Annotated in this window: 48 protein-coding genes and 1 pseudogene; 46 read left to right on the forward strand and 3 right to left on the reverse strand. The window is 49.5% G+C overall.

Features of this window, described 5'->3' with window-relative positions:
* Window positions 1-319 precede the first annotated feature (319 nt).
* The gene (locus tag NFR55_RS07720) at window positions 320-526 is read left to right on the forward strand and encodes a helix-turn-helix domain-containing protein (protein ID WP_251547971.1); all 207 of its coding nucleotides are present in this window, start codon (window positions 320-322) and stop codon (window positions 524-526) included.
* A 168-nt stretch (window positions 527-694) separates the two neighbouring features.
* Here NFR55_RS07720 and NFR55_RS07725 read toward each other — a convergent pair whose 3' ends face one another.
* The gene (locus tag NFR55_RS07725) at window positions 695-883 is read right to left on the reverse strand and encodes a helix-turn-helix domain-containing protein (protein WP_251547973.1); all 189 of its coding nucleotides are present in this window, start codon (window positions 881-883) and stop codon (window positions 695-697) included.
* 44 nt (window positions 884-927) lie between these two features.
* Between NFR55_RS07725 and NFR55_RS07730 the strand changes: the two genes are divergently transcribed.
* Window positions 928-1,209: a helix-turn-helix domain-containing protein gene (locus tag NFR55_RS07730; RefSeq protein WP_251547975.1), complete on the forward strand. Its 282-nt coding sequence runs from the start codon at window positions 928-930 to the stop codon at window positions 1,207-1,209.
* Window positions 1,210-1,455: 246 nt separating this feature from the next.
* Here the strand turns inward: NFR55_RS07730 and NFR55_RS07735 are convergent, their stop codons facing one another.
* Window positions 1,456-2,583 (reverse strand): hypothetical protein, encoded by a 1,128-nt coding sequence (locus tag NFR55_RS07735; protein WP_251547977.1) that lies wholly within the window; start codon window positions 2,581-2,583, stop codon window positions 1,456-1,458.
* Between the two features lie 75 nt (window positions 2,584-2,658).
* Between NFR55_RS07735 and NFR55_RS07740 the strand changes: the two genes are divergently transcribed.
* From NFR55_RS07740 to NFR55_RS07750, 3 genes are all read left to right on the forward strand, one after another.
* Window positions 2,659-5,766 carry a PD-(D/E)XK nuclease family protein gene (locus NFR55_RS07740; RefSeq protein WP_251547979.1) on the forward strand — a complete coding sequence of 1,036 codons (3,108 nt, stop codon included), beginning with the start codon at window positions 2,659-2,661 and terminating at the stop codon, window positions 5,764-5,766.
* Window positions 5,763-8,939 (forward strand): UvrD-helicase domain-containing protein, encoded by a 3,177-nt coding sequence (locus tag NFR55_RS07745; protein WP_251547981.1) that lies wholly within the window; start codon window positions 5,763-5,765, stop codon window positions 8,937-8,939. The genes NFR55_RS07740 and NFR55_RS07745 overlap by 4 nt, the downstream gene beginning before the upstream one ends.
* A gap of 126 nt (window positions 8,940-9,065) precedes the next feature.
* Window positions 9,066-10,271: a hypothetical protein gene (locus NFR55_RS07750; protein ID WP_251547983.1), complete on the forward strand. Its 1,206-nt coding sequence runs from the start codon at window positions 9,066-9,068 to the stop codon at window positions 10,269-10,271.
* 67 nt (window positions 10,272-10,338) lie between these two features.
* Here NFR55_RS07750 and NFR55_RS07755 read toward each other — a convergent pair whose 3' ends face one another.
* On the reverse strand, window positions 10,339-11,154 hold the full coding sequence (locus tag NFR55_RS07755) for a hypothetical protein (protein ID WP_251547986.1): 816 nt from the start codon (window positions 11,152-11,154) through the stop codon (window positions 10,339-10,341).
* A 193-nt stretch (window positions 11,155-11,347) separates the two neighbouring features.
* On the opposite strand from NFR55_RS07755, the gene NFR55_RS07760 reads away from it, so the two are divergent.
* From NFR55_RS07760 to NFR55_RS07960, 41 genes and pseudogenes are all read left to right on the forward strand, one after another.
* Complete coding sequence (locus NFR55_RS07760) at window positions 11,348-12,874, forward strand: SGNH/GDSL hydrolase family protein (protein ID WP_251547988.1); 1,527 nt, start codon at window positions 11,348-11,350, stop codon at window positions 12,872-12,874.
* Window positions 12,875-13,019: 145 nt separating this feature from the next.
* Window positions 13,020-13,406 (forward strand): hypothetical protein, encoded by a 387-nt coding sequence (locus tag NFR55_RS07765; protein ID WP_251547990.1) that lies wholly within the window; start codon window positions 13,020-13,022, stop codon window positions 13,404-13,406.
* Between the two features lie 308 nt (window positions 13,407-13,714).
* Window positions 13,715-14,245, forward strand: coding sequence for a helix-turn-helix domain-containing protein (locus NFR55_RS07770; protein ID WP_251547992.1), 531 nt, complete (start codon window positions 13,715-13,717; stop codon window positions 14,243-14,245).
* A 102-nt stretch (window positions 14,246-14,347) separates the two neighbouring features.
* Window positions 14,348-15,523: pseudogene (locus NFR55_RS07775) on the forward strand (ABC transporter ATP-binding protein); the annotation flags it as partial.
* Window positions 15,524-15,906: 383 nt separating this feature from the next.
* On the forward strand, window positions 15,907-16,728 hold the full coding sequence (locus NFR55_RS07780) for an ABC transporter permease (protein ID WP_251547996.1): 822 nt from the start codon (window positions 15,907-15,909) through the stop codon (window positions 16,726-16,728).
* Window positions 16,725-17,534: an ABC transporter permease gene (locus NFR55_RS07785; protein WP_251547998.1), complete on the forward strand. Its 810-nt coding sequence runs from the start codon at window positions 16,725-16,727 to the stop codon at window positions 17,532-17,534. The genes NFR55_RS07780 and NFR55_RS07785 overlap by 4 nt, the downstream gene beginning before the upstream one ends.
* A 15-nt stretch (window positions 17,535-17,549) precedes the next feature.
* Window positions 17,550-18,770, forward strand: a complete 1,221-nt coding sequence (locus tag NFR55_RS07790; protein ID WP_251548000.1) for an extracellular solute-binding protein — start codon at window positions 17,550-17,552, stop codon at window positions 18,768-18,770.
* Between the two features lie 24 nt (window positions 18,771-18,794).
* Window positions 18,795-20,603, forward strand: coding sequence for a tRNA uridine-5-carboxymethylaminomethyl(34) synthesis enzyme MnmG (gene mnmG, locus NFR55_RS07795; RefSeq protein ID WP_251548002.1), 1,809 nt, complete (start codon window positions 18,795-18,797; stop codon window positions 20,601-20,603).
* Between the two features lie 131 nt (window positions 20,604-20,734).
* Entirely contained in the window at window positions 20,735-22,450 is a 1,716-nt protein-coding gene (locus tag NFR55_RS07800) for a Na/Pi cotransporter family protein (RefSeq protein WP_251548004.1), read from the forward strand.
* The gene (rbsK, locus tag NFR55_RS07805) at window positions 22,447-23,382 is read left to right on the forward strand and encodes a ribokinase (protein WP_251548006.1); all 936 of its coding nucleotides are present in this window, start codon (window positions 22,447-22,449) and stop codon (window positions 23,380-23,382) included. Before NFR55_RS07800 ends, rbsK begins: the two co-directional genes overlap by 4 nt.
* A complete protein-coding gene (locus tag NFR55_RS07810; RefSeq protein WP_251548008.1) occupies window positions 23,379-24,053 on the forward strand; it encodes a PHP domain-containing protein in 675 nt (224 codons plus the stop codon). The genes rbsK and NFR55_RS07810 overlap by 4 nt, the downstream gene beginning before the upstream one ends.
* A 40-nt stretch (window positions 24,054-24,093) precedes the next feature.
* Window positions 24,094-24,477, forward strand: coding sequence for a Mini-ribonuclease 3 (locus NFR55_RS07815; protein WP_251548010.1), 384 nt, complete (start codon window positions 24,094-24,096; stop codon window positions 24,475-24,477).
* Between the two features lie 13 nt (window positions 24,478-24,490).
* Entirely contained in the window at window positions 24,491-25,213 is a 723-nt protein-coding gene (gene thyX / locus NFR55_RS07820) for an FAD-dependent thymidylate synthase (protein WP_251548012.1), read from the forward strand.
* 201 nt (window positions 25,214-25,414) lie between these two features.
* Entirely contained in the window at window positions 25,415-26,143 is a 729-nt protein-coding gene (gene rlmB / locus NFR55_RS07825; protein ID WP_251548014.1) for a 23S rRNA (guanosine(2251)-2'-O)-methyltransferase RlmB, read from the forward strand.
* Window positions 26,144-26,305: 162 nt separating this feature from the next.
* Window positions 26,306-27,052: a triose-phosphate isomerase gene (gene tpiA, locus NFR55_RS07830; protein ID WP_251548016.1), complete on the forward strand. Its 747-nt coding sequence runs from the start codon at window positions 26,306-26,308 to the stop codon at window positions 27,050-27,052.
* A gap of 189 nt (window positions 27,053-27,241) precedes the next feature.
* Entirely contained in the window at window positions 27,242-28,756 is a 1,515-nt protein-coding gene (gene gpmI / locus NFR55_RS07835; protein ID WP_251548018.1) for a 2,3-bisphosphoglycerate-independent phosphoglycerate mutase, read from the forward strand.
* 37 nt (window positions 28,757-28,793) lie between these two features.
* Window positions 28,794-28,928 carry a zinc ribbon-containing protein gene (locus NFR55_RS07840; protein ID WP_251548020.1) on the forward strand — a complete coding sequence of 45 codons (135 nt, stop codon included), beginning with the start codon at window positions 28,794-28,796 and terminating at the stop codon, window positions 28,926-28,928.
* A gap of 30 nt (window positions 28,929-28,958) precedes the next feature.
* Window positions 28,959-30,104, forward strand: a complete 1,146-nt coding sequence (gene nagA, locus NFR55_RS07845; protein WP_251548022.1) for an N-acetylglucosamine-6-phosphate deacetylase — start codon at window positions 28,959-28,961, stop codon at window positions 30,102-30,104.
* Between the two features lies 1 nt (window position 30,105).
* The gene (locus NFR55_RS07850; protein ID WP_251548024.1) at window positions 30,106-32,013 is read left to right on the forward strand and encodes a fructose-1,6-bisphosphatase; all 1,908 of its coding nucleotides are present in this window, start codon (window positions 30,106-30,108) and stop codon (window positions 32,011-32,013) included.
* A gap of 97 nt (window positions 32,014-32,110) precedes the next feature.
* Window positions 32,111-33,862 carry an aspartate--tRNA ligase gene (aspS, locus tag NFR55_RS07855; protein WP_251548026.1) on the forward strand — a complete coding sequence of 584 codons (1,752 nt, stop codon included), beginning with the start codon at window positions 32,111-32,113 and terminating at the stop codon, window positions 33,860-33,862.
* Window positions 33,863-34,082: 220 nt separating this feature from the next.
* Entirely contained in the window at window positions 34,083-34,541 is a 459-nt protein-coding gene (gene rplM, locus NFR55_RS07860) for a 50S ribosomal protein L13 (protein WP_251548028.1), read from the forward strand.
* Window positions 34,531-34,944, forward strand: coding sequence for a 30S ribosomal protein S9 (gene rpsI, locus NFR55_RS07865; protein WP_251548030.1), 414 nt, complete (start codon window positions 34,531-34,533; stop codon window positions 34,942-34,944). The genes rplM and rpsI overlap by 11 nt, the downstream gene beginning before the upstream one ends.
* A gap of 336 nt (window positions 34,945-35,280) precedes the next feature.
* On the forward strand, window positions 35,281-36,117 hold the full coding sequence (gene rsmA, locus NFR55_RS07870) for a 16S rRNA (adenine(1518)-N(6)/adenine(1519)-N(6))-dimethyltransferase RsmA (protein ID WP_251548032.1): 837 nt from the start codon (window positions 35,281-35,283) through the stop codon (window positions 36,115-36,117).
* 5 nt (window positions 36,118-36,122) lie between these two features.
* Window positions 36,123-37,004 carry a hypothetical protein gene (locus NFR55_RS07875; RefSeq protein ID WP_251548034.1) on the forward strand — a complete coding sequence of 294 codons (882 nt, stop codon included), beginning with the start codon at window positions 36,123-36,125 and terminating at the stop codon, window positions 37,002-37,004.
* Window positions 37,005-37,385: 381 nt separating this feature from the next.
* Entirely contained in the window at window positions 37,386-38,108 is a 723-nt protein-coding gene (nagB, locus tag NFR55_RS07880; protein ID WP_251548036.1) for a glucosamine-6-phosphate deaminase, read from the forward strand.
* A gap of 180 nt (window positions 38,109-38,288) precedes the next feature.
* The gene (locus NFR55_RS07885) at window positions 38,289-38,720 is read left to right on the forward strand and encodes a 3-hydroxyacyl-ACP dehydratase FabZ family protein (RefSeq protein ID WP_251548038.1); all 432 of its coding nucleotides are present in this window, start codon (window positions 38,289-38,291) and stop codon (window positions 38,718-38,720) included.
* 13 nt (window positions 38,721-38,733) lie between these two features.
* Window positions 38,734-39,948, forward strand: coding sequence for a PTS sugar transporter subunit IIC (locus tag NFR55_RS07890; protein WP_251548040.1), 1,215 nt, complete (start codon window positions 38,734-38,736; stop codon window positions 39,946-39,948).
* A 33-nt stretch (window positions 39,949-39,981) separates the two neighbouring features.
* The gene (locus NFR55_RS07895; protein ID WP_251548042.1) at window positions 39,982-40,923 is read left to right on the forward strand and encodes a cation diffusion facilitator family transporter; all 942 of its coding nucleotides are present in this window, start codon (window positions 39,982-39,984) and stop codon (window positions 40,921-40,923) included.
* A 105-nt stretch (window positions 40,924-41,028) separates the two neighbouring features.
* On the forward strand, window positions 41,029-42,156 hold the full coding sequence (locus NFR55_RS07900; protein ID WP_251548044.1) for a DegT/DnrJ/EryC1/StrS family aminotransferase: 1,128 nt from the start codon (window positions 41,029-41,031) through the stop codon (window positions 42,154-42,156).
* A complete protein-coding gene (locus NFR55_RS07905; protein WP_338052321.1) occupies window positions 42,153-42,938 on the forward strand; it encodes a sugar transferase in 786 nt (261 codons plus the stop codon). Before NFR55_RS07900 ends, NFR55_RS07905 begins: the two co-directional genes overlap by 4 nt.
* Window positions 42,939-42,976: 38 nt before the next feature.
* Window positions 42,977-43,849 (forward strand): hypothetical protein, encoded by an 873-nt coding sequence (locus NFR55_RS07910; RefSeq protein WP_251548046.1) that lies wholly within the window; start codon window positions 42,977-42,979, stop codon window positions 43,847-43,849.
* Window positions 43,812-44,663 carry a glycosyltransferase gene (locus tag NFR55_RS07915; RefSeq protein ID WP_251548049.1) on the forward strand — a complete coding sequence of 284 codons (852 nt, stop codon included), beginning with the start codon at window positions 43,812-43,814 and terminating at the stop codon, window positions 44,661-44,663. Before NFR55_RS07910 ends, NFR55_RS07915 begins: the two co-directional genes overlap by 38 nt.
* A 190-nt stretch (window positions 44,664-44,853) precedes the next feature.
* A complete protein-coding gene (locus NFR55_RS07920) occupies window positions 44,854-45,660 on the forward strand; it encodes a LicD family protein (RefSeq protein WP_251548051.1) in 807 nt (268 codons plus the stop codon).
* A gap of 12 nt (window positions 45,661-45,672) precedes the next feature.
* Window positions 45,673-46,389: an IspD/TarI family cytidylyltransferase gene (locus NFR55_RS07925; protein WP_251548053.1), complete on the forward strand. Its 717-nt coding sequence runs from the start codon at window positions 45,673-45,675 to the stop codon at window positions 46,387-46,389.
* Window positions 46,377-47,396: an NAD-dependent epimerase/dehydratase family protein gene (locus tag NFR55_RS07930; RefSeq protein WP_251548055.1), complete on the forward strand. Its 1,020-nt coding sequence runs from the start codon at window positions 46,377-46,379 to the stop codon at window positions 47,394-47,396. Before NFR55_RS07925 ends, NFR55_RS07930 begins: the two co-directional genes overlap by 13 nt.
* A 2-nt stretch (window positions 47,397-47,398) precedes the next feature.
* Window positions 47,399-48,475 carry a glycosyltransferase gene (locus NFR55_RS07935; RefSeq protein ID WP_251548057.1) on the forward strand — a complete coding sequence of 359 codons (1,077 nt, stop codon included), beginning with the start codon at window positions 47,399-47,401 and terminating at the stop codon, window positions 48,473-48,475.
* A 4-nt stretch (window positions 48,476-48,479) separates the two neighbouring features.
* Window positions 48,480-49,568, forward strand: coding sequence for an EpsG family protein (locus tag NFR55_RS07940; RefSeq protein WP_251548059.1), 1,089 nt, complete (start codon window positions 48,480-48,482; stop codon window positions 49,566-49,568).
* A 32-nt stretch (window positions 49,569-49,600) separates the two neighbouring features.
* Window positions 49,601-50,329 (forward strand): glycosyltransferase family 32 protein, encoded by a 729-nt coding sequence (locus tag NFR55_RS07945; RefSeq protein WP_251548061.1) that lies wholly within the window; start codon window positions 49,601-49,603, stop codon window positions 50,327-50,329.
* 9 nt (window positions 50,330-50,338) lie between these two features.
* Window positions 50,339-51,112: a glycosyltransferase family 32 protein gene (locus tag NFR55_RS07950; protein ID WP_251548062.1), complete on the forward strand. Its 774-nt coding sequence runs from the start codon at window positions 50,339-50,341 to the stop codon at window positions 51,110-51,112.
* 4 nt (window positions 51,113-51,116) lie between these two features.
* Window positions 51,117-52,655, forward strand: a complete 1,539-nt coding sequence (locus NFR55_RS07955; RefSeq protein WP_251548064.1) for a lipopolysaccharide biosynthesis protein — start codon at window positions 51,117-51,119, stop codon at window positions 52,653-52,655.
* 245 nt (window positions 52,656-52,900) lie between these two features.
* On the forward strand, window positions 52,901-55,555 hold the full coding sequence (locus NFR55_RS07960; RefSeq protein WP_251548066.1) for a calcium-translocating P-type ATPase, PMCA-type: 2,655 nt from the start codon (window positions 52,901-52,903) through the stop codon (window positions 55,553-55,555).
* The last annotated feature ends 395 nt before the right edge of the window (window positions 55,556-55,950 follow it).

A 55,950-nucleotide genomic window follows, 5' to 3' on the forward strand; every position in this document is an offset into this window, starting at 1 on the left:
GTGGAAAAAAAGTTGTATTTGAAGCGAGTTATATTCTCTTCTGTTTTGTCTATGGCTTGTACCCAGTAATCGCACGCGAGAGAGTTGCATTTTTTAATGTTGCTGCTTTTGCGAGAAAGAGCAAAAGCCTTTATCGGAACGAACAAAGCGAAAGCTAATGTTTAACGTATAGTATCTTACATAATATTTGCAGTTTTCACATCTTTTGTCCATTTATATCACCGTAGCTAATAAATTGCGACGAATTGTCGTAACATATTATATACGATAAATTGTCGTATGTCAAGCAAATTACGACAAATCGTAGTATAATGCGATTATGAAAAGCATTTCGGAGATTAAAAAAAAAGAACGGGTAAGTAAAGGTTTGACTCAAACGCAACTTGCCAAGGCTGTAGGCGTAACGCAAGACAGTATTTCGCTTTGGGAGTTGGGAAAGCGGTTGCCCGATACGGTTTATATTCCCGCTTTATGCAAAATTTTGGAAATTTCCGCCGACTATTTATTGGGGCTCAAAGAGGAATAATTTTCTCATGTGTGGGATTGCCGCGCTCGCATAGCTCGCTCGCAATGACGTTCGTTCTCTCGGCTGAGATTGCCACGGGCACTGCGCGCCCTCGCAATGACATGCTAACCCGTTACCCCGTCATTGCGAGCGAACGCAGTGAGCGCGGCAATCCCAGGCATAAGAATACTATTCTTTGTATTTTATTTCTCTGCCCACAAGTTCGTCGAGCGGGATGCCGTAAAAGTCGGCAATTTTTATGCAATCTTCTATAGACGGCGAATGTTTTCCGCTTTCGTAATAGCTTATTTTAGGTTGAGATATACCTGTTTTTTTATATATTAAAATTATGCTATAAATAAGTTTATAAGTCAACATTTCTTATAAATTTTTTTTATAATATATAAGTGTGAGGTGTAGCTATGGCTATCGGAGAAGAATTGAAATACCAAAGAGTAAATAAGAAATATTCGCAAAGTTTGTTGGCTGAAAACACCGCAACAGCAAAGCGAATAGGGCAGAAACTTGCGAGAGCAAGGAAAACAATGGGACTAACGCAAAAAGAAATGGCGAAAAAACTGACAATACCGCAAAGCACATATGCAAATTGGGAACAAGGGCGGCGAGAACCGCCTCTATACTACATATATAATATAGTTTTAATACTCGAAATAGATTTTAATTATTTATTTGGTTTCGTATAATACTTTCCTATTGCAGGAGATTGCCACGGGCACTGCGCGCCCTCGCAATGACGTTTTTTCTTTCGCATGAGATTGGGCTGCTCGCATGGCTCGCTCGCAATGACGGGGGAACAGTTGCGATTACCCGAAATAAAACCTCTACGCGATAGCGTGTGGGTTAAGGGCAACGCCCTTATCGTTGCGGAAAAGGGGGTTTATAAGGGGGAAAGACACAACCGAAAGTGTCTTGCCCCCTTATAAAAAACATTACAAACTATTGGTGTAATCTATCAGAGTGTAAACCGTTTCGTAGGCGAGTTTTGCCGAGGTTACGGCGTATTCGGTGAAAACTATTTGAGTTATGAGTTTTTTGGTTTTTACGTTGTTTTTGCCTATTACGGTTATGCTCGGGTCGGTTACGTAAAATTTAATGCCGGGACCGGGAGTTTCGGATGAAACGCTCACCGTTGCTTTCACGCAAGGAAGAGAGTATTTGCCGTTTTCGCTTTTTTCTATTTCCTGATTTTCGGGATTTACGAATTTTAATTCGCCGGGTAACGATACGTCTACCGTGGAGTGGTTTTTGTCGCAGCTTACGTTCATGGTGTAGCGCACGTAGTCGCCGCGAGCGTAGGAGTCGTGAATGCTCGCAAGGTAGAAAGTTGCGCTGCCTTCGCGGTTTATGGCGGAAAGGGCGCGAACCACGTAGTTGAGTTGTTCGTTCTCGAAGCGGGTGTTGCCCGCGAGCGAAATTTCGGTGTTTACGTTTTTGTATGTGCGCACGAAATCACTCGAGGTAGAGCCCGAGGTGGTGGAGTATTTAGCTTTGTTTTGCTCGTAATCCACGGTGTAGGAGTAGCCGCGGGGGTCGGAGTATTTCACGCCCGACGAGAGATTGAAGAAATGCGACGCGCCCTCGTCGCTACTCTCTTGCAACGCGGGCATCGCGTCGTCGTTAAGCGGGCGTTGCGCGAGTCCGTAATTTTCGGTAGAGGAAAAGTTGGTGTTTCGCGCCGCAGAAACGGGAGCAAGGCTGTCGTTGGCAAAGGTGACTTCGCCGTAGAATTTATCGGTAAGCCCCTTGTTCGCCATGAGATTGCCGCGTTCGTCCATAACGGTGGTTTCGGGCTCGTTGTTATAGGCGAGCGTAAACTCGTTCTTTACGGTCGTTTTGTCGGTATCCGAGCGAAGAGTGGAAACGTAAGTGCCTTCGGCTACGGTTTTAACGCGGGTTTCGCCGTTCATGAAAAACCGCTCTATTTTGTAAGTGCTCGTTTCGTAGTTGGACCACGGCTTGTCCGCGTCGAAATTGACTCTTGCGTCGCCTGCGCTGCAACCCGCGCCGACAGCCGCCATGCAAGCGGCGAGCAACGCGCATAAAATTTTCTTTTTCATATAATACCTCTTTGTAAAAACTATTATATCATGATTTGCTTGATTTATCAACTCAAAACAGGCTACAATATAAGTATGGACGTAAAAAATCTTGTGAAACACGCTCAAGGCATAGACGCGTACTTTGCGCCGAAGCAAAACACGTACGCGCTTTCGCTACGCGCCGCGGCGGATTTCATACGCGAAAGAAGGGCGGCGCACGGCAACAACGCCGATTTTTCCCGCCGATACATACTGTTCGTTCCCGATAAATACACCTTGCTGTCCGAAAAACTTTTGTACGGGAGCGGCGCGGGTTCGTTCGATACCGAGGCTCTCACCTTAAACCGCCTTTGTTTTCGCATGGCGGAAAATTCGGGAAAAGCCATGCGCGAAAAGCCGCTTTCGCGGTTGGGCGCGATTTTGTGCGTGCGCAGAATTTTAGCCGAAAACGCGGACAAGCTCGGGTGCTTTAAGAGCGGCGCGAGGTTTGCGGGCTTCGGCGAAATAATGTACGACAACATCAGCCAACTTGCGGCGTGCGGCATATCTTCCGCCGACCTGCCCGAAAACGAACGGGGCGTGCTCGGCGAAAAGCTCAAAGCTATTAAATTCGTGTATTCGCGGTTCGAAGATTTCACGCGCGGAAAATACGTTGACGCGGCGGGCAGAATGCGACTGCTCGAGAAAATGATTGACGAGGACGGCGAGTATCTCGGTAGCGCAAGCGTGGCGTTTGCGTGTTTCGACGGCTTTACTCCGCTTGCCGCGCGAATAGTGAAAAAGATATGCGACATATGCGGCAAAGACAACGCACGCATATTCGACGCCGACTGCAAACTGAGCGTTGCGGGCGCGAACATAGAGGAGTACGCCGCTTCGTCGCAAGCCGACGAGCTGAAAGCGGCGGCTCTGCGCATGCGCAACCTCTCGCTCTCGGGCGAGAGCTACGGCGATATGGGGGTAATAGTGCGCGACGCCGACTGCAACAGGTTAAAGCGCATATTTACCGAGTACGGCGTGCCCTATTTCACCGACGAAAAGTACGCGCTTTCGTCGCACCCGCTCGCAAGATATCTTTCGGATTTGTTTGCGGCGGCAAAGTCGGGAACTAACGAGAACTACATACGCCTTGCCAAAAATCCGTACTCGGGCGTTGCGCCGCATGAAGCCGACGATTTCGAAACCTGCGTGCTCGCGCTCTCTTTGAGCGAGGGGAGCATGAGCAAAAAGTTCGAGTTCGGCGAACTTTGCGATAAGCGACTTGCCGCGCGGCTCGAAATCGCAGAGAGCGTTCGCGCCCGTCTGCACGCGCGAGTTGCCGCGGTAAAAAAGAGGGATATCCGCGGCGGCGAGGATTTTGCCCAAGCGATTGAAAGAGCCGTGCCGCCCGACGAGCCCGAAATATCGGCGCAGTATTGCAATAAGTTCCCCTCTGCCCGCGAAGAAATACTTTCGGCGGTGTCGGTTATAGCCGAGGTGTTTTTCGGCTCGGCGGATTACGGCGTAATGCTCGACGCGCTCAAAGAGTGTTTCGCTCTGCGCGAGGTGGGCGTAATACCCAACGCCTCGGGAGTTGCCGAGGTGGGCGACGTTTCCGCATTCCGCGCGAGCGGCAAAAAATATCTTTTCGTGCTCGGCATGCACGACGGCGAATTGCCCGCGGTTATGCACGACGACGGCATGCTGTCGGATACCGATATCGAGCGCATAGGAGAGCGTGCGGGAAGCCGCGCCAAAATAGAACCGAGCGTGGAAACGCTCAACATAAGAGCGGAGGAGGAGCTGTGCTCGGTGCTCTCTTCGAGCGAAAATTTGTTTTTGTCTTACCGCACCGACTGCGCTCCCTCGCCGCTTCTCGCGCGAATACGCAGGGCGCGAAAGGGCGCAAAGGGGTGGAGCGCGTCGAGTTTGGAGGACGAACGCGAACGGCTGTGCTCGGGCAACGAGCCGAATGCGGGCGAGCTTTACGCCATGTGCCCCACAAAAGCCGCCGCGCTCGAGCTTTACCTCATAGGGCGTGACGACGTGCTTGCGGGCGGCGACGGCTACGGCTTCGAGCCCGAACTCGGCAAGCTGTTTGCAAACGCCGTGCCCGAACGCACGGCGCGAGGCTCTGCGATTGAAAACGCGAGAGAACTTTATTACTCGCAGAGAACGTCGGTGAGCCGAGTGCAGGAGTATTTCGCCTGTCCGCTCAGGCACTTTTTGCGCTACGGCTTAAAGGCGAAAAAGAAGCCCGACGGAAAGGTTTCGCCGCTCGACCTCGGCACGTTTTTGCACAGGGTGATAGAGTTGTTCGTATCGGGCGGCGACTACTCGCAACCCGAAATCACCGTGCCCGCAATCATAGAAAAAATAAAACGCGACGAGCCGTATTCGGTAAAGGGAATAAGCGATGCGTTCATGCGCGAGCTTACCGCGGAGGCGATAAAACTGTGCTTTGTCGCGGCGGCGCAACTGCGCGCGGGGTCTTTCGAGGCGGAGTATACCGAAGCCGCGTTCGGAAAGCCGGACTCGCCGCTTAAAGGGATTACCGCAACGCTTTCGTGCGGCAGTACCGTGATAGAGGGCGTTATAGACAGGCTCGACGTGGCAAGCGCGGGCGAGGGAAGCCGCGGCGCGGCGCGAGTGGTTGACTACAAGACGGGCAAAGCCGAGTTCGATTTGCGCGATATTTACTACGGCAGAAAGATACAGCTTCCCATATATCTCGAAGTAGCGAAGACAAACGGCTTTTTGCCTGCGGGCATGTTTTACTTTCCCTTTTCGTCGGGCTTTGCTGAGGACGAAAAGACTTTCAGAATGCGCGGAATATTCGACTCGGCGTACGCTCGGGAAATGGACGGGCGGCTTTGCGAACCCGACTACGCGAGCACCGTTGCGGCGGCGCGTTCTTCCAAAAACTCGAGCGAAAGCGAGATTGTGCTCAATAAAAACTCTTCTGCGGCTGTAACTCGCGAGCGGCTTTCGGCTGTATGCGACTATGCGCTCAAAGTGTTCGTGTCGGGCGCGGAAGAGGCGTTTTCGGGCTACTGCGCACCCTCTCCGCTCGTGGGCTCGAACAAGAGCGAATGCAAATACTGCGACTTTGCGCCCGCGTGCACGGCGTGGGGCGGAGAGAAAAAGGAGCGGCGCAAGCGCAGACTGCCGCTCGGATTTTTCGAAACGATACAAAACGGCGGGGAGGAAAAAGAGCGGTGAGAGAGTGGACCGAAAAACAGCTTGACGCCATAAATTCGCGCGGGTGCAACCTTATAGTTTCGGCGGGCGCGGGTAGCGGCAAAACCGCCGTGATGATAGAGCGCATTTGCTCGCTCATACGCGAGGGGCAAGACGTGCGGCGCATGCTCGTGTGTACGTTTACCAAAACCGCGGCTACCGATATGAAGCGCAAGCTCGCCGCCGCGCTCTCCGAGAGCGACGACCCCGCGCTTCGCGCCCGCCTCGCCGAGCTTTCGGCGTCGGATATTTGCACGTTGCACTCCTGGTGCTCGCGCCTTATAAAAACGTGGTTTTACGATATAGGCATAGACCCCGACTACACTCTTCTCGAAGAGGGCGAAGCTCTTTTGTTGAAAACTCAAGCCGCCGAAGCCGCAATATCCGAGTTTCTCGAAAACGGAAACGACGATTTCGCGCGGCTTTACGAGGCGTTTCGCACCAACCGCAACCACAGCAAACTGCTCGATTCCGCGCTCGCAGTATACGACTATTCTGTGGCGCAGCCCTGCCCCGAAGAGTGGCTCAATCGCGGGGCGCAAAAGACCGACTCGGAGTATCGCGCCGCACTGAACGCGCGGTGTGACAAAGAGCTGGAAGTATTTTTCGGGCGTGCGCAAAACCTCAAAAGCCGTCAGCTCGCGGCTGGCTTTACTCTCGATACCGCCGCGCTCGAAGAGCTTTGCGAGTGCGCCCGCGCGTGGCAAAAGTGCGACTCGGCAACGCCGCAACTGCGCAAAGACAAGCAGTTTGCCGACTTGCACGACGAGTTCAAGTCGCTCAAGAAAAAGTACGCCGACTTGCGGGCTCGCAGGCTCAAAATAGCCGAAATGCCCGATTTTACGGAAAGCGAAAGGTATTGCAAGGCGTTGAGTTCGCTCGTTTTGCGCATGAGCGAAATATATGCCGAATACAAGCGCGAGCGAGTAAAAGCCGACTATTCCGACCTCGAGCACGGGGCTTTAAGCATACTCGGCGGCAGTCACGGCGCGGAGATAACGGCGGCGTACGACTACGTGTTTGTAGACGAATACCAAGATATAAGCCCGTTGCAGGAAAAAATACTTTCGGCTTTTTCGTGCGAAATGTTTTTCGTGGGCGACGTAAAGCAATCTATATACGGTTTCAGAATGTGCCGCCCCGACTTTTTCATAAACAAAAGAAAGTCTTGCGACGGAATAAAGAACAAGGCTATCGACTTAAACGCCAATTTTCGAAGCGGCGGCAATATTTTGAGCGCGGTGAACGAGGTGTTCGCAAAGACCATGACAGACGGTTTCGGCGGCGCGGACTACATGAGCGCGAGCATGACTGCGGGGCTGGATTTGCCGTCGAGCGTGTCGGCGGTGTTCACCGATTACGCGGGCGAAGAATTTGCGCCCGAGCCCAAAATATATTCGGTTAAGTCCGACGCGGCGGCGGTTTCCGACCCGTCGCTCGAGTCGCGGGTTGACGCGGTGGTAAACGAAATCATAGACATGCTGTGCGGCAAGATAGGGGATGGCGAAAACGCACGCGACGCGGAATTCGGCGATATCGCCGTGCTCGTGCGCTCGCGCGGAAAATTCACCGAACTGCTCGAGCGCAAACTGCGGGCGGTATCCGTGCCCGTGGCTTCGGTATCGGGCGAGGAGCGGGCGGACGCCTTTCCCACCGTTGCCGCGCTGATAAGTTATCTGCGCATAATAGACAACTCGCGCGACGACGTAAATCTCGCCGCGGCAATGCTGTCGCCCGCGTTCGGCAATTTTTCAGCCGACGAGCTTGCGCTTATTCGTGCGGGTGCGGAGGGCGATTTTTGCGACTGCGTGTTTGCCCGCTCCGCCGAGGGGACGGACGAAAAACTCAAAGATTTTAAGGACAAGCTCGATAGGTTCAGAAAGCTCAACGCCGAAAGCACGGTGTGGGAACTTGCGGGCGCGGTCACCGCCGAATACAAATGTTTTAATCACGCGCTCGCCGCGGGCGGAGAACGCGAAGCCGCCGCGCTCGACGCCTTTTTGGAACATCTCGCAAAGCAGGAACGCGACGTTTTGCACGAATATCTGCGCTACGCCGACAGTTGCGGTTCGCCCAAAATAAAAGTGCCCGAAGGCGGCAAGGCGGTGCGTATTATGACGGTGCACGCCTCCAAAGGGCTGGAATTCGAGTGCGTGCTGTTGCCCGAACTCGACAAGCGGTTTAACCGAAGCGACGTGTACGCGAGCGTGATTTGCGACGAGGAAGAGGGCGTTGTGCTCCGTTCCTTCGATTTCGAAAACAGGTCGGTGTGCGAAAATCCGCGTTTCGCCGTGTGCTCGGCAAGGCTTAAGCGCGCGCTTGCCGCGGAGGAACTGCGCATACTTTACGTTGCCATGACTCGGGCTAAATACAAGCTCACGCTGTTTGCGCAACGACCCGAAACGCGTGGCGAGGAGAGCGAAGCGGAGTTTGCCGACAGCTATCTCGACTGGCTGTACTCGTTTATGAGGAGCGCGGAAAAAGAGCCGCCCGCCGCGAGAGAAACGCCGCGACGCGAACAGCGGCGAGAGCCGAACGGGAAAATAATCGAAGAGCTTTCGCACAGGATAGAGCAAAACGAGAAAAAGAGAGAGCGACTCATGCTCGAGTCCGCGCCCGTAAAAACGTCGGTTTCGGGCATGGCTCGCTCATACGAGGACGACGGCGAGCCGCCCGCGCCCGTTCGCTTTGCCGACGACAGGGCGGCGAAAAGGGGGAGCGCGTTCCATAAGTTCATGCAGTGGGCGGATTTCCGAAAGGCGGGCGAGTGGGAAAGACTGTGCGCCGCGTTCCCCGAGGAAGCCGCACTCGTTTCAGACGGCGAAGAGGATATAAAGGCGGCGTTTTCGGCGGTTGCGGAGTTTATAGGCGGGCGCGGGTTCGCGAGAGAGAAGGCGTTTGTGTATACCCGTTCGCCGCTCGGAAGAGATACGCTCGTGCAGGGCGTGATAGACCTTATGGTTTTTAATCCCGACGGGAGCGCGGATATAGTGGACTACAAGACGGGCGCGGAAAAAAATCTGCGCGACAAAGCTTATCAAAAACAGCTCGCGCTGTATAAAGAGGCGGCGCAAAGCGTGCTCGGCATTAAGGTGCGCAAAACATATCTCTACGGATTTTCGTGCCGAAAATTCATAGAGATAAACCCGAGTTAATCAAAAAAAGCGGTAGATTTTAAGTTTTTGCGCAAATTTTAATGAAAAAAGGTTTCAAAAGTATAGCGTTTTTGTTTTTAATATGATATAATAAGTAATAATATATTAGGGGAGAGGTTCACCGATATGTTTGATAAAGTAGCCGAAATTCTCGGTAAGCTCAACGGAATGATACTGCTTATAGCCGCGCTCGGAATTGTAGCGGTCGTGTTTGTGCTCGGAGTCGTGTTCGCTTTGGGCGGCGACCTCGGCAAATTCAAGAAAGTAGCTAAGAAAGTTATAAAAGAGCCCACGCTCAACAATTGCAACGCAACGGCGAAAGAGTTGCCTATTCGCGCGCGCAAACAGTACAAGACCGTGAAACAAACGGGTTGTAAACCCGACGACGCCATCACGCCCGACGCTTGCGTATACGCACCCTTCAAAGAGAGCGCGGCGGCGCACATGCCCGGCGCGGTTATGGCGGCAGGCATACTCGCAATACTGTTTTCTTTCTTTGCCGCGCCTTTAGTGAAAGAGAGGGCGGCAGGCAATCTTAACGTTGTATACGTTCTTCCCGCAGTTGTTACGGCGGGCGTTATGATATTCCGCTTGGCGGCGGGGCTTGTTTCTTCCGCAATTCTCAAGAGCGGCATGAAAGCGTACAACGGATACGTAGGCGTTTTGGGTAAAGTTCTCTCCGGCGGCGGAGCGGCTGCTCACGAAGCGGGGAACGACTCCGCTCCCGCATACGAGCACAGCACGGGCGAACCCCGCGCGTACGACGCCACGTTCGACGCGCCCGAGCGCATAACCGTTGAACTCGCAGAAGAAGAAAACGAGGTGAAAGCCGAGCCTGTAACCGAAACGGTTGCCGAAGCCGAAACGGTGGTAATGGCCGAACCCGTAGAGGACGAGGCGGCTCAAAAAGCGAGAGCGCGAGCCGAAGCGATGGCGGCGGCGCGTGCAGAACAGGCTGCGGCTCAAGCGGCGGCGGCACAGGCGGCTCAAGCGGCGGCGGCACAGGCGGCTCAAGCGGCGGCTCAAAAGGCTGCCGAGCAAGCGGCGGCACAGGCGGCTCATGCAACCGCGGCGCAGGCTCAACCCGTGCATGCCAATCCCGCGCCCGCTCAGGCGACAACCTCCGCGGCTACCTCTTCGGCAGACGAGGTAATCGCACGCATAGAAACCATTAAGCGCGACGGCGCACCCATAACCGCCATGAAAGAGGTTGCGCTCGCCCTTCAGAAAGAACGCGCGAAGCCCGAGAACAAAACGCCCGAAATGCAACGCAAGCTCAACGAGGCGTTGGCGGCGCTTCTCAAAGCAATGAGCTCGGCGAACAAGAAATAAAGATTACGGCAAACGAAAAGGAAGGCAGCTGTTGCTCCTTCCTTTTATCGTTGCTTTTTTTGAGTTTTCAGTACGCTTGCAGTGCGAGCTGAACGAGTTTGTTTTCGCGCCGCGCGTACTCTATCACGTTTTCGTCCACCACCGAACCGGCGGGGATAAGCACTCTGCCGTGGCTAATTATATCCGAGTGCACGGGCTTGCCCATTAAAAAACCGTAGTCTTTTACCGGCTCGCCCGGTGTGCGCGTTACCGTTACCGATTGCGGCGCGGCGGGCGTTTCCACGTTGGACTGCTTGGGTTGCGCAAGCGGGGGAGATGTTTGCTCTCGAGCGGGAGCGGCAAAATTTTGCGGCGGCTCGGGGTTGGGTGCGGGATTTGGCGCGGGTAACGGGTTGGGCGCGGGGTGCGCGGCTTTGGTTTTTTTGCGCCTTGCGGGCGCGGGGGGCTTTATCGGCTTGTCCGAGTCGTTGAACACGCAGAGCGCGTTGCCGAGAGCCAAAAGTTTGCTCGGTGCAAAGCTTGCTTTCTCGCAGATAATTTCGGTTACTTTGTCGCCCGATAGAATTACGTCGCAAACGTAGCCGAGAGATTTTCCGTCTTGGTTGTAGCATTGGCTGTTTATGGGGCACGCCGCGGTTGCCGTTTGCATGTTGCTCTCTTTTGCGAGATATGCCGAGCGCACCACGGCGGCGTCGTCGCCCACCGCCAAACTTTTCAACGCAACGTATCTTCTTTCGGGCGCGTCGTCCGAGTCGGAAAGAATTTCGGCGGTTTTCGCGCTCGTCAGTTTGCCGTCGAACCAAATTCCCGATATGTAACCGAGATTTTGGGCTTCGGCAAGCGAAATCACCGGTTTGCCCGTAAGTTCACTCACTTTTATCATATATATTGGGTCCGTCCTTGGCGATATTTTTATAGCATATTATATTCCGTGCCTGTTCCGAGTAGAACTTTTGCGGAAATTCCTCAAAACCCATTGACAAAAACATGACAATATGTTATCATTATAACATAAGCATAATGTAATATAAAATGTTATATTTTATGCAATCTTGTTTTTATGCGGAGGGTTTTTGATGAAGAAATTTTTTACAATGATAGCCGCGTTTTTGCTCGCGTTTATGCTTGTGTTTTGCTTTACGGCGTGCGAAACCGAGGTTAGCGTAACCGTAGGCGACGACGGTTACCTTATTATCAACGGAGAGAAAACCGATATGAAAATCGATACGTCGGATAACGACGGCGACGACGAAACGCCGCCCGAAAAGACGGAATACGAAAAATTCAAGGAAGCTCATCCCGACTACGAGGGAAGCGAAGAGCAATGGCGCGAAGATATGACGAACGGAAAGTTGGTCGATAAGCACGAATACGACCTTGTGCTCTCGGGCACGGTGAGCAAAGGAAGCGTGAATTTCACTGCGACTTCGGCGAATTTCTCTCAAGCCGTGGCGGACTTGCACAAACCCGTGATATTGCCCATGTCGGCTTCGTCGGAGTGGAAGATAGAGATATGCGGCACGATACTGCCCAACGGAAACGGGGGCGGACAAATACTTTCCAGCATGTCGACCGAATCCAACGGCAGGATATATCTCGGAGTGAACAAAGACAACAACCGCATGTTTTGGGGAGTTTGCATAGACGGCTTTTACGCCAACTACTGCTTTGACGTGCCCGCCGCAACAATGAGCGAGGAGCACACCTATTTGTTTGCGTTCGACGGCACGGAGTTTACGCTTTCCATAGACGGCGGAGCGCAGTTGCACCTGAACAAACTGAGCATAAACAACGGGGCGGCGAACACGGCGGAGTCCACGGGATTGAAACTTTCCAAAGAACTCAGAAACAAAATGCACGCCGTTACGGGTTCGGATTACGCGGTGATACGCCATTTGGGTTCGGCGTCGCACACTCTTACCGCCAACCTTAAATACATTAAGGCGCAAACCTCTCAAACGTATAGTTATAAGGAAACTACGGCGCACCCGCTTGCAGATAAAACGGTTTTCTATCTCGGCTCGTCCATCACCGAGGGAATAAACGACAACAAAGGCAAATCGTTCGTGGAAAAGATTGCCGCGCTTACGGGCAACAAGTATCAAAAAGAAGCGGTTTCGGGCACCACTCTTTCCACCGTGGACGGCGACAGGTCTTACGTGAAAAGATTCGAAAAATTCGATTTTTCCAAAAAGCCCGCCGCGCTCGTGGTTCAGCTCTCCACAAACGATTTCCAAAGGGATAACGTGCCCGTAGGAAGCGTGAGCGCGGGGATGACAAATTTCGACACCGTATCGCTTACCGGCGCGATAGAAAAAATCTTGTACGAAACCAAGAGAAAATCGCCCGACACCAAAGTTATATTTTACTCTTGCCCGCTCGAAGAAAACTTTGTTTGCTACAAACAGTACGGCGAATATATTAAAAACGTGATACCCAAACTCAAAGAAAAATGGTCCAACTTTGTTTTGCTCGACTACTACAACGCAGAGTTTACAAAAATCGCGGGCTATCTGTACGGCGACGGTTTCCACCCTCAGCCCATGGGTTACGCCCAACTTGTAGTACCCCAAATGATAAATCTTATGCTCGAAATTTTATAACCGAGTGCGAAAAGAAATAAAAAGCCTTTCTCCTTAAGGGTGTATTTCATAGGGATTAAAGCAAGGACGATAATCAGTCCTTGCTTTTTTAGTACGGTTATGCTATAATAACTGTACTATAAACAGTAATTTAGCGGAGAATGTTATGGCTAAAAAGCGTAAATTATCCCCAAAGGAAAAAATCAAGTTATTCATCAATATTTTCTTGATTATTTTAATCGGAATATGTTTTGGTGTAAGCGTTATGTGCGGTGTTTCGCAAGATTGGATTGGGTTTGCGATTTACTTTTCCGTTGCAATAGTTATAAGTGCCATAGAAATTCAGTTATATTATCACGGTACAATTTACGAATGTCCGCATTGTGGCAATAAATTCAAGGTTAACTCTTACAAAGTTTTTTTCACGAACGGCATTTTGGGAATTTTCGGTAGTATTTTAAGCTTTGGCGACGGAAGTGATTCCAAATATGCAAAATTAAAATGTACTAACTGTAAAAAGAAAGATTGGTGTAAAAAACATTATAATAATTAAAGAATTCAAATTTAAATTTCAATTTGTCTTTCTAAAATAGTTTGTAGTAAAAAGCTCTCGAACGAAATGTCCGAGAGTTTTTTGTCTCGCTTGAAAGTGCAACTCTTAAAAATTCAGTATTTTAATTCCCTATGGGAAGTGCGCTTTACCGAGAGGGGCTTTTTTTGTCGAAAAAATATGCTCAAAACGGTTGACATTGAGTTGCGAAAATTATATACTATATCGGGTTTAGTTAAAATAAACCTAAAGTTTAGTAAAAGTAAACCCATTAAACTTAAAGTTTACTTTTGCCAAACAAGAGGAGTAGCATGGAAATAGGAGTGAAAATCCGCGAACTGCGACTTAAAAACCAACTCACGCAGGAGGAGCTCGCCGACAGGTGCGACCTAACCAAAGGTTATATTTCGCAGCTCGAAAACGACGCGAACAGCCCGAGCATATCCACGCTTAAAGATATACTCGACTGTCTCGGGTGCAGTTTAACCGACTTTTTCGCCGACGAACGCGAAGCGGTGGTTTTCACCGAGGACGATACGTTTGAAAAGGAGAGCGACGGTTGCTTTATTCGCTGGCTGGTGCCCTCGAGTTTGAAAAACGCCATGGAGCCCATACTCATGACTCTCAAGCCGGGTAAAAGCGGCGGCGTGGACCTGCCGCACGAGGGCGAGGAGTTCGGGTTTGTGCTCACGGGCGAAATAGAGCTTACGCTCGGCAAAAGCGTATACAGGGTGAGCGAGGGCAGTTCGTTTTATTTCCGCAGCGATAAATCGCATTGCGTAACAAACAAGGGGAGCGTATCCGCCAAACTTTTATGGATAAGTTGCCCGCCCAATTTTTAGCGCGATTATACGAGTTCCATGACTGAGATTGCCGCGGGCACAAGTGCCCTCGCAATGACAATGTAAACCGAATACAAATAATCTATATAAGGAAGTATCCGTATGGCGGAAAAGTCGGTAAAATTCGACGAGGGAGCGCAAAAGGGCGCGCTCAAGTTCGATAAAATAATCGAAGTGCGCAATATAACCAAAACGTTCGACGACGGCGTAACCGTGGTGGACAACATGAACCTCTCTATCAAGCGCGGCGATTTCGTTACGTTGCTCGGTCCGAGCGGTTGCGGCAAAACCACTTTGCTCCGCATGATAGCGGGGTTTACGTCGCCCACGAGCGGCAAAATATTTTTGGAAGGCAAAGACGTAACCGACTTGCCGCCGCACAAACGCCCCATAAACACGGTGTTTCAAAAGTACGCGCTTTTTCCGCACTTGAACGTGTTCAAAAACATAGCGTTCGGACTCAAACTGAAAAAGATACCCGACGTTAAGCGCGACCGAAAAACGGGCGAGCCGATAATCGACCCGCAAAGCGGCAATCACATAGAGGTTTCGCGCAAGTTCACAAAGCGCGAAATAGAAGAAAAGGTAAACCGCGTGCTCGGTCTTGTGGGGCTTTCGGGTTACGGACACCGCGACGTATCTTCGCTTTCGGGCGGACAGCAACAGCGCGTGGCGATAGCTCGCGCCCTCGTGCTCGAACCCAAAGTTTTGCTTTTGGACGAACCGCTCGGCGCACTCGACCTCAAAATGCGCAAAGAGATGCAGTTCGAGCTTAAAAAGATGCACGACGAGCTCGGCATAACCTTTATATACGTAACGCACGACCAAGAGGAAGCTCTCACCATGTCGGACAAAGTGGTGGTAATATCCGACGGCGTAATTCAGCAGATGGGCACGCCCAAAAAGATATACGACGAGCCGGCAAACGCCTTTGTGGCAAACTTTATAGGAGAGAGTAACATTCTCACCGGCGAAATGCCGGAGGACTACAAAGTGCGGTTTTGCGGCGGCGTGTTCAAGTGCGAAGACCGGGGCTTTGAGAAAAACGAGAAAGTGGACCTTGTTGTGCGCCCCGAAGATATTTTCGTGTTCGCCGCAGGCTCGGGCAAAGGTCAGCTTACGGGCGCGGTTACGAGCGTTGTGTTTAAGGGCACGTATTACGAGATGAACGTAGCCACAGCCGAATACGAGTTTACCGTGCAGAGCACCGAAAGTTTTGCGGTAGGTTCGCGCGTGGAGCTTATGATTAAGCCCGACGGCATACACATAATGAAAAAGACCCGCACCGTAAACGAAACAATCACCGCGGTAGACGGCGAAAACACGGTGGATTTCCACGGCGGCAGTTTCGAGTTCGTAAATTCCGCGGGGCTCGAAAAGGGCGACAGGGTGAAAGTGTCGGTTGCGTTCGATAAAATCGAGCTCACCGACGACGAGCGCGACGGCGTGATAGGCGGCAACATAGGGCAAAGCCTTTATAAGGGCACGTACTATCAAGTGCAGGTTTACACAGACGATGACGACGATATTTACGTAGACACCGCCGACGAATGGGATATAGACGACCGCGTGGGCATAGTGATAAAACCCGAGGACTTGCGCGTTGAAAAGTGCGAGGGCGAAGAGGAAGAACAAGCCGAAACGGCGGCGGAGGAGGCGCAATGAAAAAGATACGCTTCTCGCCGGGGAAGGGGATATTCGCACTGCCGTATGCTATAATATGCGTTATATTCGTGGTGTTTCCGCTCCTACTCCTGCTTGTGTACGCCTTTCGAGGCGAAGACGGTTCGTTTACGTTTTCCAATTTTGCCGAGGTGCTCGCAAACCCCACCAATTACATGGCTCTCATAAAAACGGTGGGCACGTCTTTGCTCGCAACGGCGATATGCCTTGCGATAGCCTATCCCATAGCGTTTATACTCGCTTCCTCGCCCTTTAACAAATACGCCATACTCGCGCTCTTGTTCGTAGTGCCCATGTGGATGAACTTTATTTTGCGCATATTCGCGCTTCAATCTCTTTTGAGCATGATGGGCATAGAAAAAGGGTATCTTTCGGCGGTGATAGGTCTTGTGTACGACTTTTTGCCCTTTATGCTTTTGCCCATATACACCGCGCTCGTAAATCTCGACCACAGCTATATAGAGGCGGCGAACGACCTCGGGGCAAATCCCGTGCTCACGTTTTTGAAAACCACGTTGCCGCTCAGCGTGCCCGGAATTATGAGCGGAGTTATGATGGTGTTTATGCCCTGCTTTTCGGCTTACGCCATAACCGATATGATGGGCGACGCCAACACCTCGCTTATAGGCGGTAAAATCAACACGCTTATACTCAACAATCAGTGGGGCGTGGGTTCGGCTCTCGCGTTTGTGTTGCTGTTAATGGTAATAATAGTAATGGTGATAGGCAACCTCGTGGCGCGTTCGCGAGCCAACAAGGCGCAAAACAGTGCGCTCACGCGGGGAGGCAGGCAGATATGAACACTCGAAAGAAAATATTCACCGTTGCGGGCTGGGCGGTGCTCGTGCTCGCGCTCGTGCTTATTTACCTGCCCATACTGCTCGTTATAGCCTACTCGTTTGTAGACAGCAAATTCGTGGGAGCGTCGGGCGACGTGGGGTTTGCCTTATACGAGCGGCTCTTTAGTAACGACAAGCTCATGGAGGCGGCGGCGAACACCATAATAATAGGGCTTGTTTCCGCGCTTATCGCAACGGTGCTCGGCACGGTCAGCGCGGTGGGCATACACTATCTTAAGCGCGGCAAACAGGCGGTAAACATAGTGAGTCAGCTCACCGTGTATAACGCCGAGATAGTAACGGCGGTGGGTCTGTTCCTGCTTGTTATTTTCCTTAAGAACATAAATATTCCCGTAAGCCGCGGCATGGGTTGGCTCATACTGTGCCATACGGTTATGACGGTGCCCTACGTGATACTCACGGTAAGCCCGCGGCTGGGGCAGTTAAATCCCAACCTGTTCGAAGCGGGTATGGACCTCGGCGCAGGTTCGCTCCGCACGATGTTTACCGTGATATTCCCGCAACTCATAAAGGGCATGATATCGGGTTTCGCGCTCGCGTTTACTTTGAGTCTCGACGACTTTGTGGTAACCAACCTAAACCGCGGGAGCGTGAACACCATATCAACGTATGTGTTCAACAGTATTCGCAGGGGCATAGACCCCGCGGTTCGCGCGTTAAGCACGATAATATTCGTGGTTGTGCTCGCGGTGCTCGTAGCTGTGAACATAGCTGGCAAAAAGAAAAACAAATCCAAATACAAATAGGAGCGTAGTATAAAAATGAAAAGACTTTTAAGCGTATTGCTAACGGTGGCTCTCGCGGTGAGCGGCATGTGCGTGTTTACGGGCTGCACCGCTCGCGAAGAACAGCTCAAACTGTTCAGCCAAGGCGAGTATATGGACGAAAGCATTTTCGAGGAATTCGAAAGCTGGTACAAAGAACAAACGGGCGAAAAAGTTACCGTATCTATGGACGATTTCAATTCCAACGAGCAAATGTATATGCTCGTGGAGGCGGGCGAAGCGGACTACGACCTTATCTGCCCGTCGGACTACACGATAGAAAAGATGATTAAAAACAACTTGTGCCAAAAGGTGGACAAGAAAATTTTGGATATAGCTCAAGAGGGACTTTTCAAAGAGGAGTATTTGCAAGCTACTCGCACGTTCGACAAAAACCTCGAATACTCCGTGCCCTATATGTTCGGCACGTTCGGAATAATGTACAATCGCACAAAGATAAACAAAGACGTTACGAGTTGGGCGGAAATTTTCACCGAGAACAAAGACGAAACCATATATCTCAAAAAATCCATACGCGACACTTACCATGCCGCGAGCCTTTTCGCAAAGCGCGACGAAATAATTTCGGCGAGCGGAGAGAGTAAAAAACAAGCCGTGCAAAGCGCGTTCGACGACACGAGCGCGGAAAACATAAACGCGGTTAAAAACATAATAACCGAGTGGAAAAAGGGCAGTAAGAAACTGTGGGACGACGAAAACGGTAAATTCGAAATGGCGCAAAACCAAGGCGCGTTGGGGCTTTTTTGGTCTTGCGACGCGGGCTACGTTATGGGCGACTACGAAGACGAAAGCGGCGAGTCGTTGCCCGGCAACAAAAACCTGTGGTACGTTATACCCGAAGAGGGCGGCAACATTTACCTCGACAGCTTCGTAATCCCTACGTCGGCGAAGAACACCAAGGCGGCAAACTACTTTCTCAAGTTCCTTTGCGAAAAGGAAACAGCCAAACTCAACAGCGTGTATTGCGGCGCGGTTTCTCCCGTGGCGGCGGCTTACGACGAACTCGAAGCCGAATACGAGGAAATGAACTTAACGGACGAAGACAGCGTGTTTTTCGGCACGAGCGAGGAGTGGAAGCGCATGTATATAGACATGATGTTTCCGCCCGAGAGCGTTCTCGCCCGTTGCGGACAGATGCGCGACTACGGCGCGGACGAGTCGGCTGTGATAAAGGCAATGACCGATTTGCTCGGTTAACGTAAAGCGACGGAGCAAAACGAAATGGCGAACGGCGATAATACGGTATCGGCGAATTATACTACCGACGCGGTAGTTGTGGGCGCGGGACACGCAGGCATAGAAGCGGGGCTCGCGCTTGCGCGTTTGGGCGCGAGCGTGACCGTTTTGAGCATTACGCTCGACAACATAGGTTATCTTGCCTGCAATCCGAGCATAGGCGGGTCGGCAAAGGGGCATTTGGTGCGCGAGATAGACGCGCTCGGCGGAGAAATGGGAATTGCCGCCGACGCTTGCTGCGTGCAAATGCGCATGCTCAACCGCAGTAAAGGTCCTGCGGTGCACTCGCTCAGGGCGCAGGTGGATAAGTACGCGTATCACAAATACATGAAAAACGTGCTCGAAAACACGAGTGGGCTCACGCTCAGGCAGGGCGAGGTAAAGCGCATACTCGTTGAAAACGGCAAGGCGTGCGGCATAGAAACGCACTACGGACAGATAATACGCAGTAAGTGCGTGGTGCTCGCGTGCGGCGTGTACTTAAAGAGCGATATCATTGTGGGAAACGTGATTGAGCATAAAGGTCCGGTTTGTTTCACCCGCGCAAACTATTTGTCGGCGTCGCTCGAAAACGATTGCGGCATAAAGTTGCGCCGTTTCAAAACGGGAACGCCCGCGCGAATAAACGGCGACACCGTTGACTTTTCCGCGCTCGAGGTTCAGCCGGGTGAGGACACGCCGTACTCTTTTTCGCTCGCGAGCAAAAAGGTGAACAAAAAAGGGCGGGTTTGCTGGCTGGGGTACACCAACGAGCGCACTCACGAAATCATACGCGAAAATTTGCACTTAAGCCCCAAATACGGCGGACTCATTCACGGCACGGGCGCACGCTACTGCCCGAGCATAGAGGACAAAATAGTGCGCTTTGCGGACAAAGAGCGTCATCAGTTTTTCCTCGAGCCGGAGGGCGACGGCACGAAAGAACTTTACGTGCAGGGCATAAGCACGAGCCTGCCCGTATCGGTACAGCTTCCGCTATACCGCAGTATTCGCGGGTTCGAGCGCGTGGAAATAATGCGCGACGCCTACGCCATAGAATACGACTGCATAGACCCTTCGGAGCTTTATCCCACGCTTGCGCACAAGCGGGTGGAAGGACTATACTTTGCGGGTCAGATTAACGGCACGAGCGGATACGAGGAGGCGGCGGCGCAAGGACTCGTTGCGGGCATAAACGCCGCGCGTTATATAGCGGGCAAGTCGGGCGTGGTGTTTTCGCGCAAAGAGAGCTATATAGGCGTGATGTGCGACGACCTCGTTACCAAAGGCACCGAAGAGCCGTACCGCATGCTTTCGGCTCGGAGCGAGCACAGGCTTGTGCTCAGGCAAGACAACGCCGACCTTAGGCTCGGCGGCATAGGCGTGGAAACGGGACTGCTTTCGGGCAAGCGCAAAGCCGCCTATCTCAAACTCAAAAAGCAGGTTGCCGAAGCCGAAAAACTGCTTGCGGACAAAAAACTTTGCGACGCGGTAAAGCGCGGCGCGGAGTGGGAGAGCGTGAAGACCGCGCTCGCGGAGCACAAGCTCGGCGACTTGGCGGTGTTCGAAGCGGTAACCGCCGTGCGCTACGAAGGATATATCGAGCGTGAAAACCGCGCCGTGCGCGAAAAAATGCGGCTCGAAAACATGCCGCTTCCCGCCGATATAGACTATCTTCTCGTAGGCGGCTTGCGCACCGAGGCATGCGAACGGCTAAACTCGGTAAAACCTCTTTCGGTGGGTCAGGCTTCGCGCATATCGGGCGTGACCAGCGCGGACGTTTCGGTACTGATAATCAAATTCGGCAATAAGTAATTTTTCTTATAACTTAAAGATAGTTGTAAAAAGTCTTCTCGATTGCGAGAGGGCTTTTTTCTTATTAAATGTAAAAGTCTTGACAAAGTTCGACTCGTCGGGTAAAATTATAAAGGTGGATTTTCGGAGTTATGAATGAACTTATAATTTCAATATTTATGTTGCTTGCGGGCTTGGGCGTGCTTATGACGGGCATGAAGATGCTCAGCGAAGGACTCGAGCGCAGCGCGGGCACGAGCATGCGAAAGCTGTTCGGCAAAATCAGCAACAATCGCTTCGCAAGCATAGGCGTGGGCGCGGTTGCCACGGTTTTGGTTAACTCGTCGGCGGCAACCACCGTAATGGTGATAGGCTTCGTTAACGCTGGTCTTATGTCGCTGTTGCAGGCAACGGCTATAATAATGGGCGCGAATATCGGCACTACGCTTACGGGCGTAATCATAGCGTTATCCGGCTTTAGCCTCAGCACTTATATGGCGGTGCTCGCCTTTGCGGGCGTGGTGCTCTCCATGGCGTCTAAAAACGATAAAATAAAAAAGATAGGCTCGGCTATAACCGGACTCGGCTTGATGTTTGTGGGACTGTCTTTTATGAGCGACGCTTTCAAATCGCAAATCATTGCTTCCGCGCTCGAAAGCATTTTCTTAAAGGTGGATTTCCCGCTCGTGCTCATACTGATAGGAATAGTTTGCACGGCGTTGTTTCAGTCGTCGGCGGCAATGACCGCCATAGTCGTTACCATGTCGGGCGCGGGCATAATTCCGCTTTCGAGCGCGTTGTTCGTGATTTTGGGCACCAACATAGGCACTTGCGTTACGGCAATACTCGCGTCTTTCGGGGCGAGTACCAACGCCAAGCGCACCGCCATGATACACCTTTTGTTTAACGCAATCGGGACGGTGTTTTTCACCGTGCTTATATGGATTTTCCGCTCGCAGGCGGTTTGGATTTTGGAGCGGCTCTCCAATAATCCGCAGATGCGGGTCGCGCTGTTCCACGTTATATTCAACGTGTTCACAACCGCAATGCTCGTGCCGTTCATGAAACCGCTCACCCGCCTTGCAACCCTTTTGGTGCGGGAGAAAGAGGGCGACGACTCCGCGCTCAAAATGTATTACATAGACGACCGCATTTTGCAAACGCCCGTGATAGCCGTGGCGCAGGTAACCAAAGAGGTTGCGCACATGGGCGTTATGGCGCAAAAGAACCTCGACCGCGGATTTAACGCGATTGCGGAGCGCTCTCTTGCCGAGCGCGAGAAGATAATGCAACAGGAAGAAAAGATTGACTTTGTAAACAAAGGCGTGGCAAGATATCTCATTAAAACGTCGTCGCTCAATCTTTCGCGCAGCGACGAAAAAATAGTGGGTGCGCTTCACCACGTAATAAGCGATATAGAGCGCATAGGCGACCACGCCGAGAACTTTTTGGAAGAAGCCGAGGAGATGAACGAAAACGGAGTTACTTTCTCGGACGACGCGATGGACGAACTCAAGAACATGTACGCAAAAGTGAGATTTATGTTCGAGCGCAGTTTGCACGTGTTCGAAAACCGCGACGAAAACGGACTTGCCGAAATATCCGCGCTCGAGTCGGAGGTGGATATGCTCAAGCGCGTGCTCGGCAACAATCATATAATGCGGCTTAACAGCGGCAACTGCTCGGTGGAGTGCGGCACTCATTTTTACGCCATAATTTCCGCGCTCGAGCGCGTTGCCGACCACCTTACCAACATAGCGTTCAGCATAAAGAGCCCGTCGGGTTCGCAACTCGAAGCCATGGAAAAGATAGCTCGCGAGCATGCGAAAAAACGTCACGGCGCAAATAAAGCGGAGAATAATCCATGATTTACGTAGTAGGCAGTTTGAATACGGATATGTCGGCTTCGCTCGAGAGGTTTCCCGAGGCGGGCGAAACCGTCGCGGCGAAAAGCGTGCTTATAAGTCCGGGCGGCAAGGGCGCAAACCAAGCAACCGCCGTGGCAAAGCTGGGCGGCGAATGCGTGATGATAGGCAAAACTGGCAACGACGCGTTCGGCGCGGCAATGAAAGAGAACCTTAAAAGCGCGGGCGTGAACGCCGAGCACGTGACTGAGGCGAATTGCTCGAGCGGGCTTGCCATGATACTCGTGCACGATGGCAACAACCGCATAGTGCTCGACGGCGGCGCGAACTCGCGGCTGTCGGAGCAAGACGTAGACCGCGGACTGAGCGCGGCAAAGGCGGGCGACGTATTGATGCTTCAGCTCGAAGTGCCGCTTAACATAGTGGCGCACGCGCTCGAAACGGGCAAACGCAAGGGCATGATAACGATGTTAAATCCCGCGCCCGCGATTGAGCTTACAAGCGCCGTTTACGAGAACGCCGAAATCATAACGCCCAACGAAACCGAAACGGAAATTTTAACGGGCATAAAACCCGACTGCGAGGTGAATATCGCGCTCGCCGTAAAAAAATTCCGCTCGTTCGGCGCGAGAAACATAATAATCACTTTAGGCGAAGCGGGCAGTGCCGTGGCGGTGGGCAACGAGATAACTCTCCTGCCGGCTATAAAGGTGAAAGCGGTAGACACCACCGCGGCGGGCGACACCTTTGTGGGCGCAACCGCACTTAAAATGCACGGCGGAGAAGATATAGTTTCGGCCGCTCGGTTTGCGACGGCGGCGAGCGCGCTCAAGGTAACGCGCCGCGGCGCGGCGGCGGCAATTCCCGCCCTTAAAGAGGTGGAAGAGTTTATAAAGGCAAAAAAACGCGAGGAGCAAGGAGGGAGCGAAAAATGAAGATAGATACGCATACGCACACGAGCGGAGTTAGTTTTTGCAGCGAGGTTGCGCCCGAACAGTACGTTCAAAGATACCGCGACGAAGGTTACGGCGCGGTGCTGCTCACCAACCACTATTCGCGGCTGTATATGTTTCGTTACGGCGAAACCTGGGATAAGCAGATAAAAATATATCTCGACGAATACCGCAAAGCCAAGCGGGCGGGCGAAAGCATAGGGCTGCCCGTAATGCTCGGCGCGGAGGTTGCGATATCCACGCCCAAAAGCCCGTATATAGAGTTTTTGCTGTACGGCGCGGACGAGGAGTTTTTTCTCGCCAACCCGCGGCTGTACGATAAGTCGCAAGCCGAGCTTTACAGGATATGCAACGACAACGGAGTTTTGATGTTTCAGTCGCACCCTTTCCGCGACGAGCAGGGGCATTTCCCGCAAGACCCCGAGTTTTTGGACGGCACGGAAATAAACTGTCACCCCTACTTTTTGCGGCACGAGGACAAGGTGCGCGAGTTTGCGGACAAAAACAATCTCATGATTGTGTGCGGCAGTGACTTTCACTACGGATACCAAGCGGGCATTGCGGCAACCATAGTGCCCGACTGCGTGACCGACTCGAAAAAGTTCGCGGAGTACTTGCGAAAAAATCCGCGCCCCGAAATTTTCATTAAGTAAAAGGTTGCCGAATTGCGGCGGGCGTGTTATAATGTAAGCGATGATTTGCGAGAACGTAAACGCTTTTAATTCGGTAACGCTCGCGTACATAGGCGACGCAGTGTTTTCGCTGTACGTTCGCACTCGGATTGCTTTGAGCGCACAGTACCGCACCGCTGAACTCAATTCGCGGGTGAACAAATACGTTAAAGCCACGGCGCAGTCGGCTATGCTCGAAAAGATTTCCGCTTTACTTACGGAGGAGGAAGCGGACGTTGTGCGCAGAGGGCGCAACTGTCACACTCCGGCAAAAGCCAAAAACACCGGACTTATGGACTACAAACGCGCAACCGCGCTGGAGGCTCTTTTCGGTTGGCTGTACTTAAAGGGCGATACCGAGCGGCTCGAACGCCTCGAGGCTCTTTGCATGGAAGCAATACAATAACGCGGAGGACAAAATGCAGGTAAAAGGCAAAGCCAAACTGATAAGATACACCGCCGACCCCGAGCAGACAATCGCGCTCGCGGCGAAGCTGTGCTATTCGGGCGACGAAATAGACGAGCTCGTGGAAAAGATAGGAGAGAAAGACAACGCGAAATTTATAGAAATACTCACCAAGATGAACCACTTTTCGCCCTTCGAGCACGCGAGCTTTACTTTTGCCGTTGAGGGCGTTTCCCGCGCACTGCTCGCGCAGATAACCCGCCACCGCATAGCGAGCTTTTCGGTGCGCAGTCAGCGTTACGTGAACGAAGGCGAATTCGATTACGTGATACCGCCCGCAATAGAAGCTCTCGGCGAGGAGCAAAAGAAGAAATACGAGAGCCAAATGAAACAAATGCTATGCTGGTATCGCGAGTGGCAACAAATGCTGGGCGGCGCCGGCGAAAAGAGCAACGAAGACGCGCGGTTTGTACTCCCCAACGCTTGCGAAACAAAGATGATAGTTACCATGAACGCCCGCGAACTGATGCACTTTTTCTCGCTCAGGTGTTGCAATCGCGCTCAATGGGAAATACGCGATATTGCCTGGCAGATGCTCGAAGAGGTACTGAAAGTCGCGCCCGCGGTGTTCGGCTTATCGGGACCCGGCTGTTTGCGCGGCGCGTGCCCCGAAGGGAAAAAGAGCTGCGGCAAAGCGGCGGAAATCAAAGAGCGGCATGCAAAGCTGGTGAATTAGGGCATAATGTCATTGCGAGGAGGGCGTAGCCCGACGCGGCAATCTCAGCCGAGCGAAAGGCGCAGTGACTTTACATGTTCCATGCATGGGATTGCCGCGGGTGCAAGCACCCTCGCAATGACGGGTAAACTCAAAAATAAAAAAAGACACGAGGAGTAAAGCGCGGTAGAAACCGAATGTTTCTATCCGAGAATTAAAAAAATGAAAATCGAAGGACGCAACGCCGTGGGCGAGGCAATCAAGTCGGGCAAAACCATAGACAGATTGCTTGTGCAAAAGGGTCTTAAAGACTCCGCGGCAAACAAAATAATAGAAGACGCCAAGAGCCGAGGAATAAAGATATTTTTCCGCGAAAAGGAAGCTCTCGACCGCGAGAGCAGAGAGGGACGGCATCAGGGCTTTTTGGCGGAAATAACCGACTTTAACTACTGCGAGCTTTCGGATATTCTCGCAAAAGCCAAAGAAAAGGGCGAACCGCCGTTCGTGCTCCTGTTGGACGGAGTGGAAGACCCGCACAACCTCGGGAGCATACTGAGAGTGGCGGAGTGCGCGGGCGTGCACGGCGTGGTAATTCCCCGTCACCGCGCGGTGAGCGTAAACGAAACGGTAATTAAAGTATCGGCGGGCGCGGCGGCTCACGTGCTCGTTGCAAAGGTAACCAACATAAACGACGCCATAGACGAACTGAAACGGCAAAACGTGTGGGTTTATGCCGCCGATATGGACGGCAACGGCATTTACGAAACCAACCTAAAAGGCGCGACGGCGTTTGTGATAGGCGGCGAGGGGCAAGGCGTGAAGCGGCTCACAAAACAAAAGTGCGACGCGAGCGTATCCATTCCCATGTTCGGCAAGGTAAATTCTTTGAACGCCTCGGTTGCCGCGGGAATAGTTGCGTTCGAAAAATTGCGCCAAGACCGCGGAACGTAATCATACTTGTTCCATGCAGGGGATTGCCGCGCTCACTGCGTTCGCTCGCAATGACATGGCGGTCGTTGTCATTGCGAGCGTAGCGAAGCAATCCCAAGCATGAGGAAACGGCGGTAAACGTACAAATTCAAAAATAAAAAATTTTCAAGGAGATATAAAAAAATGAGAACCCCCATTATCGCAGGAAACTGGAAAATGAACAACACAATCGCGGCGGCGGAAAAGCTGATTAACGAGCTTAAGCCGCTTGTGAAAGACGCAAAAGCCGAGGTTGTGATTTGCGTGCCGTATACGGCGATACAAAAAGCCGCGGAGCTTACCAAAGGCAGCAACATAAAGGTAGGCGCGGAAAACGTGGCGTGGGCGGATAAGGGCGCGTTTACGGGCGAGATAAGCGCGGAAATGCTCAAAGAAGTAGGCGCGGAATACGTAATAATCGGTCACAGCGAACGCCGCCAGATGTTCGGCGAAACTGACGAAACGGTAAACATGCGCACGGCTCAAGCTCTCAAAAACGGACTCAAACCCATAGTTTGCGTGGGCGAAACTCTCGCCGAGCGCGAAGGAAACAAAACCGAAGAGGTGGTAAAACGCCAAACCGAGGGCGCGTTTAAGGGCTTTACCGCCGCCGACCTCGACAACGTGATAATAGCGTACGAACCCGTTTGGGCGATAGGCACCGGAAAGACCGCCACCGCCGAGCAGGCGAACGAAACCATAAAATACATACGCGGAGTGGTGGAAACCGCGTTCGGAAAATCGGCGGCGGACAAAATGCGCATACAGTACGGCGGAAGCATGAACCCCGCCAACGCAAGCTCGCTCATGGCTCAGCCCGATATAGACGGCGGACTTATAGGCGGCGCGAGTCTTAAAGCGGAAGATTTCGCCAAAGTAGTTAAGTATTAAGGCGGCGAAACGGGATACCGAGTCATTGCGAGGACGCGGGCTACAACGTCATTGCGAGGCACGCAGTGCCGAAGCAATCCCAATCATGAGAAAGGAAAAGACGCTATACGTGTTCAGTGCATGAGATTGCCACGTCGGGCAAAGCCCTCCTCGCAATGACAGGTAACCCGTATGAGAAAGGAGATAATTATGAAAACAGATGCAATAATAATAATGGACGGGTTCGGACTGCGTGCCGATAAGCGCGGCAACGCCATAGCCGAGGCGGGCACTCCCAATCTCGACGCCATAATGAAAAAGTATCCGCACACTCAAATCGAAGCGAGCGGCAAAGCCGTGGGACTTCCCGCAGGTCAGATGGGCAACAGCGAGGTGGGGCATCTCAACCTCGGCGCGGGCAGAGTTGTGTATCAGGATATTTCGCTCATAGACCACGCGATTGAAACGGGCGAATTTTTCAAAAACGAGGCGTTCGAAATCGCTATAAACAACGTAAAAAAGAATAACTCCGCTCTTCACTTGGTGGGGCTTACGTCGGACGGCGGCGTGCACAGCCACATAGAGCACCTTTACGCTCTCTTGAAACTTTGCAAACGCGAGGGGCTGGAGAAAGTGTATATTCACTGCGTTACCGACGGGCGCGACGTTCCGCCCGACAGCGCGCGAGAATACGTGCGCAAGGTGAGCGAAAAGGCGGCGGAGATAGGCGCGGGCAAAGTGGCAACGGTTGTGGGCAGATATTATTATATGGACAGAGACAACCGCTGGGAGCGCGTAAAGCGCGGCTACGACTGCGTGTTTGCCGCCGAGGGCAAGCGCTACACCACAGCCGACGCGGGCATTGCGGCGAGCTATGCCGCGGGCGTGCTCGACGAGTTCATAGAGCCGGTTATAGCGGGCGACTACAAGGGCGTGCAAGACGGCGACTCCATGATATTCTACAATTTCCGTTCCGACCGTGCTCGTGAAATTACGAGAGCGGCCATATATCCCGATTTCGATAATTTCGAGCGGGCGGGCGGCTATAAAAAAATAACGTATGTGGGCATGACTCAGTACGACGCCACGTTCACCGGTCTTTACACTGCGTTCGCGCCCAAAAAGATAGTGAACACTTTGGGCGAATATCTCGCAAAGATAGGCAAAACGCAGGCTCGCGTTGCGGAAACCGAAAAATACGCGCACGTTACGTTTTTCTTCAACGGCGGCGTGGAACAGCCCAACAAGGGAGAAGAGCGCATACTCGTGCCCTCGCCCAAAGTTGCCACGTACGACCTTAAGCCCGAGATGAGCGCACCCGAGGTTACCGAGAAAGCTCTCGGCGCGGTGGGCAACGTGGACGTACTCATAATGAACTTTGCAAACTGCGACATGGTGGGGCATACAGGCGTGTTCGGAGCGGCGGCAAAGGCGGTTAAAGCGGTAGACGACGGAGTGGGCAAAGTTGTGGAAAAGGTGCTTTCCACAGGCGGTACGGCTCTAATCGTAGCCGACCACGGCAACGCCGAACTCATGAGCTTCGACGACGGCGCGCCGTGCACGGCTCACACCACCAATCCCGTGCCGTTTATCGTGGCGGGCGAAAAGTACGTAAATTCCGAACTCAAAGAGGGCGGTGCGCTTTGCGACGTGGCTCCCACGCTTTTGCACGTAATGGGCGAAACCAAGCCCAAAGAGATGGAAGGCAAGAGCCTTATAAAATAAACGGAATAAATCGGCGTAAGTTGCGCATTCTAAAATTATGGTTTGCGATAAATGCGGAAAGGAGCTTACAGCCGATAGAGCGAGGCACTGCGGCGGTTGCGGCAAAGACTATTGCCCCGATTGCGCGGGCGGGATTTGCGATTGCGCCGACGAGCTGAGTTACTACAGTTGACATTTTCGGAATAAATGCTATAATGTATACATGAAAGCATTTGAAAACGCGCTTGTATACGTTTACGGCGAAGGATTGAAAAAAACGAGCATAGCGTTCGACCAACGCATACGCTCGTTCGGGAGCGCGGAGGGCGCGGAAAAAATACAACTTCCCCCTTGCGCGAGAGTAGTTCCCGGATTTATAGACAGACACGTGCACGGGGCGGGCGGTTGCGACGCAATGGACGCAAGCCGCGCCGCGCTCGGCACGATAGCCGACGAGCTTGCCCGAGAGGGCACCGTCGGCTTTTTGGCTACCACCATGACTCAGTCGGAGCAAAACATTACGCGGGCGTTGGGCGCGGTGAAAGATTACGTGCAAAGCGGAGCAAAGAGCGGGGCGCGGCTCATAGGCGTGCACCTCGAAGGTCCGTTTATTTCCGCGCCGTATAAAGGAGCGCAACCCGGCGAATACATAGTTAAGCCGAGCGCGGAACTCTTCGACTCGTTCAATAAAGCGAGCGGCAACAACATTAAAGCGGTTACGCTCGCGCCCGAAGAGGAGGGGGCGGACGAACTGATTGCGCACCTCAAAAAGATAGGCGCGGACGCGTCGATTGGTCACACCGCGGCAAAATACGCCGACGTGGAGCGGGCGGTAAAGCTGGGCGCGGGGAGCGTTACGCACACCTACAACGGCATGACGGGCATACATCACCGCGACGCGGGCGCGGCGGGCGGCGCACTCTTATTCGACGAACTGAACTGCGAGCTAATTTGCGACGGCATTCACGTATCCGTGCCCGCAATGAAACTTTTGTGCAAGTGCAAGCCCGCAAGTAAAATATCCTTAATTACCGACTCCATTCGCGCAAAGCGGGTTGCGGGCGGAGTGAGCGAACTCGGCGGGCAAACGGTGTACGTAAACGGAAACGAGGCGCGGCTCAAAGACGGCACTTTGGCGGGAAGCGTGCTCAAAATGAACGAGGCGGTAAAAAATCTTAACGAGCTCGTGGGCGTGCCGTTCGAACGCGCCGTTGATTGCGCGAGCATAAATCCCGCTCTTTCGCTCGGCATCGAGAAAGACTGCGGCAGTATAGAAATAGGCAAGCGGGCGGACTTTGCCGTGCTCGGCGACGGGTACGAGGTGCTTCTCACCGTTCGCGGCGGCGAAATCGTATACAAGAGGTCATAATATGGACGGACTCACCGAAAAACTGTTTTGCGAGCGTTTTCCCAACCGCCAAGACGCCGCGAGCGAAATAATAAACTTGGAAGCCATACTGCGCCTGCCAAAAGGGACGGAGCACTTTTTGAGCGACTTGCACGGCGAATACGGGGCGTTTTGCCACCTGATAAACAGTTGCAGCGGGGTAATACGCGCCAAAGCCGACGGACTGTTCGGCAAACTGCTTTCGGAGTCGGAGCGGAGCGACCTCGCCACAACCGTATATTACCCGAAAGAAAAGATAGCCATGGCGAAACAAAGCGGCGCGGATATGAACGGCTGGTATAAAACCATGCTTTACCGCCTCACTCTGCTTGCCCGCGAGTGCGGCAACAAGTACACGCGCAGCAAGGTGCGTAAAAGCATACCCGCCCAATTTTCTTACATAATAGACGAGATGATGAACGCCTCCGTAGACGGCGGCGACCGCGACGCGTATTACGACGAAATATTTTCGGAGATTATAAAGCTCGGTTGCGCCGACAGTTTTTTGGAGGCGATTGCCGCGCTCATAAAGCGGCTTGCCATAGACCGCTTGCACATAGTGGGCGACGTGTTCGACCGCGGCGAAAATCCCGATAAGATAATGGATATACTGTGCGGATATCACAGCATAGATTTTCAGTGGGGCAATCACGATATTTTGTGGATGGGCGCGTACTACGGCTCGCTCGCGTGTATCGCAACGGTTACGGAACTTTGCTTAAAATACGGCAACATGGAACTGCTCGAGGTGGGCTACGGCATATCTTTGCGCGAGCTCGCTTTCTTTGCCGACAAAAACAAATACGACCCCAAGTTTGCGGTGAACGCGGGCGGCAAAAAGATTTCGGACACCGACGCCGAACTTTCCGCCAAGATGAGAAAAGCGGTGTTTCTCTTAATGCTCAAGCTAGAGGGGCAAACCATAGCCCGCCACCCCGAATACGGCATGGAAAACCGTGCGCTGCTCAAAAAGATAGATTTAAGGAGCGGCACTGCGGAAATAGACGGCAAGCGCGTGCCCATAGATACCGCCGACTTTTCGTCGCTCGACCTGCGCAACCCGCTCAAACTCACGGCGGAAGAGGAATACGTTATAAACTGCCTTAAGCGGTCGTTTGCGGCGAGCGAGAAACTTAGGCGGCACGTGGAGTTTCTCATGCGCAAAGGCTCGGTTTACAGCGTTCACAACGGCAACCTCATATTTCACGGCTGTATACCGCTCGACGAAAACGGCGAGTTTTTGCCCGTGCCCGCGTGCGGCGGCAAGAGCGGCAAAGCGTGCATGGACGAGTTCGCTCGGCTCGTGCGCAAGGCGGCGAGCGGCAGGGAAAAGGACGCCGATATATTTTGGTATTTGTGGTGCGGGAGCGGCAGTCCGCTGTTCGGCAGAAAAAAACTTGCGGCGTTCGAAAGCGTTTACGCGCCGAACGCCGAGCTTTGCGCGGAGGAGAAAAATCCGTACTACACGCTCAGTCGCAAAAAAGAGGTAGCCGAAAAGATACTCGCCGAGTTCGGGCTCGAGGGCAAAAACACGCACATAATAAACGGTCACATACCCGTGCATTTCAAAGAGGGCGAAAATCCCGTAAAGGCGGACGGCAAACTAATCGTGATAGACGGCGGGTTTTGCAGAGCCTATCACGAGCGCACGGGCATTGCGGGCTACACCTTAATATACAATTCCTACGGCATGCGGCTTGCGGCGCACAGTCCGTTTTGCGGCGTTGACGAAGCCGTTTCGTCAAACCGCGATATAGTTTCAAACATGACCGTATTCGATACCGTGGGCAGCAGACTCAAAGTTGCCGACACCGACACCGGCGCGGCGATACGCAGCCAAATAGCCACGCTCAAGTCGATTTTGAAAGAAAAATACGTTTCCCACGATTAAGAGGCGGTTTCCTGTTTTTTGTTGCGTAACGTAATCGCTTGACACTTTGCGAATAAAATAATAAAATATGTACGTAAATCAAAACAAGGAAAAGTTTATGTACTACAGAACGCACAATTGCAACGAGTTGAGAGCGGCGGACGAGGGCAAACGGGTTAAAATAGCGGGTTGGCTGGATAGCAAGCGCGACAAGGGCGGCTTGCTTTTCGCCGTTATACGCGACTTTTACGGCGTAACGCAGGTGGTTGCCGACTCCGAGCCGTTTATATCCGAGCTTCGCGAAATCCCCACCGAGTCCACCGTTTCGGTGGAGGGAAAAGTTGCGCTTCGCACCGCGCCCAACGACAAACTCCCCACGGGACTAATCGAAATCATACCGAGCAAGATAGAGCTGCTCGGCAGGCGCACCGTGCCCGCGCTTCCTTTCGAGGTGGCTTTTTCCAAAGACGCGGGCGAGGACGCGCGGCTCAAGTATCGCTTTCTCGATTTGCGCAACAGCGCGGTGCGGGATAAGATAGTGTTGCGTGCGGGCGTTATAGCCGATTTGCGCAGACTTATGACCGAGCGAGGATTTACCGAAATTTCCACGCCCATACTCACAAGCTCGTCGCCCGAGGGCGCGCGCGACTACATCGTGCCGAGCAGGTTGTATCCGGGCGAGTTTTACGCGCTCCCGCAAGCTCCGCAACAGTACAAACAACTTTTGATGTGCTCGGGCTTTGATAAATACTTTCAAATCGCGCCCTGCTTCCGCGACGAGGACGCTCGCGCCGACCGTTCGCCGGGCGAGTTTTATCAGCTCGATATCGAAATGGCGTTCGCCACGCAAGAGGACGTGTTCGCGGTAATCGAAGAGGTGCTTCCGCCCGTGTTTGCCAAATACTCGGGTTGGAAAGCGGATAAGCCGCCGTTTATGCGCGTGCCCTACCGCGAGGCTCTCGAAAAATACGGCACGGACAAGCCCGACTTGAGAAACCCGCTTATAGTGCGCGATATATCCGATATAATGCGCGGATGCGGTTTTGCGGCAATAGACGGCAAAACGGTGAAAGCGATAGTCGTAAACGGCACTGCGGTTGCGAGAAAGTGGATAGACAAGACCGCCGAAGAATTTGCGGTTAAGTCCGAGGGCGGCGCGATGTATTGGTTCAAGCTCGACGAAAACGGCGTGCCCGCGGGCGGAATTGCCAAATTCGTTGCCGAAAAGAAAGACGAGCTTGTTAAGCGATTGGAGCTGTCGAACGGCGCGTTCGTGGCCGTGATTGCCGAAGAAAAGTTGCAACTCGCGCAAAAGCGGGCGGGACTGCTCAGAACCATGCTCGGCAACGGTCTCGATTTGCTCGAAAAGAACGTATACCGTTTTTGCTGGATAGTGGATTTCCCCATGTACGAAATAGGAGAGGAGAGCGGCGAACTCGAGTTCTGCCACAATCCGTTCTCCATGCCGCAGGGCGGGCTCAAAGCTCTTTGCGAAAAAGAGCCGCTCGACGTGCTTGCATATCAGTACGATATAGTTTGCAACGGCGTTGAACTTTCGAGCGGCGCGGTGCGAAATCACGACCCCGAAATAATGCTCAAAGCCTTCTCGCTCGTGGGGCTCGGCAAAGAGGACGTTGAAAGCAAGTTTCCCGCGCTCTACCACGCGTTCGAGTTCGGTGCGCCGCCGCATGCGGGCGTAGCTCCCGGAGTGGACCGCATGGTAATGCTGATTGCCGACACTCTCAACATTCGCGAGGTGATAGCTTTCCCCATGAACGCCAAAGCTCGCGACCTCATGATGGGCGCACCGAGCGCGATAGAGCCCAAACAGCTTGCCGAAGCGAATATTTCCGCCGTAAATAAAAAGTAGGGCTGTAAAAAGCAGACTACGGAAAGTATAGGCGAAACGCTTGACAAGCGGGCGTGCAATGTTATAAAATATATAGGCATTTTATAGCGGAATTTTGCGTTTTGCGGATTTAGCCCCCGCAGGCGAGTAAAAAAGTTTCGCTCTCAAGTCGTTTATGCGGGCGGCGTGAAACGGTCGCATGGGCGCAAATATACAATAATAAACGAGGAAATCGAAAGCAATGAAAACTTTTATGGCTAACGAGCAGACGGTTACCCGCAAGTGGTACGTCGTAGACGCCGCGGGTGCGCCGCTCGGAAGATTGGCAAGTCAGGTAGCCGCGGTGCTCAGGGGCAAGAACAAGCCCGAATTCACGCCGCACGTAGATACGGGCGATTTTGTAATCGTGATAAACAGCGACAAAGTTGCGCTCACGGGCAAAAAGCTCGAGCAGAAAACCAAATTCCACCACACGCTTTACATGGGCGGAGCAAAAGAAATCAAATACGATAAGTTGCTTGCCGAAAAGAGCGACGAAGCGGTGTATTTGGCGGTAAAGGGAATGCTTCCCAAAAACTCGCTCGGCAGAAAGATGCTTAAAAAACTGCGCGTATACAAGGGCGCGGAACACAAGCACGAGGCGCAGAAGCCCGAACCCATGAAACTCGCTGAAAAGAGGTATAACAAAAATGGCAACTAAATCATCCGCAAAGAAGAAAATACAGTTTTGGGGCACCGGTCGCCGCAAAAAGGCTATAGCCCGCGTTCGTCTTATGCCCGGAAGCGGCAGTATTGTGGTAAACAAGAGAACTCTCGACGATTATTTCGGGCTCGACACTCTCAAAACCATAGTTAATCAACCGCTCGAAACCACGGCTACGGCAGGAAAGTTCGATATATTCGTAAACGTAAAGGGCGGCGGATTTACCGGACAGGCGGGAGCTATCCGCCACGGCATTGCCCGTGCGCTTTGCGAAGCCGACGGAGCATATCGCCCCGCGCTCAAAAAGGCGGGCTTCCTTACTCGCGACCCGAGAATGAAGGAAAGAAAGAAATACGGTCTTAAAAAGGCACGTAAATCTCCGCAGTTTAGTAAGAGATAATAACATTCAAGCCAAAACCGTGAAGGGAGGGACGTACAATTCGCCTCTCCCTTTTATAAGTTGTTGCGGTAATCCCTGTCATTGCGAGGCACGGGCTACACTGTCATTGCGAGGCACGGGCTACACTGTCATTGCGAGGCACGGACAACACTGTCATTGCGAGGCACGCAGTGCCGAAGCAATCCCAAACATGAGAAAGCAATAGTAACTGTGTCGTTCTTATGCCCGAGATTGCCGCGCTCGTTACACTCGCTCGCAATGACACTGTATTCCACCCGTGCGAGGCACGGACAACACTGTCATTGCGAGGCACGCAGTGCCGAAGCAATCCCAAACATGAGGAACGGTAAAAAATTGAATTTACGCGAAACCTTACGGCGTTATAATTTTTCTTTCAGCAAACGGTACGGGCAAAACTTTATTTCCGAGCCGCAACTTTTGCACGCCATTGCAAGCGCGGGCGCACAATCGGGCGATACCGTGGTTGAGGTGGGCGCGGGCGCGGGAACTCTTACCGCCGCGCTGTGCGATTTGGGGGCAAACGTTACCGCGTTCGAAATAGACGAGAGGTTGCGACCGGTGCTCGAAGAAACACTCGCGGGAAAGAACGCAAGCGTGATATTCGCCGACGTAATGAAATACGATATTTCCAATCTCGACTTGGGCAAATACAGGGTTGTGGCAAATCTGCCGTATTACATAACCACGCCCGTTATATTTCGATTTTTGTACGACGAAAATCTGTTGAGTTTAACAATAATGGTGCAAAAAGAGGTTGCCGAGCGGATTTGCGCGAGCGCGGGCACGCCCGAGTACGGCGCACTTTCGGCTCAAATGCAGGTTATGGGCAACGTGCGCATTGTGCGTAACGTGCCGAGAAGCATGTTTTATCCCGTGCCCGACGTAGACAGCGCGGTGGTGCGGCTGGATATTGCGCCCAAAGCGGAAAAAGAAATTTTGCCTACCTACAAAAAGACGGTTGCCGCGGCGTTCGCCATGCGCAGAAAAACGCTTGCAAACAATCTCGCGGCGGCGTTCGGCATAGTTAAGCCGCTTGCCGAAGAGCTTGCCGAAAAGGTGAGCGGAAACAGAGCCGCTCGCGGCGAAACGCTTACTTGCGAACAGTTCATACAACTCTCGAGGCTAATAAAAGACGGCGGGAGAGCAAACTAAAGAAGATGATTAAAAACGGCATAAAAAATTTTTTCGTTAACTTAAAGCACTTTTTCACGCCGCTCGGCGTGTTCGCGCTTTTCGTTATAATAGGGCTGTCGGTGGCAATACCCGCGTGTATAAGCGCGGTGAGCACTCTTGCCGACGACGCGGCTCGAATATGCAACGACACGAGCATAGACTTGAACGCGCTCGGCGACGGAGTTATGCGTTCGGTTCGCGCTCTCGATTGGAGCAATCCCACCGACGCGGTACAAACTATTTTGAGCGAAGGTTGGCTTAAAAACACGTTTGTAACCTGCGTGGACGCGCTCGTTGTGAGCGGCGGAGAAACGGCGGCGTCGCAGATTGCCGTGGCCGCCGAAACCGCGGTAAGCGGAGTGGCGGCGGGTTTCGTTGCGCTCGTTGTGTTTGCGGTGCTCGGCATTGCGGCGGGTTATATGCTTACCAAATTTTCGGTGCGTCGCAACATGGCGAAGCGCGGGTTGTGGAAATTCATTTTGGCGGCGGCGGTCGACGCGGTGCTCACCGTACTGCTCATAATTCTCACCGTGTGGATAGAAGCCATAAACTCGGTAAGCGGCGTTATAGCGGGCGTGCTCTCCATGCTCGTGCTCGGACTGATTGCGCTTTTGGAAGCATATCTCGTGCACGGGCGCAAAAAAGTGCGCATGCGGCAGGTGGTGAGCATAGGCAACGTGCTTAAACTCTTTTGCGTAAACCTCATTATAATCGCCGTTGCGTTTTCGTTCTCGTTTATCGTGCTTGCGGTTGCGAATATCGTGGTGGGCGTTTTCATATGTTTGCCGCTTATAGAGATTGCCGCTATAGTAATGAGTCTTAACGCCGAGGCGTATGTGAAAGACCTTGCCGCGCAAGAAGAATAGAGCTAATAAAAAAAATTATAAAATTTATAAAAAAATTTTTGAAAAAGTGCGTTAAAACGCTTGACGGAATTTATTATATAGTATATAATAAGGGTGTAATCAAGGTTGAGCACGATTTCAACGGCTTTGAATAAACCGAGATTACATAAAATAGCTCATCATTTTCCCCCTTATCATATAGCGGAGCGGTCGATTGTAACAATCGGCCGTTTCGCATTTTATATTCTTTTTTATACGCCTTTAAGCCCGCGCGTTTCTATATATTTCATCCTTGTTTTTATAAAGCCTTTCTGTACCGAGAAGGCTTTTTTTCATACGAAAATAACTTGTAAATTTGCAGGCGTTGTGCTATACTTATAGCAAAAACATCGGAGAAAGAGCATGGAAATAATAATTGTAAACGATTACGCGCAAATGAGCGAACGCGGGGCTTTGGCAGTGAGCGAAACGGTAAAGAAAAATCCGCGGGCGGTGCTCGGGCTTGCCACCGGCAGTACGCCCATACAAACGTACCGTTTGCTTATAGAGCAGTGCGAGCGCGGCGAGCTGTCGTTTGCCGAAGTGCGTGCGGTAAATCTCGACGAGTACGCGGGACTTGCGGCGGAGCACGAACAGAGTTACGCGTATTTCATGCGCAAGAACCTATTCGACCATATAGATATAGACCTTAAGAACACGCACATACCGAGCGGAACCGCGCCCGACCTTCAAGCCGAATGCGAAAGGTACACCGCGCTTTTAGCCCAAATGCCGCGCGACTTGCAAATTTTGGGGCTGGGCAGTAACGGTCATATAGGTTTCAACGAGCCGGGCACTCCGTTCTCGGGCAGAACGCATGTGGTGCGTCTTGCCGAAAGCACGGTGCGCGACAATTCGAGGCTGTTCGACCGAATCGAAGACGTTCCCAAAATGGCGTTAACCATGGGTATTGCCGATATAATGGACGCGAAGAAGATACTTATAATGGCGAGCGGAAAGAACAAGGCGCAGGCTGTATACAACACGGTGAAAGGCGAGGTGAGCGAAAGTTGCCCCGCGAGCGTGTTGCAAAAACACAACAACGCGGTGCTTATAGCGGACGCCGAAGCCGCAAGTTTACTGTAAATACAGGGTTTATAGCATGAGATTGCCACGGGCATAAATGCCCTCGCAATGACGGTCGGTGGGCGTTTAACCGTCGGGGCGTTTAACTGTCATTGCGAGCGAGTGAAACGAGCGAAGCAATCTCCCGCATGAGAAACTAATTGTTATAAAAAAAACAAAAATGAAAAGGAGTAAAAAACAATGAACAAAGAAGAGATAATGAAAATCATTCCGCACCGCGACGATATGCTGTTAATAGAAGAGGTGAACGTGAGCGCGGACGGAGTTGCCGAGGGCAAATATCACGTGCGCGGCGACGAGTTTTTCCTGCGCGGTCATTTCCCCGGCAATCCCGTAGTGCCCGGCGTGATACTGTGCGAAATAATGGCGCAGTCGGCTTGCGCGTTGTTTGCCGACAAGGGCGGAAATTTCACGCCCATGTACACCGGACTCAACAACGTGAAATTCCGCAATCCCGTAGTGCCCGGCGACACCATAACCACCGAATGCAAGATAGTAAAGAGCAAGGCGATATTTTATTTCTGCGAAGGCAAAGTAAAGGTGAACGACAAAGTTTGCGTTACCGCGGAATTCAGTTTCGCGCTTGCGCCCGCAACCAATAACAAACTGTAAAGGAACACAATAAATGCAAGAAAAATTAAATCCTGCGGAGAGCGAAGAACAGGCGGAAGGGCAGACCGAATTGACCGAAACGCCCGAAACGGTAACCGAGAAGAGCGCGGGCGAATACGTAAAGGCGTTCGTGCACAAATATTTTATAGTTGCGTTTTCGGGTATGGCTCTCGGACTGTTCTGCACTCTGATTGCCGGCACTATCGTGGGGCAAATAGGTTGGCTCATAGGTGACAATCCCGTAGGGCGCGTCATAAGCTATATGGGGACGGCGGCAAAAACGGTGATGGGCGCGGGCATAGGCGTGGGCATTGCGCACTCCTTCAAAACCCGCAAGCTCACCATGTTTTCGGCGGCGGCGGTGGGAATGATTGGCGCGAACATGACCTCCGCGTTCGTTGCCGCGGGCATACCCGTATGGGGTGCGAGCGGCACGGCGGGCAATTTCGTAGCGGGCATAGGCGACCCCGTGGCGAGTTACGCCGCCGTGGTCGCGGCTATCCGCGTTTCACAGCTCATAGAGGGAAAAACTCCCATAGATATCATTTTAATACCGCTTGCGGCGATGTTTTCCGGCGCGGCGGCGGGCATTGTGCTCGGCATACCGTTCGGAATGTTGTTCGCGCTTTTGGGGCGCGGAATAAGCCGAGCCATAGAGTGGGAGCCCGTTTCGTTCGGCATACTCGTTTCGGCGGTAATGGGGTTGTTGCTCACTCTGCCCACCTCGAGCGCGGCGTTCGGCGTTATGCTGTTTAAGCCGCTTATGGGAACGGGGCTCGAGGGCGCGAGTCAACTCGCGGCGGCGGCGGCTTGCGCGGGCTGTTGTGCGCACATGGTGGGCTTTGCCGTGGCTTCGTTCCGCGAAAACAAATGGGGCGGGCTTGTGAGTCAGGGCATAGGCACGAGCATGTTGCAAATTCCCAATCTTGCAAAAAACGTAAAAATTCTTTTACCCGCGGTTGCCGCAAGCATTGTTGCCGGTCCGCTCGCGAGCGCGGCGTTCGGGCTAAGGTGCGATTTTACGGGAAGCGGCATGGGCACTGCGGGGCTTGTTGGCGTAATACAAACGGTCAGCGTGTCGGCGAGCGCGGGGCTTGGCGGATTACGAATATTTTTCGGCGTGGCGGTTTGCTACTTTATCGTGCCCGCCGCCGTCGCTTTGGGAGTGTCGGAACTCATGCGGCACTTTAATTGGATAAAAAAGAACGATATGCTTTTGCCCAAGTAAACGGCGAGCAATCCCATACGTGAGGAAAATTTTTTGCAAAACAACGCGAACAATTCAAATAGCGATACGGAGCACGTGCACGCCCGCGCAAGAGTGGCGTATCGGGTGTCGGCTGTGAGCATAGGGGTGAACCTTGCGCTCACGGCTTTTAAGTTGTTTGCGGGAATATTCGCGCACAGTATGGCAATGGTGAGCGACGCCGTGCACTCCGCGAGCGACCTGTTCAGTACGTTCATAGTGATTATAGGCGTGAAAATCGGCGGTAAGGCGAGCGACAGAAACCACCCTTACGGGCACGAGCGTTACGAGTGCGTGGCGGCTATCGTGCTCGCGGCTATACTTGCGGTAACGGGCGTAATGCTCGGCTACGGCGGCGTAACGTCGCTTATTAAAGGCGAATACAAAACGGCGCAAACTCCGGGGTTGTTGGCTCTCGTTGCCGCGGCGGTAAGTATAGTCAGCAAAGAAGCCATGTTTTGGTACACTCGGGCGGCGGCAAAAAAGATAAATTCGGGCGCACTCAAAGCCGACGCTTGGCATCACCGCAGCGACGCGCTTTCGAGCGTGGGCGCGTTCGCGGGAATTTTGGGCGCAAAGCTCGGGCTTGCGGTGCTCGACCCCGTTGCGGCTCTGCTCATATGCCTAATGATACTCAAGGCGGCGTTCGATATCTTTCGCGACGCGGTGCGCAAGATGACCGACGAGGCGTGCGACCGCGAAACGGTAGACAGGATAAGCGCGATAGTTTCCACACAGGAAGGAGTGGAGGACGTAGACAAATTGCTTACGCGCAAATTCGGCGACCGCATATACGCCGAGGTGGAAATTTCGGTTTGCGGCGATATTACGCTACGCGAAGCGCACGACGTGGCTCGGCGCGTGCACAACGCCATCGAAATGGGCGTACCCAACGTAAAACACGTTACCGTGCACGTAAATCCGTCCGACCACTTGCAAGACGATATTTCGCAATAGTGCGCTGTTTTTATTGATTTTCCGTATCGGATATAGTATAATTTACGTGTATGCGCTAACGGTAACGCGGTATACAAAGTATTTCGGCTATGTCGGAGGTAATAAATGAATAAAAGAATTTTGCTGTCGTCTCCGACAATGCACGGCGACGAACTCGGATACGTTAACGAAGCGTTCGAGCGCAATTGGATTGCGCCGCTCGGATTTAACTGCGACGCGTTCGAAACCGAAATGGGAGAATATTTGTCGGGCGAGGAAAAAATCTACGGATTGTCGCTTTGCTCCGGAACGGCGGGCTTGCACCTTGCGGTTAAACTTGCGGGGGTTAAGCGCGGCGATATAGTGCTGTGTTCGGATATGACCTTTTCGGCAAGCGCAAATCCCATTGTTTACGAGGGCGGCGTTCCCGTGTTTGTTGACTGCGAGCGCGAAACTTGGAACATGTCGCCCGCCGCGCTTGAGCTTGCGTTTGAAAAATATCCGCATGCAAAAGTCGTGATGCTCGTTCATTTATACGGCACTCCCGCCAAAACCGACGAAATACTCGAGGTGTGCAAAAGGCACAACGCCGTTCTTATAGAAGACGCCGCCGAGGGGCTTTCCGCCGAGTACAAAGGCAAAAAACTCGGCACATTCGGAAAGTACAACGTAATAAGTTTTAACGGAAACAAAATAATCACCACGTCGGGCGGCGGAATGCTTCTTACCAAAGACGAGTCGGCGCGGGAAAAGGCTTTCTTTTGGGCTACGCAGGCGCGGGAAAAAGCGGCGTGGTATCAGCACGAAGAAATCGGCTACAACTACCGCATGAGCAACGTTGTGGCGGGCATAGGCAGAGGACAGCTCAAGCACATAGAGGAGCACCGCGAACTCAAAAAGAAAATTTACATGCGTTACAAGCGCGGGTTCGAGGGGCTACCCGTTTCCATGAACCCCTATCTCGACTGCTCCGAGCCTAACTTTTGGTTGTCTTGTATTTTGATAGACAAGCAGTGCAAAGTCGGCTTTATGGATATTTACAACAGGCTCAACGAGGCGAACGCGGAGAGCCGTCCGATATGGAAGCCCATGCACATGCAACCGGTGTTTGCGCACAACGATTTCGTAAAGGCGGAAAACTCGGCGGCGGACGAAGATATATTTTCGCGCGGGTTATGTTTGCCGAGCGATATCAAGATGACCGAAGAAGAACAGGCTTACGTTATAGACGCGGTGAAGAGTTGTTTTAAGTGAAAGAGTTTTTTAACAACTTAATTTCTTCGTGGTGGGGCATACTTATTATATGCCTTGCGTGCGCGGCGGTGTGGGTGCTTTTGTCCGCTCTTTTGTACCGCGTGTTTTTCAAGCGGTTTTACGATATGCTCTTGAGCTTAATCGCCATTATCGGGCTTTCGCCGCTGTTGCTTCTTCTCACGATTTTGGGCGCGATTAAAATGAAAGGCAATCCGTTCTTCGTACAGCTTCGCCCCGGCAAAAGAAAAAAGTTGAGCGGCGGACAATACGGCGAAGAAAAGATTTTCAAACTACTCAAATTCCGCACCATGACGAACGCGAAAGACCGAAACGGCAACCTTTTGCCCGACGAAAAGCGACTCACCAAATACGGCAAATTCTTACGTAGCACCTCGCTTGACGAACTTCCCGAACTGTTTAACATTTTTATCGGGAACATGTCTATAGTAGGTCCCCGCCCGCTTTTGGTAAAAGATTTGGCGTTTATGACCGACCAACAACGCCGCAGGCATAAAGTGCGGCAGGGGCTTACGGGGCTTGCGCAAGTAAACGGAAGAAACGCCATATCCTGGGAGAAAAAGTTATTATACGACGAATGGTACGTAACGCACATAACTCTGTGGAGAGATATAAGCATAATATTCAAAACCGTGGGCAAAGTATTCTCCCGCAGTGACGTTAACCGCGAAGGCACCGTTTCGGATATGGATTACGGCGATTGGCTGTTGGCTGAAGGCAAAATAGACGAAGAAGAGTATAACGCTAAAATAAGTCTCTTGTAACGATTTATAGTTGAAAAGTTTTTGTGAGCGAAGTTTGTATGAATAATATAGGCGATTGGCAATTTTATAATCATGCGTGGGTGCCGAGTGTAGAACCGCATACCGTTCCGGATTTAGCCCCGTTAGCGGGAGGCGAACTTTTTAAGCAAGGCGGAGTGTTGGCAAGATATACCACTCAGTTCGATTGCGGTAATGAAACGGAGTGGTGGTATATTATAAAAGATAAACCGTTCGATATTTCAGAATTGAAATCAAAGCATAGATATGTAATTAAACAAGGAGAAAAAAATTTTGAAACAAAACTTATAAACCCGTTACATTATAAAGAAGATATTTTCCAAGTTGCAACTGCCGCCTTTGCGGACTATCCGAAAAAATACAGACCGCAATTACAAAAAGACAAGTTCATGAATGATATTGAAGAATGGAGTGCGGGGGGGGGAGTATTTGTTTACGGAGCATTTGTACGTAATAACGGTGTTCTTGCTGGCTATGCTGTTTTAAGTAAAGAAAATAGATGCCTACATTTTTCGATTTTGAAAACAATGCCGATATACGAAAAAATGCAAGTTAACGCTGCGTTAGTTTATAAAATACTTAAAGATTTCGAAATCGAACTTACAAATGGTTATTATATTTGCGACGGGGCGAGAAATATTCAGCATCAGACGCATTTCCCTGAATATCTCGAAAAGTATTTCGGATTCAGAAAGGCATATTGCAGGTTGCATGTTGCCTACGCTCCGAAATACAAGCGATTGATTAAATTAGTATATCCGTTTAGAAAATTATTGCATTTATTCGACGGGATAACAAAAGTACATCAGCTAAACGGTGTGTTAAAAATGGAAGAAATTGTGAGAAGACAAGAAAGTGAAAACGGAAAACATTCAAGAGCAAAGCAAGTTTAATTTTTCGGTATTGATGTGTGTTTATAACGGCGATAATGCGGTGCATTTTGAAACAGCCGTGAATAGCATACTTAATCAATCGCTTAAGCCGTCCGAGGTTGTTTTGGTTGTGGACGGTTTTGTATCGCAACAAATAAATACCGTAATCGAAAAATTTGAAGAAAATGGAAATTTCGTTGTAGTAAGACTTAAAGAAAATCAAGGACATGGTAATGCGCGGCGTGCAGGATTATGTGCATGCAGTAATGATTTAGTTGCGATAATGGATGCGGATGACGTAAGCTGTTTTGAACGGTTTGAAAAACAAATTGAAAAATTCGTTGAACAACCTTATATTGACGTTGTGGGTGGTAATATAACCGAATTTATCGAGGAAGAAAGTAATCTAATCGCTAAAAGAGAAGTTCCATGTAATGACAGTGAAATAAAGGACTATATGAAAAAACGTTGTCCTATGAATTTAGTAACAGTTATGTTCAAAAAAAGCTCTGTTGAAAAAGCGGGTGGATTTTTAGATTGGTACTGCGAAGAAGATTACTATCTATGGATTAGAATGGCTTTGGAAAATATGGTGTTTGCGAATGTTTCACATAATTTAGTAAATGTACGGGTAGGGAGCGATATGTACAAACGTCGCGGTGGTTGGAAATATTTTCAAAGCGAGCGCAAATTGCAAAAATTTATGCGTAAAAACAAAATAATCGGCGCATGGCGTTATTTTTGCAATGTAACTAAACGTTTTATTGTACAGTGCATGTTACCTAATAGATTGCGTGGTTGGATATATAGAAAATTTGCGAGACAAAAGATTTGATTTATTAACATTTTTAGAAATCGGACAAAAAACATAGCGATTTAAGGTTGGCGAAATGTAATACATTTACGCAAAATTATATCTTGGCGCGAATATCAAAAAGCAAAAGCGGTACGGTTTATAGGTCATAGACTGACGACAAACCGTATTGGCGGGTGATTTTTCAAAATATTATGCGAGGGCATTGAGAATGACTGAAATACAATTAAAATTGCTTGATATGTTAAAATGGTTTCATGAATTTTGTATTGAAAATAAACTTAGATACTATGCATTGGGCGGAACTATGTTAGGGGCGATACGGCATAAAGGCTTTATTCCATGGGATGACGATATAGACGTGGGAATGCCGCGAGAAGATTACGACAAAATGATAGAGCTTGTTATTGATAAGCAAGATGAGAAATATAGGCTTGAAAAACCGTTACAGAACAAAGATTTTGTTTATCAATATTGCAAATTATACGATACTTCTACTACGCTTGTGGAAAACACTAGATATAAAACGAAAAGAGGGGTGTATTTAGATATATTTCCTTTGGATGGTATAGGTAATACGCAAGAAGAAAGCAAAAAAAATTTCAAAAAAATAGATAAAAAAACAGCTTATATTATGACAAAAGTTTGCGGATTAAGTAAAAACAGGAAATTATATAAAAATCTTGCGATTATAGTATCACGGTATATTATATTTCCTCGTTGGCAGAAAGTTTTGAAAAATTTGGATATTCTTTGCAGAACGAGAAAATTTGATGATTGTGACTACGTTGCCAATTTGTATGGGAACTGGCATGAGCGTGAAATCGTTAAAAGAGAGTGGTTTGGCACTCCTTGTTTATACGAATTTGAAGATTTTGAAATTTACGGAGTGCAAAATTACGACAGTTATTTGTCTGCGATTTATGGAAACTATATGAAGCTACCGCCTATAGAAAAGCAAAAGTCGCATCATGACTATTTAAGTTTGGATTTGGAAAAATCATATTTACATGTTTGAGAGGATTATAAAATGAACATAGCGGTTATCATAGCGGGCGGTTCGGGAAAGAGAATGGGACAAGACGTGCCAAAGCAGTTTTTGACAATAAACGATAAACCTATAATAGTTTATACGCTTGAAAATTTTCAAAAAAATGAAAAAATAGATGATATTATCATTGTTTGTATAGACGGTTGGCAACACGTGCTCGAAGCATATGCCAAGCAGTTCGGGATAACAAAGCTAAAGCAAATCGTGTCGGGCGGTGAGAGCGGGCAACATTCTATAATGAACGGGGTAGAAGCTGTTTACGGTAAATATCCCGACGATACTTGTGTGATAATTCATGACGGAATACGCCCGTTGGTTGATGAAAGCGTGCTGAATGATGTTATTGAAACTTGTGAGAAATACGGAAACGGTGTAACTTCATTACCATATAACGAACAAATCTTCGTTATAAAAGATGAAGTATCGACCGTTAAGTATATTCCGAGAGAAACATTGAGGAGAGTATCCACTCCGCAAGCATATAAACTCAAAAAATTGCATGAAAGTTATAAAACGGCTATGGAAAAGAATATAGGTTTTACTCCGTCGTCATACGTGAATACCATGATGGTTGATTTGGGCGAAACATTGTATTTTTCAAAAGGTTCAGACAAAAATATAAAACTTACAACAAAAGATGATTTGCAAATCTTTATGGGCTATTTGCAAGGAGTGGATAAGAATTGGCTCAAATAAAACTTTCCGATACCGAAATAAAAGACATTGCAATGCTCGCCGATTTACCATACGCGTGGGGAAAACTTAAAAATTCCACGGTTGTTATAAGCGGAGGTACGGGCTTTATAGGCTCTTATCTTATTGCGGTTTTGCAAATGCGTAATAAAAAATATAATGACAATATTTCGATTGTGAGTTTGTCGCGCGGCGGCGGCGAAGATTGCGAAAATGTTAAGTATATGAGTTGCGATGTGACGCAGAGCATTGCCATAAAAGAACCTGTAGATTATGTACTCCACTTGGCTTCCAATACGCATCCTCAGCAGTATGCAAAAGAGCCGGTTGAAACTATAACCACAAATATTCTCGGTTGTTGTAACCTGATTGAACTTGCGCGTGAAAAGAAAGCGAAACGCTTTTTGTTAACGTCAAGCGTGGAAATTTACGGTAACGGAAGCGATACGCCGATGCAAGAAGACTATTGCGGATATATTAACTGCAATACCGTGCGTGCGGGTTATAACGAAGCCAAGCGCGTATCCGAAAGTTTGTGCCAAGCATATATTGCGCAATTCGGCATGGATTGCGTAATAGCGCGTCTTGCAAGAGTATTCGGACCGGACCGAAAAAACGACAGCAAGGCAATTGCGCAATTTATGCAAAATGCAGTGCGCGGCGAAAACATTGTGCTCAAAAGCAAAGGCAATCAACGCTTTTCTTATTGTTATGTTATAGACGCCGTTAGCGGGATATTGAAAGTGCTTTTAGACGGCGAGAGCGGCGAGGCTTATAATATCTCGGAAGACGACGAGGGCTTGACATTGGGCGATTACGCAAATTACATTGCCGCTTTGGGTAAAGTGAAAGTAGTTTTCGATTTGACAAATCGTCAAACGGGTGCGTCGACTGCTGAGTATGCTTTGATTAGTAGTATTAAAATTAAAAATTTAGAGTGGCAACCAATGTTCACTGTGAAAGATGGTTTGTATAGAACACATAAAATTCTAACTGGTAAATGGGTGTAATTATGATAATATTGCATATAGCACAAATAGAAAATAACGCATGTAATGGAGTTTGCGTGGTTGTGCCCGAGCATATTAAAGCACAGCAAAAACTCGAAACCGTAGGTTTCGTGAATATGCGCGATTATATTGCGGAGGGCATTGAAAACCAATTCGCATATCCAAATTTGAAAGATATATCGATTTTGCCCGCGCCGTTTGATAAACCCGATTTAGTGGTGTTCCATCAATTTTATAAGCCTAAATATCTCAAAATCGCCAAAAATTTGCATAGTCGTAAAATTCCGTATGTAATTGTTCCGCACGGAGAACTTACCGACGGAGCGCAACATAAAAAGTGGCTTAAGAAAAAAGTTGCAAATTTGTTACTGTTTAATAAATTTGCGAAAAAGGCAAAAGCAATTCAATGCCTTTCGCAAGCGGAATTGGTTACGTCAAAGATAAAAACGCATAAATTCGTAGGGGTAAACGGCGTAAATATTCCGAGTAAACAAAAAGAAGTTTTTTCGCAAAACGGTCTTAAATTGCTGTATATCGGCAGATTGGATATGTTTCATAAAGGACTTGATTTGCTTATTGAGGCGGTTGCAAAAATTAAAAGTATTTTGATAAATAATAAATGCATTTTATATATCTATGGTCCGGATTGTTGCGGGAGATATAAACAAGTACAGGATACTATATCCAAGTTCGACGTTGCGGATATTGTAAAATTAAAACATGAGATAGTGGGAAGAGCAAAAGAGGAGGAAATACTTTCGGCTGATTTGTTTATTCAAACCTCGCGTTTTGAGGGATTGCCCGTAGGAATACTCGAAACGCTTAGTTACGGTTTGCCGTGCATTGTAACGGAAGGTACAAACTTGGCGGAGTTTGTGCAAAAAAATGATGCGGGGTGGAGTTGCGAAACAAATTCCGACAGCATAGCAGAGACAATAAAACAAGCTATTGAGGATAAAGCTAAATTTAATGAAAAGTCTTGTAATGCTGTTGCGGCTATAAACAATAACTTTGAGTGGGGCATTGTTGCGAATAATACGGTAGATGCGTATAAGGCAATAGTTTTCGATAAGGTATAATCGCATGGGTTTATATTATTGTATCGGCGCATTTCTATTACTGTTTGTAGGCATTACCTTGAGAAGCCGCAATTGCGAAAGAAAGTTTTTGCTGAATTGCGGCGGAGTATACTATTATACTAATAGAAAAACAAATAAAGAGAATTTGTTGGCGGCTTTTGCGCTTTTGTTCTTTTGGGTTCTTACTGCATTTAGAGGAATTGATATAGGAAACGATACCGTTAGTTATGTAAGGATTTTTAATGATATTTTAGCAAATGGTATCGATTTCAACTCGGGAATAGAATACGGTTACCAAATATTATGTTTGGTTATAGGTTTTTTTTCAAGTAATTCTACGTTTTTTTTATTTGTTATAGCTACTATTTGTTATAGCGGAGTTGCAATTTATATATTCAAATATTCTAAGAATAAAATGTTTTCGGTATGTTTGTTTTTTTGTGTTTGTTTTTCTAATTTTACAAACATTTTAAGACAAGATATAGCAATGGTAATAATTTTATTTGCCAATCAAGCAATACGCGATAACAAAAAAATAAAAGCGTTATTATTGATTATTTTTGCGAGTTTCTTTCATTTATCAGCGATTTCGGCAATTTTGCTGTTTTTATATAAGTTTGTGCCTAAGTCTGTTTTTTATGTTTTTATCGCAACAATAATATTAACTATAGCGGCTATCACAGGAGTATTAAATGAAATATTGATTTTTATAGTTCCAACCTATAAAAATTATATTTTGAAGCAAGAGTTCGGTTTCGGATACATGGCTTTAACCGTAGACTTGATAAGAGCGTTGGCAATTTATGGTTTAATATTTTATTTTCATAGAAAAAACAGGAAAATATTGGCAAATTATATTATTTTGTTATTGTTTAGCAGTTTGGGATATATTGCTACAATTATATCTCGGGCATCAACGTACTTTTTATTGCCCATTATTATAGATATACCTAATGCGTTTTACTTAAAAAAAATAAAACATTACAAATCGATTATTTTGGGCGTTTGTTTTATTTTCATAGCTTATTTTATAGTTGTTTTGATTATACGCCCCGAATGGAACTATTTATATCCGTATGAGTTTTTCAAGTAAAATTTGAGATTTTAATATTAAAAGGAAGATATATGATACCTAAAATAATTCACTATTGCTGGTTTGGGGGAGCCAAAAAGAGCAAATTGATTCAAAAGTGTATGCAAAGTTGGCGCAAATTTTGCCCCGATTATGAAATAAAAGAGTGGAATGAAACTAACTTTGACGTGCACTGCTGTAAATATGTGGAAGACGCGTATGCGGCTAAAAAATGGGCGTTTATAGCCGATTATTTCAGATTTTGGGTTGTGGCAAATCACGGCGGTATATATTTCGATACCGATATACGCGTTTATAAAAGTTTTGACGAATTTTTAGATTGCGACTTTTTTTGCGGCTATGAAACCGACGAGTGGTTAGAACCGGCTATTATAGGCGGAGTTGCACATAATTCGGTTTCAGATACGTTTATACAAACGTATGAAACTAAATTATTTGTACTTGACGGAAAACAGGATTTAACTCCTTTGCCTATAACGTTTACAAATCATTTTAAGAATACGTTTTCGTTTAATTTAGACGCAACTGTAACAGAAAATAATGACGGAATTGTTATATTTGCAAAACCTATATTTCGTCCTGATAGGTCTAAAAGGAATGCTCCTATTATAACTAAAGATACTGCTGCCATGCATTGTTATTCGGGTAGTTGGGTGGATAAAAAAAGTAAGCGTAGATTGAAAATTTATAACATATTATGTAGATTTTTTGGAGTGAAATTTGCTGATAAAATTCGCAATAAGTTTGGAAGAGAGGGGTGATACAAACAAATGATACCTAAGATTATTCATTATTGTTGGTTTGGAGGCAAGAAAAAGGATGAATTGTCTTTAAGATGTATAGAATCGTGGAAGAAGAATTTGCCTGATTACGAATTAAGAGAATGGAATGAGAATAATTTTGATGTTAATGAAAATTGTTTTGTTCGAGAAGCTTTTAATGCAAAACAATATGCATTTGTTGCGGATTATGTTCGTTTGTTTGCTATTTGGAAGTGTGGCGGAATATATTTGGACTGCGATGTAGAGGTAGTAAAAGACTTTGATGATTTATTGACCTTGCCGGCATTTACATCGTATGAGTATAAATCCAATTCGGACTCAATGCATATTGAAGCTGGTGTGATGGCTTCCGAGAAAAATGGACGTTGGGTAGAAGGCGCTTTGAAATTATATGAGAATAGACCTTTTATTCGTAATGACGGATCTTTTGACTTTACTACGCTTCCTATTATTTTGTCACAATATACAATAGAAAACTACGGTAAAATATCCGGCTATTTATCCGATACATTGGAAGAAATAACTATATTTAATAGTAATTATTTTTCTCCTAAAAATCCTTATACAAATGAAATAATAATTCATAGCGAAACAAGAACAATTCATCATTTTAATAATTCATGGGGGACGCCGTACAGTAAATTAAGAAGAAAATATATTAAAAAATTCGGTCCTTTTTTCGGTAATAGTTTTTTTGTTATAATTCATCCTATAAAGTCGGTAAAGATATTAACATATAAATTGAAAAAAAACAAGAAATAATATAATGGATAAAAAGCGCGGGGTGGCGAACGTAGGCGTTTCGGTTGCGTTCAAAATCATTCTTCTCGTAGCCAATATTTTGGTGAGAAGATATGTAATTAAATATATAGGCAATGAGGTAAACGGGCTTAATTCTCTTTATCTTTCGTTGCTTGATTTTTTATCGGTTGCAGAGCTTGGCGTGGGCAGTGCGATAACTTTTTGCATGTACAAGCCTATCGTTGAAGGCGATAACGATAAGGTGTCGGCGCTCTACGGACTTTTTACCAAACTTTACCTTATAATCGGCGGAATTATACTTGCGTGCGGTTGTGCGCTTATGCCCTTTCTCAAAATTCTTGCCAAAGATTACCAAACTTTGGACGTAAATCTTTATTTTACGTTTGGGCTTATGCTTGCGTCCATTGTGCTTTCGTACGCGTTCAGTTCTAAAACTTCGCTTATAAACGCATATAAAAACAACTATATTACTACCGCTATTTCGTCGGTAGGTCAGCTTTTGCAAGACGGTTTGCAAATTCTTGTGCTTATTCTTACGCGCTCGTTTACGTGGTATCTTGTATGTCGCCTTATTTCCATGGGCTTACAGTGGATAGTTACCGAAATTATCGCGAGAATAAAACACGGCGATATTATACGCAATAGGCAAAAAATAGATATTGAAACAAAAAAAGAAGTAACGAAAAACGTAAAAGCTATGTTTATGCACAAGATAGGCGGAATACTGGTAAACACCGCCGACAGCATAATAATATCTGCTTTTATAGGTATAGTTATTCTTGGAAAATACTCGAATTACACTACCATAGTGCTTGCAATGTCAAGCGTGATTGCGTTGTGTTTTACGCCGCTTACGTCTATTATAGGACATATGTCGGTGGAAGAAGACGGCAAAACCGTTGAAAGGTATTATAACTTTTTCCATACGTTCAATTTTATTATGGGAACGGTTTTCTTTCTCGGATATTATGCGGTTATCGACAATCTTGTTACGGTATTGTTCGGTGCAAATCTTATACTTTCAAAACAAATAACGTTTGTAATAACGCTCAACTATTTTATACAGTTTATGCGGCAGGCGGCAAATCTTTTCCGCGACGCGACGGGCACGTTTTATTACGATAGGTGGAAGCCCATAGTAGAGGGGCTTATAAATGTAGTGTTGTCGATTTGTTTCGTTCTCGTGTTGCCGAGCGAGTACAATGTTGTGGGAGTAATCGCCGCCACGATTTTGACGAATTTGTTTGTGTGCCATATTGTGGAGCCGCACGTGCTCCATAAATACGCGTTTAAGAGCAGTGCGAAAACGTACTATATCCGCAATTATGTTTATATTGCGGCGTTTGCGGCGGCGTTGTGCGCACTGCATTTCTGCATGGTGGATATGAGCAGTCAGTGGCTCGAGTTGCTCGTAAACGGCAGTATTGCGGTTGCCATAGCAATAGTTCCGTGCACCGTTGCCATTCTTGTAAACAAAGATTTCAGGCACTATTTGCACGGCTTTACGCGTAAAATATTCAAAAGGAACAATTCCGATAATTAAGCGGTGTTTTTCCCTTGACAGCAATACAATATCGTGATAAAATGGCAGTATCAAAAGGGAGTAATTTAATGACGGACAGTCAACATCGTGCCGCAAGCAGTCGCGGCTGGCTCCGTCGCCCTTGGCTTTAAGGGTAATGAGACTTTTGTCATTTTTTAATGACGAAAGTCTTTTTTTATTCGTATTTGTCAAACGAACATTTGCGAACGAAATGCAGCATAAAATTACGGAGAAGGAGATATGCCATGAACGCCGAAAAACTTACGCCTGCCGAGGCACTCGAAGAATGGGACACAAATCCCGACACAGGATTAAGCGGCGGTAAAGTTGCCGAACACGCCGCCAAGTGGGGCGAAAACAAGCTCACCGCGGCAAAGCCGAAATCGCTTTTCAGCAGAATTATAGAGGGGCTTACCGAGCCGATGATGATAATTCTTCTCGTCGCGCTCGGCATAACCGTGACGGTAAATATAATCAAAGTTGCGCGCGGCGATAGGTTCGACTATATAGAGTGCGTGGGAATTGTAGCGGCTATCGTGATATCCGTTACCATTACCATTATAATGGAGGGCAAGAGTCTTAAGGCGTTCGACGCCCTAAAACGCATGGGCGAAGACGTGCTTGTAAAGGTGCGGCGCGACGGCAAGGTGGAGAAGATAAAGCAGAGCGAGCTCGTTGCCGGCGATATCGTGTATTTCGAAACGGGCGATAAGATACCCGTAGACTGCCGACTGCTCACCTCCGAAAACTTTTCGGTTGACGAGTCGCCGCTCACGGGCGAAAGTCATCCGGTGCGCAAAAAGGCTAACGACGTTTACAAAGACAGGCAAGTGCCGCTTGCCGAGCGCAAAAACATGGTTTACGGCGGTTGCTACGTTACCGCGGGCAACGCGTCTGCGGTGGTGGTTGCCGTTGGCGACAACACCGAAATAGGGCAGATAGCCAAATCGCTTGCGGGCGCGGCAACGCAACTCACGCCGCTTCAGCACAAGCTCGACAGACTGGGCAAGATAATAACTTTGCTTGGCGCGATAGCGGCGGCGGCTGTGTTTACAATCCGCATAATTACGCTGTTCGTGACAAACTCGGTGAGTTTCGATAACGTGCAGGAAGTGTTCATAACGAGCATAGTGCTTATAGTGGCGTCCGTGCCCGAAGGACTCCCCACCATTGTGGCGGTGTCGCTCGCGCTCAACGTGATAAAAATGGCTAAGCAAAACGCGCTCGTCAAAAAAATGGTTGCGTGCGAAACGGTGGGGTGCATAAGCGTTATATGCTCGGACAAAACGGGCACGCTTACCGAAAACAAGATGACGGTGGGCGAGGTGGTTTGTCGCGGCAAAAAGTATTCGCCCGAAAACGTAACCGATATGTTCATGCTCAACAATTTCGTGCTCAACTCCACCGCGAACCTCGGGCAGGACGAGAACGGTAAAGAGATATTCGTGGGCAATCCCACCGAGTGTGCGCTCTTAAAGGCTTACGGCGCGGCTATCGGCGAAAATTACGAAGAGGTTCGCGCGGCGGCGGATATAGCGTATCGCTACGCGTTTTCGAGCGACGAGAAAAAGATGACCACGTTGGTGCGTACGGGCGCGGGCTTGTTGGCTTACGTTAAAGGCGCACCCGAAAAGGTGCTCGATATGTGCGAGATGTCGGCGGCGGATAAGCGTGCGGCGGAACGCGAGCTTGCCTCGTATCAAGAGCAGGCGAAGCGCGTTATAGCCTTTGCGCACGCTGCTGTGAGCGGCTCGCCCAACTACGAAACCGAGCGGGCAAAGATAGAGCGCAACATGGTGTTTGACGGCTATGCGGTAATAAGCGACCCCGTGCGCAAAGAGGTGTACGACGCGGTGGACAAATGCCGCGGCGCGGGCGTGGGCATAAAGATGCTCACGGGCGACAATGTGATAACCGCGCGGGCGATAGCTCGCGAGCTCGGGATAGCCGAAACCGACGAGCAGGTGTTTACCGCCGCGCAAATAGAGGAAATGCCCGACGCCGAACTTTACCGCAGGTTGCCCGATATAAGAGTTGTGGCGCGTTCCACTCCCGCCACCAAACTGCGCATAGTGAACGCGCTCATGGCGTGCGGCGAGGTGGTTGCCGTAACCGGCGACGGAATAAACGACGCGCCCGCGATAAAGAACGCCGATATCGGCATATCCATGGGCATTACGGGCACGGAGGTTAGCAAGGAAGCGAGCGATATAGTTTTGCTCGACGACAGCTTTTCCACCATAGTTAAAAGCGTGCAGTGGGGGCGCGGAATATACGAGAACTTTCAGCGATTTATCCTCTTTCAGCTTACCGTAAACATTTCGGCGGTGTTGCTCACTGTGATATTCTCGCTAATCCCCGGCGGCGAAGCTCCGTTTAACGCCCTCGAGCTGCTGTGGGTCAATCTCATTATGGACGGACCTCCCGCGCTCAGTTTGGGACTCGAGGCGGGCGGACCCGAGCTTATGGACCGAAAACCCATACGGCGCAACAGCAGTATAATCACTCAAACCATGCTTATACGCATTATAATGAACGGCTTGTTCGTTGCGGCTATGCTCTTGTTGCAGGCGCGTTTCAATTTTCTTTGCGTGCCCGGCGGCATGGAAAAATCGGTTATGTTCACGGCTTTCGTGCTCTTTCAGCTGTTTAACGCGGTTAACGCCCGCGAGCTCGGTTCTCGCAGCGTGTTTAAGGGACTGCGCCGAAACAAAATAATGTGGATAGTAATGGCGGTTACGTTTGCGTTGCAGATACTCATTACGCAATTCGGCGACGTGGTGTTTAACGTTGCGCCGCTCGACTTTATAACCTGGCTCAAAGTGATAGCTCTTGCCGCCACCATAGTGCTGTTTAACGAGATTTACAAATGCGTTGTTCGCGCCGTGCGTAAATTTTGAAAAAAAGTGTGAAAAAGTTTATTTTTCTACAAAAAAACAGTTGACTTTATAATGCGGTTGTGGTATTCTATTTAAGCTGTCGCTTCGAGCGGCGGCTTGCGACCGTTTGAGTCGCGAATGCGATTTGCACATTGACAACAGCAAAGAAGAAAGAAGAGAAATCAATATAGAAAACGAGTATATGGAAAGAGAAGTATACGAGTAATATAGCAATAAAGAAAGCATATATAAAGAGAAATATTGAAGTCTTGTAATTCAGAAAAGAGAAACCAAAATAGAACTGAAAAGAACTGTTAGGTCAAGGATAGAAACCGAAATAAGGTTTTTATTAGACGGAAGTCTTCCGAAAGGGAGATAAGATTAAGCTAATAAGAGCATACGGAGGATGCCTTGGC

Source organism: Pumilibacter intestinalis (assembly GCF_943193005.1).
In the GTDB taxonomy this organism is placed as follows: domain Bacteria; phylum Bacillota; class Clostridia; order Christensenellales; family Pumilibacteraceae; genus Pumilibacter; species Pumilibacter intestinalis.

Bases quoted from the DNA above. Each gene is read 5' to 3' on its own strand.
- NFR55_RS07720 (WP_251547971.1), top strand. From the start codon at position 320: ATGAAAAGCATTTCGGAGATTAAAAAAAAAGAACGGGTAAGTAAAGGT.
- NFR55_RS07725 (WP_251547973.1), bottom strand. From the start codon at position 883: ATGTTGACTTATAAACTTATTTATAGCATAATTTTAATATATAAAAAA.
- NFR55_RS07730 (WP_251547975.1), top strand. From the start codon at position 928: ATGGCTATCGGAGAAGAATTGAAATACCAAAGAGTAAATAAGAAATAT.
- NFR55_RS07735 (WP_251547977.1), bottom strand. From the start codon at position 2,583: ATGAAAAAGAAAATTTTATGCGCGTTGCTCGCCGCTTGCATGGCGGCT.
- NFR55_RS07740 (WP_251547979.1), top strand. From the start codon at position 2,659: ATGGACGTAAAAAATCTTGTGAAACACGCTCAAGGCATAGACGCGTAC.
- NFR55_RS07750 (WP_251547983.1), top strand. From the start codon at position 9,066: ATGTTTGATAAAGTAGCCGAAATTCTCGGTAAGCTCAACGGAATGATA.
- NFR55_RS07755 (WP_251547986.1), bottom strand. From the start codon at position 11,154: ATGATAAAAGTGAGTGAACTTACGGGCAAACCGGTGATTTCGCTTGCC.
- NFR55_RS07760 (WP_251547988.1), top strand. From the start codon at position 11,348: ATGAAGAAATTTTTTACAATGATAGCCGCGTTTTTGCTCGCGTTTATG.
- NFR55_RS07765 (WP_251547990.1), top strand. From the start codon at position 13,020: ATGGCTAAAAAGCGTAAATTATCCCCAAAGGAAAAAATCAAGTTATTC.
- NFR55_RS07770 (WP_251547992.1), top strand. From the start codon at position 13,715: ATGGAAATAGGAGTGAAAATCCGCGAACTGCGACTTAAAAACCAACTC.
- NFR55_RS07780 (WP_251547996.1), top strand. From the start codon at position 15,907: ATGAAAAAGATACGCTTCTCGCCGGGGAAGGGGATATTCGCACTGCCG.
- NFR55_RS07785 (WP_251547998.1), top strand. From the start codon at position 16,725: ATGAACACTCGAAAGAAAATATTCACCGTTGCGGGCTGGGCGGTGCTC.
- NFR55_RS07790 (WP_251548000.1), top strand. From the start codon at position 17,550: ATGAAAAGACTTTTAAGCGTATTGCTAACGGTGGCTCTCGCGGTGAGC.
- mnmG (WP_251548002.1), top strand. From the start codon at position 18,795: ATGGCGAACGGCGATAATACGGTATCGGCGAATTATACTACCGACGCG.
- NFR55_RS07800 (WP_251548004.1), top strand. From the start codon at position 20,735: ATGAATGAACTTATAATTTCAATATTTATGTTGCTTGCGGGCTTGGGC.
- rbsK (WP_251548006.1), top strand. From the start codon at position 22,447: ATGATTTACGTAGTAGGCAGTTTGAATACGGATATGTCGGCTTCGCTC.
- NFR55_RS07810 (WP_251548008.1), top strand. From the start codon at position 23,379: ATGAAGATAGATACGCATACGCACACGAGCGGAGTTAGTTTTTGCAGC.
- NFR55_RS07815 (WP_251548010.1), top strand. From the start codon at position 24,094: ATGATTTGCGAGAACGTAAACGCTTTTAATTCGGTAACGCTCGCGTAC.
- thyX (WP_251548012.1), top strand. From the start codon at position 24,491: ATGCAGGTAAAAGGCAAAGCCAAACTGATAAGATACACCGCCGACCCC.
- rlmB (WP_251548014.1), top strand. From the start codon at position 25,415: ATGAAAATCGAAGGACGCAACGCCGTGGGCGAGGCAATCAAGTCGGGC.
- tpiA (WP_251548016.1), top strand. From the start codon at position 26,306: ATGAGAACCCCCATTATCGCAGGAAACTGGAAAATGAACAACACAATC.
- gpmI (WP_251548018.1), top strand. From the start codon at position 27,242: ATGAAAACAGATGCAATAATAATAATGGACGGGTTCGGACTGCGTGCC.
- NFR55_RS07840 (WP_251548020.1), top strand. From the start codon at position 28,794: ATGGTTTGCGATAAATGCGGAAAGGAGCTTACAGCCGATAGAGCGAGG.
- nagA (WP_251548022.1), top strand. From the start codon at position 28,959: ATGAAAGCATTTGAAAACGCGCTTGTATACGTTTACGGCGAAGGATTG.
- NFR55_RS07850 (WP_251548024.1), top strand. From the start codon at position 30,106: ATGGACGGACTCACCGAAAAACTGTTTTGCGAGCGTTTTCCCAACCGC.
- aspS (WP_251548026.1), top strand. From the start codon at position 32,111: ATGTACTACAGAACGCACAATTGCAACGAGTTGAGAGCGGCGGACGAG.
- rplM (WP_251548028.1), top strand. From the start codon at position 34,083: ATGAAAACTTTTATGGCTAACGAGCAGACGGTTACCCGCAAGTGGTAC.
- rpsI (WP_251548030.1), top strand. From the start codon at position 34,531: ATGGCAACTAAATCATCCGCAAAGAAGAAAATACAGTTTTGGGGCACC.
- rsmA (WP_251548032.1), top strand. From the start codon at position 35,281: ATGAGGAACGGTAAAAAATTGAATTTACGCGAAACCTTACGGCGTTAT.
- NFR55_RS07875 (WP_251548034.1), top strand. From the start codon at position 36,123: ATGATTAAAAACGGCATAAAAAATTTTTTCGTTAACTTAAAGCACTTT.
- nagB (WP_251548036.1), top strand. From the start codon at position 37,386: ATGGAAATAATAATTGTAAACGATTACGCGCAAATGAGCGAACGCGGG.
- NFR55_RS07885 (WP_251548038.1), top strand. From the start codon at position 38,289: ATGAACAAAGAAGAGATAATGAAAATCATTCCGCACCGCGACGATATG.
- NFR55_RS07890 (WP_251548040.1), top strand. From the start codon at position 38,734: ATGCAAGAAAAATTAAATCCTGCGGAGAGCGAAGAACAGGCGGAAGGG.
- NFR55_RS07900 (WP_251548044.1), top strand. From the start codon at position 41,029: ATGAATAAAAGAATTTTGCTGTCGTCTCCGACAATGCACGGCGACGAA.
- NFR55_RS07910 (WP_251548046.1), top strand. From the start codon at position 42,977: ATGAATAATATAGGCGATTGGCAATTTTATAATCATGCGTGGGTGCCG.
- NFR55_RS07920 (WP_251548051.1), top strand. From the start codon at position 44,854: ATGACTGAAATACAATTAAAATTGCTTGATATGTTAAAATGGTTTCAT.
- NFR55_RS07925 (WP_251548053.1), top strand. From the start codon at position 45,673: ATGAACATAGCGGTTATCATAGCGGGCGGTTCGGGAAAGAGAATGGGA.
- NFR55_RS07935 (WP_251548057.1), top strand. From the start codon at position 47,399: ATGATAATATTGCATATAGCACAAATAGAAAATAACGCATGTAATGGA.
- NFR55_RS07940 (WP_251548059.1), top strand. From the start codon at position 48,480: ATGGGTTTATATTATTGTATCGGCGCATTTCTATTACTGTTTGTAGGC.
- NFR55_RS07945 (WP_251548061.1), top strand. From the start codon at position 49,601: ATGATACCTAAAATAATTCACTATTGCTGGTTTGGGGGAGCCAAAAAG.
- NFR55_RS07950 (WP_251548062.1), top strand. From the start codon at position 50,339: ATGATACCTAAGATTATTCATTATTGTTGGTTTGGAGGCAAGAAAAAG.
- NFR55_RS07955 (WP_251548064.1), top strand. From the start codon at position 51,117: ATGGATAAAAAGCGCGGGGTGGCGAACGTAGGCGTTTCGGTTGCGTTC.
- NFR55_RS07960 (WP_251548066.1), top strand. From the start codon at position 52,901: ATGAACGCCGAAAAACTTACGCCTGCCGAGGCACTCGAAGAATGGGAC.